This is a genomic window from Streptomyces sp. NPDC017943, assembly GCF_044328425.1.
In the GTDB taxonomy this organism is placed as follows: Bacteria; Actinomycetota; Actinomycetes; order Streptomycetales; family Streptomycetaceae; genus Streptomyces; species Streptomyces djakartensis_A.
In genome coordinates, this window is record NZ_JBIRHH010000002.1 from 342,624 (window position 1) to 399,677 (window position 57,054).

The following is a 57,054-nucleotide window of genomic DNA, read 5'->3' on the forward strand; positions in this document are numbered from 1 at the left end:
TCTGGCCGCGGGCGATGAGCGGGACCGCCATGTCGGTGTGGACCCCGGCCTGCGCGAGCAGGTCGGCCGCGGCGGCGTCGGCGGCGACCCGGCCGAGCTCGCCGCTGTCCAGGTGCTTGATCAGCAGCGGCTGGCGGGTGCGCAGGCAGTGGGCCGCCGGGTGGTCGGCGTGGTAGGTGGTGAGCTGGCCCGGCGCGATGATCGCCTCGGAGGCGTCGGTCGGGTAGGCGGTCTTCACGGCGAGGGCGCGGAACAGCGGCGGCTTCTCACCGACGTCCGGGCGGCCGGTCCGCAGCACCGAGTCCAGCACGTCCACCGCGATCATGTCGGCCAGGTCGGGCACGAGCACGTCCGCCAGTTCCTGCGCGGTGCGCTCCACCTCCAGGGTGGTACCGATGCGCGACGAGGCGTCGGCCATCATCCGCAGGCGCTGCCGGGCCCGCTCGGCCTCCCTGGCCGTCTCGTACCGGTCGGTCACGTCGATGACGACGTTGGCGATGCCCAGGACGTTGCCGCCGTTGTCCTGGAGGCGGTAGATCGACACGGCCCAGGCGTGGTCGTGGTCGGGGTCGGCCCGGGTGCGGCCCACCACCTGCCGGTCCACCACGGACCGGCCGGTCTCCAGCACGTCCAGCATCTGGTTCTCGGCGGCTTCGAAGGGCTCGCCGGGCAGGATCTCGCGGAAGCTGCGCCCGACGTGGCCCGCCTCGGAGACGCCGTGCATCGACGCCAGGGCCGGGTTGACGGCCAGGTACCGCAGCTCGGTGTCCAGGACGGACAGCCCGACCGGCGCCTGGGTGACCAGCAGGCTGGAGAGGGCCACCTTGCGCTCCACCTGCCGCAGCAGGGCCCGGTCGGTGGCCAGCCCCAGGGCGTAGTGGTCGCCGACGTTGTCCGTCAGCCGCATGTTCCGGAACTCCACCATGAGGCTGCTGCCGTCCTTGTGCCGGGCGGGAAAGGATCCCGCCCAGCCCCGGCCGGTCACCATCACCTCGGCGAACAGCCTGACGGCCGCCTCGCGGTGCTCGGGGCGCAGGAGCAGCTGGGCCGCGTACTGTCCGACCGCCTCCTCACGGGAGTAGCCGAACAGCTCCTCGGCCTGCGGGCTCCACATGTCGATCCGGCCGTCGGCCTCGGCGAGCACCGCGGCGACGCCCAGCAGGTCCAGCAGCCCGCTCGGGCCGGACGCGGCCCCGTCGGGATGCTCCGAAGGCTCCGCGTGCTGATCCCCTCGGCTCATCGCATTCGCCCCTTCCGCCTGTCGGCCTCGCCGCGTCCCGGTGGGCGGGCCCGCCGCTTCCCCGCTGTTCGGCGACCCGTTCACCTTGCGGCACACGGCTGAGGACGGCCAGAGGACGCGCCGGGGCGACGCCGCACGGCGATCGTTCCGGCGGCCCGGTCGCCCGGCCGTGGAACGACATGGTGCTCACCTCGCCGGATCGTCCTTCTTCTCCACCCTTCCACACACCGGCCGTCCGCGGCGGGCGGCGGCGTCGGGAGCGGGCACCGGGACCCGTGCCCCGCCCTCGGTCTCCTGAGGCCTCCTTTGTCGCATATGGTCGAGAGGTGACCGCTCTGGACGGCGAGCTCCCCGACGGCTCGTCCTTGGAGGAAACGCTCAGCGCCACGGTCCGGCGCACCGGCGCTTCCGCCGGAGGCGTGTACCTGCTGTCGCCCTCCGAACCGGTCCTGCGGCTGAGCCTGGTGTGCGGGGTCCCGGTGATGGCCGTGGCGCCCTGGTGGCGGGTGGCCCTGTCGGCCGCGGGGCCGTTGTCCGAAGCGGTACGGGACGACCGCCTGGTGTGGGTGGGACGGCAGGAGGACCTGGCCAGGCTGTACCCGAACGCCGCGGCGGGGCTGCCGTACCGGTTCGCCCTGGCCTTCGCCCCGCTCGACGGCGTCCGGCACTGGGGAGCCCTCGCCCTGGTCTGGTCCACGAGCCACCCGCCGTCCCTGACCCGCCGCGAGCGCGGGCACATCCTGTCCAGCGCGCAGCGCGTCACCCAGGCGCTGGAGGAGTCGCCCACTCCGTCGATCGTCCCCGACCAGCCCCGCGCGGTGCCGCTGCACCCGCCGGAGCCGGACAGGGCCCAGGCCGGTCTGGCGGCCGCCGACCTGGTGCAGCGGCTGCCCCTGGGCACCCTGGGCCTCGATCTCGAGGGGCGTATCACGTACGTCAACGATGCCGCCGCCCGCCTCCTCGGCCTGCGTCCCGAGCGCCTCCTGGGCACCCTGCCGTGGCAGGCCGTGCCCTGGCTCGACACCCCCGTGCACGAGGACAACTACCGCACGGCGGTCTTCAGCCGTGAGCCCGTCGCCTACACCGCCCTGCGCCCGCCCGACACCTGGCTCGACATCCAGCTGTACCCGAACAGCAGCGGCATCAGCGCACTGCTGCAACCGCACCGCGAGAACCGCCCCGTGGACAGCGCGCCGCCTCCCGTGGCGCGGGGGCCCGCACCGCCCGAGGGCGCCGGCACGGGCCGGGTGCACCAGCTGATCCATCTGGCGGCGGCCCTCAGCCAGACCGTCACCGTGGCCGACGTGATCCACGTCGTGGGCGACCAGATCGTGCCGGCCTTCAACGCGCAGAGCATGGTCGTCTCCGCGGCGGACGCCGGCCGGCTGAGGATCATCGGGCACCGGGGGTACGACCCCCGCACGATCGCCCGTCTCGACGGCCTGCCCCTGGACACCGACCTCACGCCCGCCGGCCACGTCCTGCAGAGCGGCGTCCCCGCCTTCTTCCCCGACCGCGGCGAGATGACCCGGGCCCATCCCCGGGCGACCGTGGTCAGCGGGAAGCAGGCCTGGGCCTTCCTGCCCCTGGTCGTCTCCGACCGCCGCGTCGGCTGCTGCGTGATGTCCTACGACCGGCCGCGGACGTTCAGCGCCGGGGAACGCGCCGTGCTGGTCTCCCTGGGCGGGCTGATCGCCCAGGCGATGGACCGGGCCCGCCTGTACGACGCCAAGCACGACCTCGCCCATGGGCTGCAGAAGACGCTGCTGCCGGTGACCCTGCCGCCCGTGCCGCAGCTCGGCGTGGCGGCCCGCTACCTCCCCGCCGCGCACGGCATGGACGTCGGCGGCGACTTCTACGACCTCATCCGTCTCGGCGACACGTCGGCGGCGGCCGTGATCGGTGACGTGCAGGGCCACAGCATCAACGCCGCCGCCCTGATGGGCCAGGTGCGCACCGCCGTGCACGCCACTGCCGGGGCGCGGCCCGACGAGGTCCTCATGCGCACGGACCGGGTTCTGCTCGACCTGGAGACCGACCTGTTCGTGTCCTGTCTGTATCTCCACGTCGACCTCGCCGAACGCCGGCTGCACCTGGCCAGCGCGGGGCATCCCCCGCCGCTGCTGCGGACGTCCGAGCCGGAGCCCCGCACCAGGGTGCTGGACGTGGAGCCCGGGCCGCTGCTGGGGATCGGCACGGGCGTCGAGGCCACCTACCCGGTCACGACGACGACCCTGCCGGCGGGCCCCTCTCTCCTGGCCCTGTACACCGACGGCCTGGTGGAGGCACCGGGCGCCGACATCACCGAGTCCATCGCGACGGTCGCCGAGTACCTCACCACGGCCGGCGAACGGCCCCTGGAGGAGCTGGCCGACGACCTGATCCGCCACGCCCTTCCGGCACACGCCCACCTGGACGACATCGCCCTGCTCCTGCTGCGCCTGCGGTGACCCGCGGGCCTCACGGGCCCGTCGTCAGCCCCCGACCGGGGACTCGGCGGTGCAACCCCCCGAGGTCACCAGGCCCTCGGCGCTCTGCTCCTCGATCACCTCACCCTTGTAGATGATCTTGCAGGTCACCTCGGCGCCCTCGGGGTCCAGGGCGACGGGCATCACGGCGGCGGGCATGATGCCGCGCAGGGTGACGGTCTTCTTCCAGGGCAGTTCCGGCTTCGACACCGACTCGATCTTCGGGTCCATGGCCTTGCCGCCGCCCCCGTGGAACTCGATCGAGTCGACGTTCTTGCCGGTCACCTCGTAGGTGACCTGGTACGTCTCGTTCACGGCCTTGTCGACTTGGTCGACCGCCTCGGAGCAGGCGGTCAGGCCGAGCGCGAGGCCGGCCACGGCGACGGAGCACACGGCGGCGCGGTAGGAGCGGTTCATGAGGATCCCCCCGGATCGTGGAACGGTGCTGCGCAGCCAATCGCAAAGGGAAAGTAAAGTCAAACGGGTTGAGGAGCTGCTACAGGTCGAACTCCACGTGCTCGACGTCCGTGAAGCGGACCTCCTCCAGTTGGCCCGCGCGGCGGCCGCTGTCCTGGAAGTAGACCTCCCTGAGGCCCTCGGCGGTGATCTCGCGCAGGCGCCGGTCGGGCGCGCCCTGCTCCTGGGCCTCGAAGAGCCGGGCCGCGTACTGCGGCGGCAGTGCCACGGTCAGGTGCCGCATCCGGTCCTCGTCGGTGGTGCCGATGGGCGCGGTGTAGCCGATCCGGGCCCGGGTGTCGACGACGATGCCGTCGGTCGTCGCCGCTCTGCGCCGCGCCCTGGCGCGGACCTGCGGCTGCCACCGCCTGTTCACCTCGCGCTCCAGCCGCGCCGCGAGGTCCGGCCGCGGCTTCTTGATCTGGTTCCTCACGTACCGCTCGACCGTGCGCTGGGAGACGCTCAGCAGCCGGGCCACCTGCCGGGTGCCCTTGAGCTGCCGGACGAGGTAACGCATCTGCGCGGGCGCGGTCTTGGGCGCCGGGCGGGTGAACGCCCGGCGCACCGCGGCGTCCAGCCCGTCCGCGAACGTGCTCATCGGCTGCTACTCCCCGCTGTCGGCGTCGGTGACCGTGCCGTCCTTGATGTACCGGGCGAGGTTGAGCTCCGGCGCGCCGAACCGTTCGCGAACCTCCTCGCCCCACAGCACGGTCTGGGTGCCCTCGTGCTTCACCAGCCCGGGATTCACGCCGAGCCTGAACCCCCCGGGCAGGGGCTTGCCGTCGCGGTAGGGCAGGAAGTCCAGCGGACCGGTCCCCTCGGCGGCGTACACGACGCAGTCGGACAGGACGGCCACCGGGTACTGCCCGGTGAACGCCGCGTGCTTCACGATCTTGCGGTGGAGGTTGATCCGCGTACGGGAGATGACGGCCGCGCGGATGTCCGGTCGCCAGGTGGGGCGGGACAGCGCGCGCCATGGTCTGCCGGGCCGCCAGCCCTCGCCCCGGGGCCGCTCGCGGAGTTTGCCGAGGCCGCCCTTGACCGTCGCCTTGACGGCGTCGGCGACGATCGCCGCCTGCGGGTCCCGGGCGCGGTGTCCGTCCATCGCCGCGAGGAAGGCGGCCGGCTCCATGTCGGTGTGCACCCCGAGGTCGGCCATGGTGGCCAGGTAGGCGTCCCGCAGCCGGTCGTACCAGGCGTCCAGGTAGCGGCCGTTGTCGAAGCGGACGTACGCCTCGAGCGGGCGCACCTCGTAGCCGAGTTCCACGGCGTAGGCGACGGTGGGTGTGGCGTACCAGGCCGGGCCCTCGGGGCGCTCGCCCTTCGGGGTGAACGGGCTGGGCAGCAGTGCGGCGTCGAGGTCGGCCCACCGGTCCTTGCCGATCCGCACCCGGGACAGGTCGACGTGCGACAGGTCGACCAGCCACGAGCCCGGCAGCTTCGCGTCGAACTGCGGTGCCTCCAGGTGTGTCGGCCCGCCGAGCCCCACGACGAGGCCGTTGGCCCCGGCGGCGAAGGCCATGTTCACGTCGATGCCGACCAGGTGCCGCAGCGAGCACTCGTCGTCGGTCATCGGCCGCGCCCAGTCGTACGCCTCCTCGAACAGCTTCTCGTGGGGCCCCCGGATGTGGAAGCGGGGCAGGTCGGCCAGGAGGGGGTGCCCGTCGGGGGCCTCGCACGGGGCGCAGTCGACCGGTTCCCTGCCCAGGCTGCCGGGGTTGTGCTCGGAGTGCCGCCTGCCGTCGGCGTCCGGCTCGGAGGCGCGGGTCGGCGGGTGCAGCGCGGTCATCAGCTCCAGCCCGGTGACGGCCGTGGAGCCGCGCGGTGTCATCACCCGGGACGCGTACAGGCCGAGGACGCGGGCCAGTTCGGCCGGCGGGAGCTGGGCGGCGTCCCCCCAGTGGCGCGGGTCGAGCGCCCGCCACGACGGGATGCAGAGCTGGACGCAGGCACGCTCCGCACCGGTGGCGGGGCGGTGGATCCGCGCCCACGGCCCGAACCCGCGCTTGGTCAGCTTCCAGTCGGCGCGCGTCAGTTGGCCGACGACCTTGTGGTCCTCCGGGAGCCGGCCGGTCCGCCGCTCCTCCTCGGTCAGGGCGACGGGCAGGCCGTAGCGCTCCAGCGCGGCCTCGGTCAGCACGAGCAGCGGGTCCCCGTCGTTGCCCGCGCCGACCAGCCTCGGCTGGCCCAGGCGCGCCTCTTCGAGCGTCCACGCGACCAGGGCGGGGACGCTCCTGGCGGGGACGTCGAGGATCTGGCCGCCGGGGCAGTACGCCACGGTCCGCCCGTCGGCGTCCACGTCGACCACGGCGAGGGGGCCGTTCTCGAAGCGGGGGTCGCCGGCGCGCGCGGCGGCGGTGTGGGCCGGCTTCCGCGGGGCCCGGACGGAGGGCGCAGGTGCCTTACCGGGCGCACGCCCCGCCTGCGCGGCCGCCCGGCCCGCGGCGGCGGGCTCGGCACCGGCAGCCGGGGCCGTGGGGGTGGGAGCCTGCACAGCCGGAGCAGCGGGGGTGGGAGCCTGCGGAGCCGGGGCGGGGGCCGCCGCCCCGGCAGGGGCGGGGGCCGCCATGGGTGGGGCAGCGGGCGGGGGCGCGGCCGGCGCGGCCGGGTACAGGTCGGCCAGCTGCTTCAGCAGGCGCGCGTACGCCTCGCGCTCCGGGCCGCGGGGCTCGGTCGGCTTCTTCACCGACTCCCAGGCGGAGACGGTCGCCCGGCGCACCTTGAGCGCGGCGGCCACCTGGTCCAGCGTCAGCCCGTGCGCCTGGCGCAGCCGCTTGCGCTCCTGCGCGGGCGGCAGCGGCGAGCGGGACGCGACCAGCGCGTCGACGGCGTCGAACAGCTCCGACATGCAGCACCTCCACCTGCGATGTTAGCCCCGTTTCCGTACCGACCGCGTACGCCCCGCGTACGGGCGCCGTACGAGTCGGGCGGGACGCCCGGACCATCGCAGCCGGACCACTCGTCGGCAGGACCGCCCCGGCGCCCATGTCTGGCGGGGCGGGTGCCGGGTAGTCGGTTGGGGCGACAAGCCCGTGTGGTCGGAAGAGAGGTGGTCGGGGCCGTGGCGGTGAAGGCGATGGGGTGGGCGCACTCGTTTCCCATGTCGGAGGGAGTGCGCGCCGGGCGGGAATGGACACGCGGGCGCCTCGCGGCCCTGCCCTGGGCGGACGAGGAGCCGGACACGGTGGACGCGGTGGTGCTGGCCGTGTCGGAGCTGATCACCAACGCGCACGTCCACGCGCACAGCGACGCGCACCTGGTGCTCACCTGGGACGGCGACTGCCTGCACGTGAGCGTCCACGACGAGGACCCGACGCTGCCGCGCCCGCGTGACGCCCAGCCGGGTGAGGTCTCCGGGCGCGGTGTGGCGATCGTGCAGACGCTCGCCGACGAGTGGGGCATGAGGTGTCAGCGGCACGGCAAGACGGTGATGGCGTGCTTCCGTCCCGCGGACCCGGAGGGCGGCGAGGGTGCTGCCCGGGGACACGGCGGCGGCAGCGTCTGACGTCCGCTCACCCGGTGGGCCCGCCCCAGGAGGAGAAATGTCGTGTACCTGGCACGAGGATCGAGTGACGACCCGTACGTCTGGCTCTGGGTCCTGGGCGCGCTCGCGCTCTACGCGGTGATCAGCTACGGGCTGGCGTACCGGGCCCGGGCCCGGCGCGGTTCCTCGCACCCGGCCAAGGACGCCGTGCACGACCTGAAGGACCGGGAGGATCCCCAGCCGCCCGAGTACCGTCTCGCCAGCCGCGCGATCATGTTCTGCGGTGCCGGGCTGACCGCTCTGGCCGCCTACCTGACCAGCGGCGCGCTGCGGGTGGTGACCGTCGGCCTCACCGCCCTGGTCGCGGTGACCGTGTGGGCGTGGTTCGACCACCGCACCCGGTCCCGGGCCGCCGTCCAGCGGGGCTGAGGACCGGACGCCGATCATGACGAGGCCGGGCCCCCTCCGCGGCGGAGGGGGCCCGGCCTCGTCATGGCGTGCGGGCGTGCGGACCTCAGGGCGTGGTCCGCGGATGGTTGCCCGGACCGTCCATGCCCGGGGACAGCGGGGTGGGTGACAGCTTCGTGTCCTCCTCCCCCGGCTCCAGCAGGGTGTCGGCTGCTCCGACGATGAGCGGATCGGGGGTGCCGACGGCATCCCGGTCCTTGTTGGCGTAGTCGACGCGCGAGAGCAGGCTGCGCATGGTCTCCAGCCGGGCGCGCCGCTTGTCGTTGCTCTTGACGACGGTCCAGGGGGCGTGGGCGGTGTCCGTGGCGCGGAACATGTCGACCTTGGCCTCGGTGTAGTCGTCCCACAGGTCCAGCGAGGCCAGGTCCGTGGGCGAGAGCTTCCACTGACGCACCGGATCGACCTGGCGGATCGCGAAGCGGGTGCGCTGCTCGGAGCGGGACACCGAGAACCAGAACTTCATCAGCAGGACGCCGTCCTCGACGAGCATCCGCTCGAAGGCCGGGCACTGGGCGAGGAAGAGTTCGTACTCGTCCTTGGAGCAGAAGCCCATCACCCGCTCGACGCCCGCCCGGTTGTACCAGGAACGGTCGAAGAAGACGATCTCGCCGGCCGTCGGCAACTGCGCGATGTAGCGCTGGAAGTACCACTGGCCCATCTCGCGTTCGGTGGGCTTGTCCAGGGCGACCACGCGGGCGCCGCGCGGGTTCAGCCGCTCGGTGAACCGCTGGATCGTGCCGCCCTTGCCCGCCGCGTCGCGTCCCTCGCACACCACCACCAGGCGGGCTCCGGTGTCCTTCACCCACCGCTGGAGCTTGAGGAGTTCGATCTGCAGGACGCGCTTGGTCCGCTCGTACTCCTTCCGGCCGATCTTGCGGTCGTAGGGGTAGTTCTCGCGCCACGTCCGGATGGGCCGTCCGTCGGAGTCCAGCACGATCGGCTGTTCCTGCCGGCTGTCGTCGACGGTCAGCCCTTCCAGCAACTTGTCAGCGTCTCGGGCGTGTTCGGCGTTCATCGTCCGGTTCCCCGTTCGGTCCGTTCCGTCATGCGGTCAGAACGGCATGCGGCCGCGGGAGCGGCGGCCCGCCGCACCGCTGCGGCTCACCGCTCGCGAGCTGGAGTGGAACGGCTTGCTGAACAGCCGGCCCAGCACGCCGGGCGCCTTGCCGCCGGCCCGGGCACCCGCGCCCAGCGTCCGTTGCGTGCCGCGCTCCGGGTGCCGGGACAGCCGGGGGACGAGAAAGGCCAGGACGGCCAGCACCACACACACGCCGATGACTGCGGCGATCACCATGATCGAGCTCCCTCCACTGGGTGACGCACACACGGGTGCCCCCGCCCGCCTCACCCATGTGGAGCAACCGGAAAGCGCCGCACGAGCCTCGCCGCACGAGCTTCGCGGAGGGCCGCGGCGGCACGGCCGCGGCCGGTGGCCGCCGTCGGATACGGCGGCCACCGCCGTCGGATGCGGCGGCCGCCGGCCACGGTCCTTCCGTCCGGGGTCAGGAGGTTCGGGAGGCGAGGTACTCCTTCACGCCCGGTGCGGTGTGCGCGTCCTCGACGTTCACCGCCGCCCCGACGGCCTTGGCGTCCGGCTTGTGGATGTAGGCCTCGGTGCTCGCGGGCCGCGCCTTGTCCGAGAAGTTCTGCGCGGTGCCCAGACCGACGTCGACGCTGGACTGCGAGCGGTGTGCCTCGACCACGGCCTCGCGGGTGAGGCTGCCGCCGTCGCAGGCCTTCTTCAGGTCGTTGCCCATCAGGCGGGCGGCGTTGTAGCCGGAGAGCACACCCGAGTCGAGGAGGGCGCCGGGGTACTTCTTCTTGTACGCCGCGACCATCTTGCGCACCCCGGGCAGCTCGGAGCTGACGGCCGGGGCGGCGCTCACCACGTTGAGCAGCGCGGCGAGGGCCGGAGCGGCCGGGGTCTTCATGAGCTGCGGGGCGTAGCCGGGCGCACTGGTGACGACCGGCACCTTCAGGCCGCGGGAGGCGGCCACTCCGACGAGGGAGGCCGTCTGGGCGGGGCCGGCGCTGATCAGGACGGCCTTCACCCCCTCCTTGCGCAGGGCGGACACCTGGGCGGACAGATCGGTGTCGGTCGCCTTGATCTTCTGACCGGCGACCTTCAGACCGGCCCTCTTCGCGGCCCACCGCGAGCCCTCCAGGGCGTTCGCGCCGTAGTCGCCCTCGAAGTAGACGTGGCCGATGGTGTCGCCCTTCGCCAGGCCCTTGCTGCGGGTGAGGAAGTCGACCGCCGCGATCATGTCGATGTCGTAGGTGGTGCCCAGGACCTGCACGGCGTCGCGGTCGAGCAGGGAGGCGGCCCAGGCCTGCGGGAAGGTCAGCACCTTGTCCCGTTCGACGTCGTCGAGCAGCGCCGCCATCACGGGCGACCCGATGACCTGCGGCAGCGCCACGACGTCCGAGGAGAGGTCGGCGTAGGCGGTGACCGCCTTCTGGACGTCGTAGCCGTGGTCCTTGACGACGATCTCGACGCGCCGGCCGCAGATGCCGCCGTCGGCGTTGACCTCGTCCGCCCACATCTGCTGGGCCTGGACGATGCTTTTGCCGAGGGTCGCGTACGGACCGGTGAGGTCGGTCAGGGCGCCGAGTCTGATGACCTTGTCGGTCACGCCCGGCCCGGCCTCGACGCCGTCGGCGCCGGCGCCCGGGTTCTTGGCGGAGTCGGCCTTGGAGCTGCATCCGGTGGCGGTGAGCAGCAGGACGGCCAGGGCGCCGGCCAGGAGCGCGGTCGGACGTGCGCGGTGCGTGTGGTGCGTGGACTTCACGGGGTGGGCTCCTTGGCTCGTGCGGACGACGCGGGTGAGGGTCGGGGCGTGGGGGCGGACGAGGGCGCCGGGGCGGCGCCCCGGCGGGGCAGGCGGGCGCGCAGGCGCCGGACCAGGCCGTGCAGGCCGTCGGGGGCGAAGAGCAGGATCAGGACGATCGCCGCTCCGTAGAGGTAGCGGGCGGCCTCGGTGGGGCCGACCGTGCCGTCGGTGCTGCCCGGGGCGGCCACCAGGGGCAGTTGGTCGGCGTAGCGGGTCATGAGCAGCGGCAGCGCGGTGACGAAGACGGCACCGGCGGTGGCGCCGGCGACCGACCCCAGCCCGCCGATGACGATCATGGCCAGGTAGTCGACCGACAGCACCAGTCCGAAGTAGTCGGGGACGACCCGGCGGAAGGCGAGGGCGAGCATCACCCCGGCCAGGCCCGCGTACATCGAGGAGACGACGAAGGCCGCCGAGCGGTAGCGGGAGACGTCCACGCCCATCACCGCGGCCGCCGTCTCGCTGTCCCGCAGGGCCACCAGGGCCCGTCCGGGGCGGCCGCGGAGCAGTCCTCGGGCGGTGAACCAGGTGAGGGCGAACAGGGCCAGACCGAGGTACCACAGCCGCTCCTCCGCCCCGAACGGCACGCCCAGCACCGTGAGTTCGGAGTCCGCGGAGAAGGAGAAGCCGCCCACTTCGAGCGGCGGCACCGAACGGCCGTTGAACCCGCCGGTGACCGAGTCCGCGGTGAGCAGGACGTGGTGGCCGAGGAAGACCAGGGCCAGGGTGGCGACGCCGAGGTAGACACCCCGCACCCGGCCGGCGACGGGGCTGAAGAGCCCGCCCGCCGTCCCGGCGAGCAGGACCGCGAGGACGGCCGCGAGGGCGGTCGGCAGCCCGGGGCCGGGTTCGCCGGCCAGCCACACGTAGCCGTAGGCGCCGACGGCGAGGAAGAAGGCGTGGCCGAGGGAGAGCTGGCCCGCCGTGCCGGACAGCAGGCCGAGGCCCACCGCGCCGACGGCGGCCGCCATGGAGAACAGCCCGATGCGCAGCCAGAACGCGTCGAGGTAGAAGGGCAGGGCGGACAGGACGACGACGACCGCGAGGGTCCGGCCGAGGCGTGCGCCGCGGTTCCCGGGGAGCCGATCAGACACGGACCGCCGCCTTTCCGCCGAACAGGCCGGTGGGCCGCACCAGCAGGACGAGGACCATCACGGCGTAGGGGGCGACGTCGCCGAAGCCCTCGCCCAGGACGTGCAGATCCGACTGGTAGCCGGCGACGAGCGCCTCGGTCATGCCGATCAGCAGGCTGCCCGCGAGGGCGCCGGGCGGCGAGGCCATTCCGCCGAGGATCGCCGCCGGGAACGCCTTGAGGGCGATCTGCCCGGTCGTGCGTTCCAGGCCGGGGGCCGGGAACGCGGCGAGGAAGACCGCCGCGAGGGCGGCCAGCGCCCCGGCCAGGCACCAGGCCAGCATGCGGATGCGCACCAGCCGAACGCCCATCAGGGCGGCCGCCTCCACGTCCTCCGCCGAGGCCCGCAGCGACAACCCCCAGGAGGTGAAGCGGAAGAGGGCGAAGACACCGGCGATGACGGCGGCCGAGACCACGATCGCGGCGATGCGGCTGTCGGCGACGGTCACCGGGCCCAGCCCGCTCACCGCGTCGCCCCAGGGGTCGCCGAGCGAGAGCAGGTCGCCCCCGATGCGCCGGGACAGGTCGGTGAGGATGAGGATGTCGACGCCGATGGTGACGATGGTCTGCACATGGGCGGCGTGCGGGTCGGCACCGCCGCCCGCCTGGAGCAGGAAGCGGTCCATGGCACCGGCGACGGCGGCCGTGACCAGGACGGACACGGCCAGTGCCCCGGCGAAGCCGAGGTCGTCGTGGAGCACGGCGGTGAGGTAGCCGCCGAGCAGGAGCAGAGAGCCGTGGGCGAAGTTCATGACGCCGGAGGCCTTGAAGATGATGACGAAGCCGAGGGCGACGAGGGCGTAGACGGAGCCCAGCGCGAGGCCGTTGAAGACGTTGTCCAGCAGGGTGGTCATGCGGCGTCCTCCTGTTCGGCGCCCGTGCCGAGGTAGGCGCGCAGCACCTCGGGGTCGCGGCGGACCTCGTCCGGGGTGCCGTGGGCGATGACGCGCCCGAAGTCGAGGACGGTGACCTCGTCGGCGAGCCGCATCACCAGCCCCATGTCGTGCTCCACCAGCAGGACGGACAGGCCGAGTTCGGCCCGTACGGCGTGCACGACCTCCACCGTGCGGGCGCGTTCGGCGGCGTTCATGCCGGCGACCGGCTCGTCCAGCAGCAGGACGCGGGGCTCCAGGCACAGCGCGCGGGCGAACTCCACGCGCTTGCGGTCGCCGTAGGAGAGGAGGGCGACAGGGCTGTGGAAGTGGGCGGCCAGACCGGTGAGTTCGGCGATCTCACGGGCCCGGTCGAGATGGGCGCGCTGCTCGCGCCGGGCGTACGGCAGGCGCAGGGCGCTGGCCGCGAATCCGGCCCGGGACAGGGCGTGGCGGCCGAGCATCAGGTTGTCGGCGACGGTGCCCTGGGTGGTGACGATGTTCTGGAAGGTGCGGGCGACTTCGAGGGCGGCGATGCGGTGCGGGGCGAGCCGGGTCAGGTCCGCGTCGCCCAGGCGCACGGTTCCGGACGCCGGGCGGCACAGACCCGACAGCACGTTGAAGCACGTGGACTTGCCGGCCCCGTTGGGTCCGATGAGGGCGTGGACGGTGCCGGGGGCGACGGTGAAGGACACCGAGTCCAGGGCGGTGAGCCCGGCGAACCGTACGGTCACGTCCGTGACGGCCAGTTCGGGCGGTGCGGTGGTGCGGACGGTCACGCGGCTCCCTGCCCCTCGGTGGTTCCGGCGGTCCGCGCGGTCCCGCCGTTCGCAGCGCCGTCGGCGCCGACGGTGGTGCCGGGGGTGCCGGGGGTCTCGCCGAGGTAGAGCCGACGCACCGCGTCCGTGCGGGCCAGTTCGTCCGCGAGCCCGGAGAGCCGGACCTCGCCCACCTCCAGGACGTGCGCGGTGTCGGCCAGGGACAGGGCCATGCCCGCGTTCTGCTCGACGAGCAGCACGGCGGTGCCCTGGGCGTTGATCTCGCGGATGACGTCGGCGATGCGGTGGACCATCTGCGGGGCGAGGCCCAGGGACGGTTCGTCGAGCAGCAGCAGGCGTGGCGCGGCCATGAGGGCGCGGCCGATGGCGAGCATCTGCTGCTCGCCGCCGGACAGCAGCCCGGCGGCCTGGCGGGTGCGTTCGGCCAGACGCGGGAAGAGCGTGAAGACCCGTTCCCGGGCCTCGGCGACCTGGTCCGGGCGGCGCCGGCCGAGGCCGAGACCGCCGCTGCGCAGGTTCTCGTCGACGGTGAGTCCGGCGAAGACGCGCCGCCCCTCGGGCACTTGGACGACCCCGGCACGCACGGCGGCGACCGGGTCGCGCCCGTCGAGTGCGGTGCTGCCGTAGCGGATGCGTCCGGCGGTGATCGCGCCGCGGTGCAGGCGCAGAGTGCCCGACACCGCCCGCAGGAGGGTCGTCTTGCCCGCGCCGTTGGCGCCGAGCAGGGTGACGACCGTGCCGTGCGGGACGGTCAGGGAGACGGAACGAAGGGCGGACACGGCACGGCCGTAGGTCACGTCGACGCCCTCGATGTGCAGGGCGGGTTCTTCGTCCGGTGGTGCTTCGGGCATCACGGCTCCTCGGGTCCGTGCCGTCGGGCACGGGTGCTTCGGGGGAAGGGCAGCCCACGACAGCACGGGCGCGGATGCGCGGTACAGGCGTCCGGGCCGTGATGCTGCGCGGTCCCAACCCGGCCGGACGGAGACTGTGCGGCTGCCCAGGGACCCAGGGGGTGCGCCGCCTGCCGCGCGCGGGAAGCGGCCCCGGTCAGCCGTGCCGCAGGCGGCGGGCGGTGAGGGCGAGGCCGATCTCCACCACGTCGTGCGGGCGGGCCAGGGAGCGGCCGATCAGTTGCTCGCAGCGGCGCAGCCGGTTCAGGACGGTGTTGCGGTGGCAGTAGAGGCGTTCACCGGCGCGCTGGGCCGAGCCCTCGCAGGCGAACCAGGCGACGAGGGTGTCCAGCAGGACGTCCCGGTCGGCCGGTTCCAGCCGCAGCAGCGGGCCGAGCACCTGTTCGGTGAGGGTGGCGCCGAGTTCGGGGCAGGAGCCGACCAGGGCCTCGGGGAGATGCTCGGCGAGGCGGACGGTGCCGCCCTCGGGCGGGCAGATGCTCAAGGCCAGATCGGCCGTGCGCCGGGCGTCTCCGACGGCGGCGAGCCCCGTCACGGCGTCGCCGATGCCGACCCGGCGCCCGGGTGCGCCCTCGGCGGGCAGGCCGAGTGCGGCCAGCGGGTCGAGCGGGTCCCGCGGGTCCTGGCCGGGGGCGCCTTCCCCGAGCAGGACGATGCCGTAGTCGGCCTCGACCCCCGTGTGCCAGTACGTGCCGTCACCGTGTGCGGGGGCCGCGGCCCGGACGCCGGTGAGGTCCTGCGGCCGGCCGCACGCGACGGCGACGACGAGGTAGCGGCCGTGCTCCGGCAGGCCCAGCCCCTCGGCCGTCTCCGGCAGGTCGGCGATCCGGCTGGTGCCCTCCAGCAGGGCCGCCGCCAGCAGGCGCGCCCGGTTCTCCCGCCGCCAGGCCAGCTGCCGTTCGGCCTGCCGGTAGGCGTCGGCGACGAGCGTGCAGTGCTCGTCGACGAAGTTCCACACGTCGGTGGCGACGTGGACCAGGAGCCGGATGTCCTCCGGTTCAGCCCGGGCGGTCTCCTCGACCAGTCGCTGCCACACCAGTGACCCGCCCAGCCGGAAGGCGTGCAGCAGCGCGTCCAGCGGCAGCCCCTGCTCGGCCCGGGCGACCCCGATCCGCCAGGTGCAGCGGTGGGCCGCCTCCCGGCTGCCGCGCGGGTCGAGCAGCGAGGTGACACTGTGCCGCAGCGAGCGGTAGGCCTCCTGCCAGGTGCCGGTGTGATCGTTCTCCAGGGCGGTCCGGTACGCCGGTTCCTGCTCGCGCAGGACCGCCAGCAGCCGGTCGGTCAGCTCCGGCAGATCGTCGAGCAGGACACGGGCCGCGCGGTGCAGGACGCGCAGCGCGTCGGCGTCGATCAGCGACCGGACCCTCCGGGTCCGCGGCTGCGGCACGGGCATAGGCCCGGTCCGCAACGTCGTGCGTGTGCGTGTGCGTGCGGCAGGATGCATCGCGGTCCTCCCCCAACTCCGGCCTCCGGCGACTCCGTACGCCACCGGTCCGACGACTCCGGCGGGCGCGTCGCCGGGACGGCCGTCGTCACCCAGTACTCCTGCTCCGAAGAATGGCATACCGTCCGGTCGGTCCCCAGGGTTGTGCGGCCATCTTCTGCGAGTGGAGGTGCGCGTTCCGGATGCCGGAGACGTGGGCCGGCTCCGCGGGGCGGGAGGTCGGGGGGCTGGGTCGCGGGGCGGGAGGCCAACGGGTCAGGGCCGCGGGGGCGGCGGGTCCGGGGCGCGGGGGCGGCGAGCCAGTCACGGAGGCGGCGGGCCTATCGCCGGGCGGCAGGCCGACCGCGGGGGCGGCGGGCCAGTCACACGGGCCGCAGGCCGACCACAGGGGCCGCAGGCCAGTCGCCGGGGCCGCAGGCCAGTCGCCGGGGCCGCAGGCCAGTCGCCGGGGCCGCAGGCCGACCACAGGGACCGCAGGCCGACCGCATCGACGGCAGACCAGTCGCCGGGGCGGCGGGCCAGCCGCAGCGGCCGTCGGCCGACCACGGGAACCGCAGGCCCGTCGCCGAGGCCGCAGGCCGGCCGCGGGGGTGGCAGGCCAACCGCCCGGGGCGGCGGGGTGGTTCGTGGTGGGGGTCAGCGGTCCTCCCGGCCGACCATGCGGGCGAGTTCCATGCGGGAGCGTACGCCGAGTGCGGCGAAGACGTTGCGCAGGTGGTAGTCGACCGTACGGGTGCTGACGGCCAGGCGCTGGGCCACCTCCCTGTTGGTGGCGCCCTCGGCGACGTGGCGGGCGATGCGCAGTTGCTGGGGTGTCAGCCGCGACAGCCCTCCGGCCGGCTCCTTCCCGGACGCGACCCCGTTGGCGCGCAGCTCACCGCGCGTCTGCTCCGCCCACGCGCCCGCCCCGCAGCGCTCGAAGCCGACCAGGGCGGCGCCCAGCCGGGCCCGGGCCTCCCGCAGACGGCGACGGCGCCGCAGCCACCGGCCGTACAGCAACTCCGTGCGGGCGCGTTCGAAGTCGCCGCCCGATTCGTCGTGCAGGGCCAGCGCCTCCAGGTAGAGCTGGTCGGCCGCCCCCTCCTCCGCGGCCAGCAGGGCGCGGCAGCGCGCGAGTTGGGCCGGCGCGTGCGGATCGGCGCCGAAGGCAGCCCACTGGGTGAGGTCGTCGATGACGCCGTGGGCGTCCTCCGGCTGACCGGCGAGCACGACGGCCTCGACGAAACAGGGCAGCGCCAGCATCCACACGGCGAAGTGCCCACGCCTGGGGCCCGGGCCGACGAGCGGACCGAGCCGATCGGCGGCCTCCAGGGGCCGCCCCCGGGCCAGGTCGGCCCGGGCCAGCGCCCACTCGGCCAGAGTCGCCGCCTGGGCCAGGCCGTGACGGCGGGCGACGCCGAGGGCGGCCGAGGCGTAGCCGGCGACCGCGGCCGTGTCCCCTTCGATCGAGGCGGCCAGGGCGAGCATCGCGTGGTGGCTGGCCGCGGTGTTGTGGTGCCCGGCTGCCCGGGCCGCCCGTACGCCCTCCTCGGCGTGGGCGCGGGCCTGGGCGTGCCGGCCGGCGCGGAGTTCGGCGTAGGCCAGGTACTCCAGCGCCCGCGCCTCGTGAGCGGTGCACTCCGTGCCGCGGGCGGCCGCGAGGGCGCGGGCCCCGGCGGCACGGGCCGCGTGGATGTCACCGAGCAGCAGGGCCGCGGCGGCGGCACGCAGCAGCCGGTCGGGCCGGTCGTCGCCGCGCGCCCGGTCCAGCACGCGCCGCAGCGGCGCCGCGCCGTCCTCCGGGTGCCGGGCCAGCAGAGCCCGCATGCCCTCGCGGTAGTCACGGAAGAAGGGGTCGGCCGTCGCCTCCGGACCGCTGCGTCCCGCACCGGTCCGATCCGGCGGGCCACCTGCCCGAGCGGCCCCGTCCTCGCCGGGCACGGCCGGGACGGCCCGGGCGGTGGACCACCCGTCGAGGGTCGCCAGGCAGATCTGCACGTCCCCGGTCGCCCAGGCCGCATCCGCCGCGCACAGGCGCGCGGCCTCGGCGCCGTCCGGGTCGACGGCCGCCAGCAGGGACGCGGCCAGCATCAGGGACTCGCGCGCGTCGCCCACCGGCCCGCCGGCCAACTGGCGCCTGCCGCGGGCGAACTCGGCGTGGCCGCGGTGCGCGGCGGCCGGCCGGGCGGCCCCTGGTCCGGTCCCCGTGCGGGAAGCCGGCCACACGCTGCTTCCTTCTCCGGTCATCCCATGGAGGTTACTTGCGCGTAAAGAGGACCGGAAGGCTCGCGTCCGTGCCGCCCGGCGCGGCGACCGACGTGCTCACCTGCGACTCGGCCGGGTGCGGTCACACCCCGGATTGTGCGGCTGCCCAACGGATCGCCCCCGCGGGCGTGCGCCGGCACGGCACCGGCGGCGGACGCCGCGGAGCGTCCGCCGCCGGTTGCTCCGCCGCCGCCGGCCGCACGGGCCGGAGGCGGCGAGGCGGTCAGGAGGTGTGCGGGCAGTTGCCCCGGTACTCCTCGATCGTCAGGCTCGGCCTCGGCAGCGGGCACAGGAACTGCTCGTAGCGGGTGTCGTTGTCGACGAACCGCTTCAGCCAGCTGATGCTGTACTTGGCGATCGTCGTGTCGTTGCTGTTCGGGGTGAAGTGGGTGGCTCCGTTCAGTTCGAGGTACGCCTTGTCCAGCGACGACGGCAGGTTCTGGTAGAACGGCTCGGCGTGGCTGGCGACCGGGGCGATCGTGTCGCCGTCGGCACCGAAGATCAGGGTGGGGGTGCGCACCTCGGGCCAGGTCTTGTCCAGGTTCCACGGAGTGAGCGGGATCGCGGCCTGGAGCGAGGGCCGGTCCTTGGCCGCTTCGAGGCTGCCGCCGCCGCCCATCGAGTGGCCCATCACGCCGAGCCGGGTGGCGTCGATCCGCCCGCGCACCGAGCTGCGCTGGGTGAGGTAGTCGAGCGCGGCGAGGAGTTGATCACCGCGCGAGTCCGGCTGGTCCACCGTGGTGTTGGTGTCGATGGTGAACACCACGAAGCCCTGCGAGGCCAGGCGCGGGCCGAGCCAGGCGATCGACGACTCGTAGGCGGTGAAGCCCGGCGAGATCGCCACGGCGCCGAAGGTGCCGTCCGCGGTGCTGGTCGGGTAGTAGATGGTGCCGCCGCCGAAGCCGGTCACGGCCAGCGAGGACACGGAGGTCTGCGAGACGGCGTACGGGCCGCGCAGGGCCTCGATGCTGGACTGGGTGGGCGCCGGACCCCGCTCGTAGGGGTTGTCGGCGGCGTGGGCCCCGGGGGCGGTCAGGGGGCCGATACCGATGACGGCGGCGAGCGCCGCGGCGGCGCCGGCCAGTCGCCCGGCGCGGCGTCCGAGGGTACCGCGGGCGCGGGTGGGTGAGTCGCTGTGGGGGTCGAGGTGCACGACGAGTCGTCCTCTCGGTCGTGGCGGACGGCCCACCGGGCGGGCATGCGGGACCTGGGGTGTCTTCCGCATGCCCGCGGTGGGCCACCGCCGTCGGGCTGGCCGTGCCACTGTCGGGGACCGGCCGCCCCGGCGGGACCGGCAATGTCACCGGTCTCGTGCACCGGGCGGGACGCCGCACCGCACGCGGAGGACCGTCCCGTAGGGCGCACGGGACGACGGGAACCGGACGGCATGGGCCGGGACGGCAGGAGCCAGGACCGCAAGGGCCGGGAACGGGCCGGAGCGGCAGGAGCGAGGACCGCAGCGCCGCACGGACCGCAGGAGCCAGGAGGCGGGAGGCGGGAGCCAGGACGGCGGGACCCTGGACGGCACGGGCCGGGACGGCAGAAGCCTGGCCCGCAGGAGCCAGGTCGGCGAAAGCGGGACCAAGTCGGGACCAGGCCGGGATCCGGTAGGGACCAGGTTGCGATCCGGTGAGGACCAGATCGGGAGCAGGTCGGGATCCAGTCAGGATCCGTTCAGCTCAGGCGCGGTCGGGCGCGGGATCCCCGGCGGTGATGACCAGGGCCGCCTGGTCGTCCTCCACAGTGCGGCCGCCCATGAACGTGCGGACATCCTCCGCGACCGTGGCGACGATGTCGTCCGCCGTCGGCCGGAGCGGGGCCGAACCGAGGGCCTCGACCAGCCGGGCCTCGCCGTACTGCTCGGCACCGGAGGCCCGGCACTCGGTGATGCCGTCGGTGTAGAGCATCAGGCTCTCCGCCGGGCGCAGGGTGAAGCGGCTCGCCGTGAGCGTCGGCGGGATGCCGATGCCGATGAGCCCGCCCGACGCCTCGACCGTCTCGACCCGGTGGTCGCCGTCGAGCACGAGCGGCAGGGTGTGACCGGCACGGACCAGGTGGACGCCGACCCCGTCGGGGGACGGGGTGAGGTGGCCGTAGACGAGGGTCACGAAGCCGTTGTTCTGGTGGGCGTGCCGGTCGTTGAGGGCCTTGTCGACGGCCTTGACGACGTCGACGGGATCGTCGAGCAGCGAGGTGACGGCGCGCGCGGTGTGGCGGACCAGGGCGGTGGTGGTCGCGGCGGTGGCTCCGCGTCCGCAGACGTCCCCGAGGATGAAGGCCCAGCTGCCGTCCTCCCGGGGGAAGACGTCGTAGAAGTCGCCGCCGATCTCCAGTCCCTCACCGGCCGGGTGGTAGAAGGCGGCGAGCCGCGCGCCGGGGATGTCGGGCAGGTCGGGCAGCAGCAGGCCGGTCTGCAGGTCGCGGGCGAGCGTAGCGCGCTGGGCGTACTGGCGTGCGTTGCGCGCGGCCGAGGCGGCGCGGCGGGCCAGTTCCTCGGCGAGGGCCACCCGGTGGCCGTCGAAGGAGTGCCCGTCGGTGGACAGCAGCGTCAGCGCGCCGAACGGCCGCCCGCGGTCCACCAGGGGAACGCAGACGTAGCCGGTGACGCCCAGTTCCCGCCAGGGGCCGCTGCCCGTCGGGCTGCGGCGGGCCACTTCGGTCAGGCCGGAGGCCAGGACCCGGGCGACGGCGTCGTCCTCGGCCTCGCGGGAGGGGGTGTGGGAGGCCAGGAGCGCGCGCTGCTCCTCGCCGGGCGCGGCCGCGGCCACCCGCTGGACGCGTCCGCCGTCCACGATGTCCACCGCGGCCAGCGGGGCGAGCGTGGGGCTGGACAGGGCGGCCAGGCGCTGGAGCGTCTGCCTCTCGTCCAGCCGTCCGGACAGGGCGCTGCTGGCGGTGAGCAGGAACGCCAGGTCCTCGCGGGCGGCCTTCTCCCGCGCGTCGGCGGCCTGGCGGGCCTGTTCGGCCTGGTGCCGCTCGACGGCGAGGGCCGCGGTGTCGGCGAACACCCGGGCCAGTGCAAGGTCGCTGTCCTGGGGGTGGCGGGGGGTGCGGTGGTACATGGCGAAGGTGCCGAGGACCCGGCCGTCGCGCGCCAGGATCGGCGTGGACCAGCAGGCGGCGAGCCCCGCCTGCCCGGCGAGGGCGCGGAAGTCGGCCCACAGGGGGTCGGTGGCGATGTCGGCGACGACGACGGTGCGGCGACGGTGGGCGGCGGTGCCGCAGGAGCCGACGCCCTCTCCGGTGACGATGCCGTCGATGGCCTGGTTGTAGAAGACGGGCAGGCTGGGCGCCGCGCCGTGGCGCAGGTGCCGGCCGTCCTCGTCGGCCAGCAGGACGGAGACGATCACCTCCGGCGACAGTTCCTCGATCGTCCGGCACATGCCTTCGAGCACCTCGGGCAGCGGGGCCTGGCGGGCGATCTGCTCCAGCAGCGCGCGCTGTTCGGCGGCCAGGCGCCGGGCCTGCTTGGCCTGCGTGGTCTCCACACCGATCATGCGGACGCCGATGACGTTGCCGCCGGAGTCCCGCCGGGCCTCGTAGGTGAAGTCGAAGTACGCCTCGCGGGTCTGCTCACCGGCGCCGAGCACGACCCGGGCGTCCCGGCCGATGTGCCGCTCCCCCGAGCGGTACACCTGGTCCAGGAGCTCGATGAACCCCTGGGGGACCAGCTCGGGCATGAGCTCGGCCAGCGGCAGCCCGGTGCGCTCCCGGCGGCCGCCGCCGATCGCCGCGAAGAAGGCCGGGTTGGCCGCCTCCAGGACGTGGGCGGGCCCCGCCATGGACGCGAACAGCGCGGTCGACGTCCCGAACAGTACGGAGAGGTCCTCGTCACGCACGGTCCCGGACATGCGGGTGCCGCTCATGGGTCTCCGTTCACGCTCGGCCGTCATCTCGTCCCCCCGGCCGGCCACCCGCCCCGGACACGAGGGGGAGCCGACGTCACGTTCGTCCGGCATGGGTCATGCCGCATCCATGGTCGTATGCACCGGAACGGCCCGGGCATGCCTGTCCGAAGAAGATCGGAAGGACCGGAAGGGCAGGTGACCGCCGGTAACACGCTGTGCGCCATCGGGGCGCTCAGTCCACGGTCAGGTGCAGCCGCACGACGAGGCCCGAGGCGGGCGTGCGGATCTCCACCAGGTCGCACAGCTGGTGCATCATCCAGACTCCGCGCCCGCCGGCCGGGGACAAGGGGTCGGGGCGGCGCCGGCCGACCAGCGGATCGGTGAGCCGGCCGCGGTCCTTCGTCTCGGCGATCAGGGTGTCGCCGGTCCGCCACAGCCGCAGGGTGCCGCGCCCGCCGCCGTGCCGCACGGAGTTGCCGGTGGCCTCGTTCACGGCGAGCAGCCAGTCCGTGCGGCGGCGCGCGGTCATGCCGGCGTTCTGCGCCCACTCGGCGGCGGCGTCGCGGACCTGACCGAGGTCCTGCTCCTCGAAGTGCAGGACGACCGGGTCCGCGGGCTCGGGCAGGGGTGCGTCGCAGTCCCGGTCCACCGCCAGCGGGTCCGTGTAGTGAGAGCTGGGGCGGCAGTCCTCGGCGGCCCCGAGGACGGGGTGCGTCCGGTGGGCCTCCGAGAGGATCCAGTCGGGCAGGCGGGTGTCGTAGGGACACAGGATCGTGGCCTGCCGGCCGGCGAAGGCCAGGTTGATCAGCGCCTCGTGACGGGTGGCCTCACGGGCCTCCTCCGGGGTGCGGCCGACCCAGATCGGCTCGCCCACGACGGAGGGGTGCCGCTCGGCGTGCCGGTCGGCGAACTCCTGGAGCATCGACAGGATGCGTCCCGGGTTGCGGCCGACCTGGCACATGTCGACCCAGGTGACGTCCAGGTCCCCCAGTGCGTCGCGCAGCAGGCCGAGCCGGGGGCCCGGCACGGCGACGAGCACGGGCCTGCCCAGGGCGGCTTCCCGGCGGACGAACTCGCCGACGCTCCTCAGGTACTCCTGGTCGGTGCCGTAGAAGACGGCGGGGTGGTGGAACGCCGAGTCCTGGCTGCGGACGGCCGACGGTCGCGAATACGTCGTCACGCCCCGACCTCCTCGAGACCGGCACCCAGCTCGGGGAAGAGTTCCAGCACGCGGTGGAAGGCGGGCGGGGCGTTCAGGATCCGCACCGGCGACGTCGCGGGCCGGCCGCGTGCGGCGCGGGCGATCTCGGCCACGGCGGCCACGTCCAGGTGGTCCAGGTCCGACAGGTCGAGCACGAGGTCGGTGGCCGGCGAGGCGGCGAGGGAAGCGGCGGCCGCGGCGGCGACACGACGGCTCTCGTACCCGCCGGCGCCGGAGAGGCGGAAGCCGGGCCTGTCCGCCAGCGGGGTCGCCGACAGGGCCGGTACGCCGACGCCCCCGGCCGCGCCGTCCGCGCAGTTCAGATGTGCAGCGGCCAGTGCCGCCAGCGCGTCGCCGGGGAAGAGGCGCCGGTCGTAGAAGCACCACGCGGTCAGGGGCAACCGCTCGAAGACCTCGTGGTGGATGCGCATCTCGTACTCGAGCAGGCGGTCGGCCCCGGGTATCCGCCGGGTCCCCCAGGACATCTCTCCGATGACGCGCAGGTTCCGGTAGCCCTCGGCGGCCGCGCCGTCCACCGCCTGCTGCCAGAGGCCGATCATGGATTCCGGGTCGAAGCCGGATCCGGCCAGGTACGTCTCGCCCGCGGTGGTCACCAGCAGCTGTCCGCGGCGCAGGGCCCCCGCGGCGTCGACACCGTGCTCGGTGAGGACGTGCGTCACGCGGTCGGGGTCCGTGGCGTCGGCGAAGTACTGCACCTGTTCGCCCCGGTCGAGCCCGGCCCGTACGAAGGTCACGAGGTGACCGGCCCACTCGTCGTCGCTGGAGTAGCTCACGGCGACGTGACGGGCGGCCGCGGTCTCACCACCGGAAGAGGTCGGGCGTGTGTCCCGCATGGGCTCACCGGCTCCTTCCAGACGTGGAGATACCGTGCTTCTCGGGCCGACAGCACACGGCAGCGTACCTCAGACGGGCCCCTGGACGAGAGGCCCCGGCCTCCGCGGGCGTCACTCCGGAAAACGGACGCATCGCAGGTCACGGTGTCAGCCGGGGGTGGCCGCGTCCCGAGGGGCGTCGGCCGCGACGTCGGTCACAGCCCCGGCGCCGGGGTCGGCGGCCACGGCGTCGTCCACCGTCGCGTGGACGGGCAGCAGCTGGGAGATGCCGGTCATCGTCACCATGCGCATCAGGCGGTCGGGGACGGCGGCGAGGTGGAGCGTGCCGTTCCGCCGCTGCGTCGCGTGCAGGAGCGTGATGAAGGTGCTCAGACCGGTCGAGTCGACGAAATCCACCCGGGCCAGGTCCAGCACCAGATGCCGCACCCCCTCGCCGACCAGCGTCAGGGCGTGGGCGCGCAGGGTGGGCGAGGTGTGCAGGTCCACGTCCCCGGCGACCGCGAGGACGGCGCTGCGGTCGCTGAGGTGCTGGACGGTCATGTCGAGCATGTCGGACACGTCTGTCATCACTCCTGGCCGGGGCTCTGGTGCTTCTGAGGGGCGTCGTGGCGGGGTGAGGCGGGGAGGGGCGGTGCCTGCTCCCCGGGGGCGGGCGGGGGCGGGCACGCCCGGGTCATGGCTGCGGCGGCCCGCCGTTCCGAGCGTGGACGGTGACCAGTTCCGCCAGGCCGGAGACCGTGAGGACGGGCGTCAGCAGCGGGGGGACGACGAGCTCCAGCCGGTCGGCGTGGGCGAAGAGCACGTTGAGCCCGGCGCTGTCCAGGTACTCCACCGCGGTCAGGTCCACCTCGACGGGTCCCGAGCCGGCGTCGAGGGCCTCGGCCAGGGTGACGGCGTTGCTCATGTCGATCTCGCCGCTGACCGTGAGCCGCGGGGTGCCGTCGGGGCGCCGGCCCGGGGTGAGGGTGAGCGGGGTGGTCATCAGGCGATCCTCATCTGCATGTCGACGGTGGTGCCGGACGGGCCGGGTGTGATGGTGACGCGCTGCATCATGGCCCGCATCAGGGCGACACCCCGCCCGCGGTGGGTGTTGAGCTCCGGCTGGGGCACCTTCCACCGGCCGCTGTCGGCGATCGTGAGCCGCAGGCTGTCCACCAGGGCCTCGGCACGCAGCCGCACGGCCTCCCCCGGCGCGTTGCGGTGCCCGTGCTCGATCGCGTTGGCGCAGGCCTCCCCCGCGGCGACGAGGACGTTCTGCACGGCGTGCGGGGGCAGGTCGCACTGGTCGAGCCAGCCGCGCAGCGCCTGGCGGACGGGGGCGAGCTGGGCGGACTCGGCCGGGAACGACAGGTCCAGCGGGCCCGGGTGACGGTAGAGCAGCAGCGCCACGTCGTCGTCGTAGCCGCCGGCCGGTGACAGCCGGGACATCAACGCGGTGGCGAGGTCGTCGACGGGCACCTCGCGGCCTTCCTGCACCGCCTCTCCGGCCGCTTCGATGCCGGCGTCGAGGGAACGGCGCCGGCGTTCGACCAGGCCGTCGGTGTAAAGAAGCAGCGTGGAGCGCGCGGGCAGGACGCAGTGCGCCTCCGGCCGCTCCCGGCCCGGGCGGACGCCCAGCGGCAGGGACCGTCCGTCGTCGAGAAGCCGCATCCCGCCGTCGGAGTGCGCGAGGATCCCCGGCGGGTGCCCGGCGCTGGAGTAGGTCAGCTCCCCGGTGGCGGGGCTGAGGACACCGCAGAACAGCGTCGTGCACTGCGCGCCCGGGACGCTCGCGGCGAACTGGTCGAGCGCCATCAGCGTGCTGGCGGGGCCGGACTCGCGCAGCAGCAGGGCGCGGCAGGCGCTGCGCAGCTGTCCCATGACGCTGGCCGCCTGCAGGCCGCGGCCCACGCAGTCCCCGACGACGATGCCGATCCGGCCGTCGGGCAGGGTGATGGTGTCGTACCAGTCGCCGCCCACCTCCAGCGGGCGGGTGGCGGGTTCGTAGCGCACGGCGAATCCGTCGGGGAGCCGCGCGGGGCCCAGGATGGCGCGCTGGAGGGCGATGGCGGTCTCGCGCTGCTGGTCGATCTGGTGCGCCCGGACCAGGCCCTGGGCGAGGTGTCCGGCGAGCAGGGACAGCAGCAGCTGGTCCTCGCCGGTGAAGGGCCGGTGTTCGCCGAGGTCGATCCACAGGGCCAGGGGGCCGAGGGGGTGCTCCAGCAGGACGACGGCGCCGCTGTCCTCCGGGACCGGGGTGAGCGGTGACAGGTGCCGCAGGCCGGTGAGCAGGTCCTGGCGCTCGGCGGGCAGGTCGTCCCAGCCGAGGTCGGGGTCGGTGGTGGTCAGGGTCGGCACGTCGCCGTGCTCGAACACGGCGGCCACGACGCTCCGGGCCCGCCAGAGGGTCCTGAGCTCCGCGAGGGCGCCGGACAGTGCTTCGGGCAGGCTGGTGGCCTGCGACAGGGCCGTGCTCAGTGCGGCGAGTGCGGTCTGGCGCTGGACGGCGTAGTGCTCGGCGGTGACGTCGCGGAAGGTGCCGACCGTGACCTGCCGTCCGGTGTCGGGGTCCTGCGCCTTGTTCCAGGTGACCGCTATCCACAGGCGGTGGCCGTCGCGGTGGGCGACCGGAACGGTCGAGGAACCCTGCTCCCCCTTCAGCAGGCCGGCGAAGGCGGCACCGACCCGGCGGTGCGCCTCGGGGTCGGTGCCCGGGTCGGGCCACCACGGGTGGAGGGGCGCGTACGGGAGGTCCTCGGCGCCGAAGCCGAGGATGTCGGTGAAGGCGGAGTTGATCTCCACGACCGCGCCGGACTCGTCGCAGACGAAGAACGCCTCCTGCAGCGAGTCGATGACGGCCGTCCGCCACCGCAGGTGGTGGCCGCGCAGCCGCGCCAGTTCGACGTTGGCGCGCACCCGGGCGAGGAGTTCGGCGGCGGCGAAGGGCTTGACGAGGTAGTCGTCCGCACCGGCGTGCAGGCCCTCGATGGACGCCTCCTGCCCGGCCCGCGCCGACAGCAGCAGGACGGGCACCGCGGCCGTGCGGGCCTCCGCGCGCAGCCGGGCCACCAGACCCAGGCCGTCCAGCCGGGGCATCATCACGTCGCTGACGACGAGGTCGGGGAGGTCGCGGCGGACGGCGTGGAGGGCCTCGATCCCGTCGGTGACGGTGATGACCTCGTACCCGGCTCCGGCGAGGATGCGGGAGAGGTACTCGCGCATGTCGGCGTTGTCGTCGGCGACCAGCACCCGGGCGCTGCCGGCCGGGCCGGGCCCCCGCGTCTCGGCCGTGTTCGCGGCGGTCGGCACGCCGATGCCCTCGGCGGTGCCGCCGGCCGGCAGCCAGCGCAGTGCCTCCTGCACGAAGGGGTCGGCGGTCGCGGCGGCCGCGGTGCTGCTCGCCTCGGACACCACGGAGTCCGGGGGCAGATGGGCGGTGCCGAAGGGCAGCCGGATGGTGAACGTGGTGCCTTCGCCCTCGCTGCTCCGTGCGGTGATGGAACCGCCGTGCAGGCCCACCAGCTCCCGCACCAGGGCGAGTCCGATGCCGCTGCCCTCGTTGGAGCGGGAGCGGGCGTTCTCGATGCGGTGGAAGCGCTCGAACAGCCGGGGCATCTCGGTGGCGGGCACGCCGATGCCGGTGTCGGACACGCTCACCACGGCTTCGGCGCCCGACCGGTGCACCCGGACGCCCACCGAACCCTCGAAGGTGAACTTCAGGGCGTTGCTCAGCAGGTTGAGCACCACCTTCTCCCACATGCTGCGGTCGATGTAGACCGGCTCGTCGAGGGGAGGGCAGTCCACGTCGAAGGTCAGCCCGGCCTTGTCCATCGCGGAGCGGAAGACGCTGGCCAGCTCCGCCGTCACGGCGGCGAGGTCGACGGGTTCGTGGCGGGCCTGCATCCGGCCGGCCTCGATGCGGGAGAAGTCCAGGAGCGTGTTGACGAGCTTGCCGAGCCGCAGTCCGTTGCGGTGGATGACGTCCAGTTCGCGGCGGACGGGCTCGTCGGCGTCGGCGAGCCGGGTGCGCAGTTCCTCGGTCGGTCCCATGATCAGGGTCAGCGGGGTGCGGAGCTCGTGGCTGATGTTGGAGAAGAAGGTGGTCTTGGCGCGGTCCAGCTCGGCGAGTTCCTCGGCCCGCCGCTGCTGGGCCTGGTAGCCGCGGGCGCTGCCGATGCCGGAGGCGATGTGCCCCGCCGTCAGCTCGACGAAGCCCCGGTAGCCGTCGTCGAGCTCGCGGTAGCGGTTGAGCGCGGCGACGCAGAAGCCGTAGGGGGTGCTGCCCTGCTGGAGCAGCGGGACGACCAGCGCCTGCTCGGGCGGCTCGGGCCAGTCGCCGGCGGGCAGGTCGGCGAAGCGGTCACCGGTCAGCGGCACCAGGACCGTCTCGCCCCGGGCCAGTGCGCCCGCGGGCCACACCCCGTCGGGGTCGCCGGCGCGCAGGAGTGCCGGCGCCGCCGGGTGCCCCGGGCCGATGCCGGTCGAACCGCTCAGCCGGGCGTCGTCGCCGTCGAAGAGGTAGGTCAGCGTGAAGGGCAGGTCCCGGCGGTTGCGGGACAGCTGACGGTCGGCGAAGGCCAGCACCTCCCGCTCGGTGCGGATCACGCTCGGGTCGGACCCCAGGTCCCGCAGGGTGGCCATGCGCCGTTCGCCGATCACCCGCTCGGTGTCCTCGCTGACCACGCAGAGCATGCCGACGACGTCGCCGGCGTCGTCGCGCAGGGGGCTGTAGGAGAAGGTGTGGTACGTCTCCTCGCTGTAGCCGGAGCGCTCCAGGAACAGCAGCAGCCCTTCGTCCCAGGTGGCCTCGCCGGTGCGCAGCACGGTCTCGATGCGGGGACCGATGTCGCCCCAGATCTCCGCCCACACCTCGTTGGCGGGCCGGCCGAGGGCCCAGGGGTACTTGCGGCCGAGGGTGTCGCGCCGGTAGGCCGCGTTGCAGAAGAAGGTCAGCTGCTCGCCCCACGCCATCCACATGGGGAAGCGGGAGGACAGCAGGATGCTGACGGCGGTCTGAAGGCTCTGCGGCCACTGCTGCGGCGGGCCGAGGGGCGTGTTGGCCCAGTCCACCCGGGCGAGGTCGCCGCCCACCTCGCGGTCGGCGGCGAACACGTCACCCGTACCCGTCACCGGCGCCGGTCCGTGGCCGGCCCCGTCGGAGCGCTCCACACGACACCCCCCTCCATGCCCGCCCGCTTCCGGAACCACTTCCACGCCCATTCCATGCCGAACACTGCGGACGCCCCTGGTCCGCGCACATATGCCTCTGTCTGCCCCGAAACCGCCGCCTGACGCCGACGCATGCCACGTCGGCCTGCGTGCGGTGACGGCGTCCCCTCCGCCCCGGCCGGCCCCTCCCCCAGGGCGGTCACGGACGCGGTCGCGGTGCGGACGTGACGTAGGTGTCGAGCAGTCGCCGATCAGCCTACTGCCGACGGGCGGGTACTTCATGCGGACTGCCCGGGCACGGGTGCGCCCGGGCGGCCGCACCCACGCCGTCCGGCCGCCGGTGACATCGCGCGGCGGTCCTCCTCATGAAGGGGGCGGTCCCCCTCATGAATGCGGCCACAGTGGGTAAGCGGAAATCGTCCGACAGAAACGATCAGTGATCGCAGGCAGCCTCACCGCACAGGAACCCCCCATGGTCATCCCGCTGAGGAATCACGTCACGGATGCTCGCACCCCGGTGACACCCCCGCGCTTCGGCGCCGTCTGGGGCTCCGAGGGAACATCCATAGCCGACGCACGCAACGCGGTACGCGGTCTGCTGGCACGGGCCGGTCACCACCGCGACCCCCGGATCAGCCAGGACGCCGAGATCGTCGTCAGCGAGCTCGTCACCAACGCCCTGCGCCACGCGCCGGGACCCGGCGGTCTCCTCCTCGAGGTGCTCTCGCCCGGCCGGCTGCGGATCACCGTCCGCGACAGCTCGCCCGAGGCGCCCACACCGCGCCTCCCCGACCCCAGGCGCGTGGGCGGTCACGGACTCCACCTCATCACACGCCTGTGCGAGCAGTTCCGCACCATCACCGTCGAGGGCGGCAAACAGGTGATGGCCGAGCTGGGCCTTCCCCCGGCGCCGGGGGGCCACGGGCCGCAGCCGGCGTTCTGACCGGAGTTTCTCGCATAGTCTCGACCGACGTACGACCGACGTACGACCGACACGGGCGACCCTGGGCCGGGGAGCCATGGACCGAGCACGAGGAGGAGGGACGATCGTGCTGACGCTGATCAGCCGCGAGGAGGATCTGGCCGTCGCGGCGCTGCCCGAGGACGTCGACTTCTTCACCAGTGCCGATGTCCGCGCCGCGGGCGAGGAACTGCTCGACGGTGGCTGCCGCTACCTGGTCCTGGACACCACGCCCGTGGACTACATCGACTCCACCGGCATCACCGTCCTGCTGACGTTCTGGCAGAGGCTGGAGGCGGCCGGGGGCGCGCTGCTCGTGGCCGTGCCCGACGAGCACCTGCGGTGGCGACTTCGGACGCTCGGGCTGACCGGTGTCATGCCGGTCGTGCCGACCCTTCCGGAAGCCGTCTCCCGCGCCCGCCGCTTCCGGAGCATGACCCGCCGCCCCCGTCGGGAGGCAGCGGCGGACCTCGGCATCGAGACGGCCTGAACCGGCCGGCCGCCACGGGGAAGCCGCGCGTCACGGACGCGGCTCCACGGTGACGTGCGGCGACAGCGCGCGCAGGAAGTCCGGCGCGTCGAACGCCTGGCCGGCGGAGACCACGCCGACGGCGCGGGCCCGTCCGGTGAGCACCCTCTCGAGCGCTTCCACCACCAGCGGAGCGGTGACGGCGTAGATGTCCCGTCCGCGGGCCACGGCCCGCCGCTCGGCGCCGCCCGAGCGCACGACGACGTCGACGACGAACGTCTGGTCGGACCGGCCGCTCCCGTCGACGGCCGCCGGTGCCGGGGTGTCCGGGGCCGCGATGTCCCGGGCCGCCTCCACCGTCATGTACGTGCACACGTCCGGGACCGCCAGGTGACTGGGGATCGTGACGACGTCGGCCATGGTGAACTCCCCGATCACCGGGCGGCGGCCCAAGGGGCCCGGGAAGTCCCACTCCAGGGTCGGCGGGGTGTCCTCGCGGTACTCCAGGCGTCCCTGCGCGAAGCGGACCCGCCGTCCGTCCCGCCGCTCCCGCGAGACCGCGCCCGAGGTGCGCGTCCCTGCGGTGGGGTGCCAGCTGCTGAGTCCGTACGCGATGTGCGCCTCGTCGGCCGCGGTCCAGTCCCCCATGGCCGCGGTGGTCAGCAGGTCGCCGAGTCCGCCGAAGAAGGCCATCGCCGGGACGACCACCGCCCCGGTCTGCCGCGCACGCCCGGCGAACCGGGTGAAGGTGTCGGCGTTGGCCTCGATCTCGGCGGCGACGTCCAGGTACGGGATGCCGGCGCGCAGTGCCGCCTCGACCACGGGGCCGGCGGTCGCGGCGAACGGGCCCGCGCAGTTGATCACCGCCGCCGTGCCGGCCAGGGCCCGGTCGAGCGACGCCCGGTCCGTCACCGACGCCGGGCGGGCCTCCCCTCCCGTCTCCCGCGCCATCGCCGCGAGCTTGTCCGCGTCCCGGCCGGACAGGACGGGGACGAACCCGCGCCGCGCCAGCTCCGCGACCACGAACCGTCCGGTGTGCCCGTAGGCCCCGAACACCGCTGCCGTCCGACCCACTGCCATGGTTCCCCCTGCGTTTTCCGTGCTCCGCGGTGATCCGTCCCGGACATCCTGGCGGCGGCCGGCGCTCGCCACGACTGTCCGGAACGCCACTCCCCCTATACTTTCGGACATGACCACCGTCGCGCTGGCCGTCACCGACGGCATGCTGCACTTCGAGCTGGCGCTGGCCTGCGAGGTCTTCGGCGGGGCCGGTACCGGCGCCGACGCCTCGTGGTACCGGCTGCGGATCTGCGGTCCGCAGGCTGTGCGGGCGGGTCGCTTCCGCCTGGAGCCCGACGACGGGTTCGACCGGCTGGCGCGCGCCGACACGGTGATCGTTCCGGGCTGGGCGGACATCGACCGGGAGCCGCCGGCCGATCTGGTCGACGCGGTGCGCGCGGCCCACGAAGCGGGGGCGCGGATCGCCTCGCTGTGCACGGGTGCCTTCGTCCTGGCCGCGGCGGGGCTGCTGGACGGCCGGCGTGCGACCACGCACTGGGCGCACACGCGGGAACTCGCCGCGCGGCACCCGCTGGTGAAGGTGGACCCGGACGTGCTGTACGTGGACGAGGGCAGGGTGCTGACCTCCGCGGGCAAGGCCGCCGCGATGGACCTGTGCCTGCACCTGGTGCGGCTGGACCACGGTGCGGCGGTGGCCAACACGCTCGCCCGCCGTCTGGTCGTCCCGCCGCACCGCGACGGCGGACAGGCGCAGTTCGTGACCACTCCGGTGCCCGAGCCGGGCAGCCACCCGCTGTCCGAGGTCCTTCCCTGGGCGCTCCAGCGGCTGGACCGGCCGATCACGGTGGAGGACATGGCCCGCCGGGCCGGCATGAGCGCGCGCAACCTGGGCCGCCACTTCCGGTCGGTGACGGGCACCACCCCGCTGCGCTGGCTGCTCACCCAGCGCATCCGCCGTGCGCAGGAGTTGCTGGAGACCACGGACCGCACCGTCGACGCGGTGGCTACGGCCACCGGCATGGGTACGGCCACGACCCTGCGCCGGCACTTCCACCGCACGGTGGGGGTACCGCCCGACGCCTACCGCCGCACGTTCCGGGCCCGCGCCGGCTCGGTCGGCGAGACCGTCGGAGCCGGCGGTTCGGGCGGATCCGGCCCTTCCCGCTGACCCGACCGGGGCGGTCACCGGCGCCGCGCGAACGGGTCGCGCGGCGCCGGTGGCGCCGGGGAGGGAGGTGGGTGCCGTACGGGGTGCGGCGGGAGTGGGGCGCACGCCGCACCCGCGGGTCAGCTGAAGGGGTCGAGGGTGAGGTAGGCCTGGCGCGGACTGCCGTCGTGGACCAGGGACTCGTGGTGTCCCACGTCGTCGAAGGCGAACGCGTACGCCTTGCCGTCGGCCGTCTGGGCGTGGATCTTGCGGGCGTAGTGGTTGGTGACGCCGTCCTTGTAGAAGTTCGCGGCGTCGGCGTCGGGCTGGTTGGGGTTGACCAGCAGGGTGGAGCGGTTGAAGCCGGCGCAGAGGGTGCGGGAGATCGGTCCGCGGACCTGGTCGTTGGGGGCGTCGAGTCGCCTGTGGCAGCCGAAGACGGAGGAGGCGTCGGGCTTCTGGAAGCTGGTGACCACCGTTCCCGCGCCGTTGGTGAAGTTCATGACGCCGCCGGAGACCCGGCCGTAGTACTTGGTGCCCGGCTGGTCGGCGAAGGGGGTGACCGTGAGGGTCGAGGTGGAGTACTTCTGCCAGACGCGGTTGATGTAGTCGTCCATGACGGAGGCGGGCAGCGCGCCGGTCTCCAGGCCGTACAGCGGGGAGAGGGCGCGCAGGACGGTGCCGTCGGAGCGGGTCTGGATCAGGTTGGCCCAGCCTCCGGGCTGGCCTCGCAGGGCGTTGAAGAAACCGGTGTAGCCACCGGGCTTGAGCCGGCCCGTGGTGGCGGTGCTGCCGTCGGCCCGCTGCACGCCCACCGCGTACGGCGCCGAGAACATGTCGACCTGGGTGCTGTTGATCCACAGGCCGGCGTCGTTGAGCGTGTACTCCGACCAGTTGAACAGGATGTTGCGGTTGGGGTCGGTCGGGTTCTGGACGGCGGGCTGGACGAGTCCGCCGGTGGTGAGCTTGAAGACGAGCTTCTGGCCGTAGGAGAAGTAGACACGGCCGGAGAACTTCGGCATGCGGATCGTCGTCGACTGGCCTGCCGCGGGGCCGGGGATCGAGGCGTCGGGGGCGGGGGTCGGGGGGTTCCCGCCCGCGGGCCAGGGGTGGAAGGTGCCGTTCGCGTCGGCCCAGCCCTGCCGGCCGGTCGACAGTTCGGTGCCCAGGTTGTAGAGGTACACCTGGTCACCGCGGGCCGAGTTGTTGGTGATCTTCAGGGGGATGGTGGCCGGGACGGCCGCATGGGCGGGGGTGCTCGCACCGGTCGCGAGCACCGAGCCGGCGAGCACCGTGCTGAGCGTCAGCGCGAGGGCGGCTGCCCGTCGTCGGAGTGTCCATGGCATGCTCTGCCTCCGTTCGGCGGATGGCTGATCCGGGAGGGTTGAGAGCGCTCTCAAAGCCGAGGGTCGCGCCTTGGTACGTACCTGTCAATCACTTGGACGCGGTGATTCCACCGATGCCGTGTCAGCGGGAACCCAGGTGACGCTCCGCATCTGCGCCGGCGCGTCGGTCGCGGGGCCGGACCGCCGGGCGGACGCAGGACAGGACGACCACGAAGGGCCAGACCGACTGCAGGGTGGTGACGGCGCGTTCGGCCACCCCCATGGCGCCCTGGAGGTGGAGCTCGAGCAGGAACCAGCCCGCCCCCAGCGCCATCACCACCGTCGCACCGAGGGACGGGACCGGTCGCAGGGCCCAGGGGGCGCCCCGGCCGGAGCGGGCGGCCAGGATGGGCCACGCGGCCAGGAAGACGAACCCGGCCACGGCCACCGAACCGTGGCGCAGGGACCCCCCGCTGCTCGGCGCCGGGAAGAGGGCCACCGCGAGGGCCGCGACACCACCGCCCGCGAGGGCGATCCGCCCGGCGGCGGCAGCGGGCCGCAGCCCCCACGCGGTGAGCAGGTGGCAGACGCCCAGCGCGACGAACGCCGCCGTCATGACCCAGGAGCCCGCTGTCCCGGGCGCCGCCAGGACGCTGATGGTCTGGGCGACCGGGTCGTACGTGGAGCCCTGGAGGGACGCCGTCACCAGCCAGCCCAGGATCAGGACGACGGGCGCGCACGCCGAGGAGAGCAGGGCCCACAGAGGAACGGATCGCACCAGGCCACCGTAGGGCGGCCGACGCGGGACGCCGGGTTCCCGCTGCGCGGGCCGCCCCGCCTGGCGTAGTCGCGGCCCGCTCCCCCGCGCGGACGCGTCGGCACCGCCTGGCTTCCCACGTCCCCGGCCCGGGGTCCCGGCCGCGGTGCTCCGCCTGATCCTGCACGCCCCCACGGGCCCGTGAAGCGGCTGCAACCGGCGGGCGCCGAGGACCGTCCTACTGGGCACCATGATCCCCGCAAGCACCACCGGCCTGCCGGCCGCACCGGTCCGCCAGTTGCTCGACTTCGCCTGGACGCAGACGCGTGCCTGCGCGTTCGCCATCGCCCTGCTGTCGGGCGTGGCGGCGTCCACGCTGCTGCCCGACCTGCCCGTGGCCCGCTACGACCTGCTCGTGGTCTACGGGGTGCTGCTCACGCTGGTGTTCTGGGCGCGCGGGTGGGAGTCCGGCCGGGACATCGCCGTCATCGCGGCCTGCCACGCCATCGGGCTGGCCTTCGAACTGGTGAAGGTGTCCCTCGGGTCCTGGAGCTATCCCGAGCCGGCGGTGCTGAAGTTCGCCGGGGTGCCGCTGTACGGCGGGTTCCTGTACGCGGCCGTCGGCAGCTACCTGTGCCGGGCCTGGCACCTGTTCGACCTGGAGCTGGTGCGCTACCGCCCGCGGGCGACGGCCGTCGTGGCGCTGGGCATCTACGTGAACTTCTTCAGCCACCACTGGCTGCCGGACGTGCGCTGGGCCCTGGCCGCGCTGCTGCTCGCCGTCACCCTGGGCACCTCGGTGCGCTTCACGGTCCGGGGCGTGCGGTGGCGGATGCCGCTCGCACTGTCGTTCGTGCTGATCGGCTTCTTCCTGTGGGTGGCGGAGAACCTCGCCACCCTGGTGGGTGCCTGGCGCTACCCCTACCAGCAGCACGGCTGGGAGCCGGTGGGCGTGGAGAAGTTCGGCGCCTGGGCGCTGCTGATCAGCGTGACGTTCGTGCTGGCGGCGGTGGGGCGGCGGGCCGGGCAGGGCGACGGGGACCCGGGCCGGCGTCCGGCGCAGGCGTGGAGTCGTCCGGCCACCCCGGACTGAGTATCATCCTATGGACGCCAATAGGATGATTCGACCCCCGGGCCGTCCCCGACGGTGGCCCTCTTTGCCGGAGTGATCCATGTTCCGCACCGGCACGGCCGACGACGGCGACGAGCTGCTGGTCCGGCTCGGCGCCCTGACGGCCCAGGCCCGCGCCCAGGCCGAGGTGCAGCGGTCGCAGGTGGAGCTGGCGATCGCGCTGCAACGCGGCATGCTCCCCCGGGACCTGCCCAGCGTCCGGCGGCTGCGTCTGGCGGTGCGCTACACACCCGCCTGCCACGGACTGAACGTGGGCGGCGACTGGTACGACGCGTTCACCCTCGCCGACGGCCGCATCGGCCTGACCATCGGGGACGTGCAGGGCCACAACATCGAGGCGGCCGCGTTCATGGGCCAGGTGCGGGCGGGGTTGCGGGCCCTGGCCTCGGTCACCGGTGAGCCGGGGGAACTGCTCGCCCGGACCAACGACCTGCTCCTGTCGCTGGGCTCGGACCTCTTCGCGACCTGCACGTTCATGCGTCTCGACCCGGGCGCCGGCGTCGTGGAGAGCGCTCGCGCGGGGCACCTGCCGTGCGTCTGGGCGAGGGCCGGCGGCGCGTGCGGTGTCGCCGAGGACGCGGGCGGGCCTCCCCTCGGCGTGCAGCCGGGTGTGCCGTACCCGGTGACCCGGTACGAGCTGACGACCGGCGGGGTGTTCGTGCTGCTGACGGACGGGGTGGTGGAAGGCCCCTCGATGCCCCTGGAGGAGGGGCTCGACCGGGTGGCCCGGCTCGCCGGCGACGCGGCCGCGACGGGCAGGGACGTGGACGCCCTCGCCGCGGCGGTGATCAAGGGCGCCGAGCGCGTGGGGCACGACGACGACGCCGCCGTCCTGGTGGTGGGCCTCGACGGGCCGGACGCTCAGCCATAGGGCCGCAGGACACCCGCTCCCGTCTCGCCCCGGCGGCGGCCCCGGTGTCTCATGGTCGCTGTGGTGGTCGGTGGCCAGGACCTGCGCAAGCCCGCCCGCGTCGTTCTGGAGACGCTGGCCGTCGCCGCCTGCTACTACGCGTCGGGCCGGCTGGGCCTGCTGCGGGAACTGGTCGTCGAGGGCGCGGTGGTCACCCCGATCTGGCCTCCCACCGGCGTGGCGGTCGCCTGCCTGCTGCTGCTCGGGCTGCGCTGCTGGCCGGGGATCGCCCTGGGGGCCTTCTTCGTCATCCTGTCCCTCACCTCCCTGACGCCGTCGGTGCTCGGCATCCTGGCGGGCAACACGGCCGCACCGGTCGTGGGGTACCTGCTGCTGCGCCGGGCCGGTTTCCGCACCGACCTCGCACGGCTGCGGGACGGGCTCGCCCTGGTGTTCCTGGGCGCGTTCACCGCCATGCTGATCAGTTCGACCACCGGCGCGGGCGTCCTGGTCGCCACGGGGCAGCTCGAGTGGGCGGGCTTCTGGCCGGTGTGGCTGGCCTGGTGGGTCGGGGACGCGATGGGCGTCCTGCTCGTCACGCCGGTCCTGCTCCTGCTGGCCCGGGTGCGGCGGCCGCTGCCCCTGTCGCGCTGGAAGGAGGCCCTGGGCCTGGCGGTCGTCGCCTGCTGCCTGCTGCCCGTGGCCGCGCGCAGCTCGGTCAGCCTGCTGTACCTCGTCTACCCCCTGCTGATCTGGACGGCGCTGCGCTTCCAGCTGGCGGGCAGCATGCTGTGCGCGCTGTTCGCCTCGGTCATGGCCACCGTGGCGGCGACCGACCACGTCGGGCCCTTCGAACGACTGAACCGGGTGGAGGTGATGCTCAAGCTCCAGACCTTCAACGGCGCGATGGCGCTCACGGCGCTGATCCTCTCCGCGGTGATCACCGAGCAGATCCACACCCGCCGCTCGGTGGAGCGCGCCTGCCAGGAGCTGGTGGAGGTGCTCGGCCATCTCACCGCGGGCGATGCGGCGGACGGCCGCGGCCGGTCGGAGGAGGCCGCTTCGGGGCGGCAGCAGGAGGACTGACCTGCGGCCGGGCCGGTCCGCGCCGGTAGGCGGGACGTACGCTGGGCCGCATGAGCCGGGTCGAGGTGGTGCAGCTGCTGGTGTCGCCCGCGCACCGGCTGGCGGGGCGGCCGTCGGACGGCCCCTCCCCCGGCCCCGCCGACGAACGCGTCACCGGCGTCGCGGTGCGCCGCGGACTGGGACTGGTGGGCGACCGCTACTACGCCCGGCCCGCCCACCGCGACGCGGCGGTGACCCTCATGGCCGCCGAGCACCTCCCGGAGGGCGCCGACCTCCGGCACACACGGCGCAACGTCCTGCTGCGGGGCGTGGACATCGACGCGTACGTCGGCGCGACGATCTCCCTCGACTGCGGCGCGGGGCCGGTGCTGTTCGCGGTGCGGCGGCCCGCACGGCCCTGCGCGTGGATGGACGTGACCATCGGCCCCGGGGCGCAGCGGGCCCTGCGCGGCCGGGGCGGTGTGCGGTGCACCCCGCTGAGCGACGGGACGCTCGCGGTCGGCCCGGCCGCGTTCCGCGTCGTGACCGGGGGCGACGAGCCCGGCTGACGCCCGCGGAGCCGCCGGGACCGGCCCCGCTCCCGGCTCCCGCCTCAGCCGGCGGTCGGCGTCGTACGGATGGCCGCGATGTCGAACTGAAGGCGCACCTTCTCGCTCACCATCGCGCCGCCCTCGGCGAGCCTGCTGTTGTACGTCAGGCCCCAGTCGGTCCGGTTGATGGTCGTGGTGCCGTCGAAGCCCGCCCGGTCGTAGCCGAACGGGTCGGTGACCTTGCCGATGTAGGTCATGTCGAGCACGACCGGCCGGGAAATGCCGCGGATGGTGAGTTCTCCCGCCATGTGGAAGAGATCGGCACCGGCCTGTTCCACCGACGTGCTGGTGAAGCGCATCCGCGGATACGTCGCGGCGTCGAGAAAGTCCCGGCCCACCAGGTGGGCGTCGCGCTGCTCGACCCCCGTGTCCACACTGGCGGTGAACAGCGTGACGTCGGCACGTGAGCGGGTGGGGTCGTCCGCGTCGAAGTGGAGCCGACTTTCGTACTCCAGGAAACAGCCGCGCACGGTCGTCACCATGGCGTGCCGGACCGAGAAGCCGATCCTGCTGTGGGCGGGGTCGACGACCCACTCACCGGTGAGATCCGCCAGGTGAGGATTCGGATGCACGCCGGTGGGGGACGCCGCGCCGCCGGGGCGCTGTGGGGGGACGGCCGGCGCCTGACGGCGGGCCGGCACGACGCGGTTGAACAAATTCATGATTCATCTAGGTACTTGAGTTTGGTTATGACCGCAAGTCCCCTTCCCATTCAGGGGCGTTGCGCACGCGCCCGCACCTGCATTTCGCCGAGGCTTTTACACACAACCCACACATCACCGTTGCCGCGCGGGAACGAAAAACCCATGGAAAACGCCAGGGAATTTTATTTCGGGCATGTCATGATTCCCGCGACACCGAGATCGAGAAGTCGTTGTCGACCGTGTAGTACGGGCGCAGGGTGGAGCCCTCGGAGCGGATCTCCGGGTAGACGTGCACGTGCTTGCGGTCGGCGATGTCGTCGAGCAGCCGGGCGACCCTGACCGCGGCGGCGCCGGCCGTGGGCCGTACGAAGGCGTCCCAGACCTGGTCCGCTCCCTCGCTCGCGCCGGCCGTCGCGTCCCGGCCGGCGGTGAACGACAAGTCCTTGCCGTCCTCGTCGACCCGGGGGCGGAGGGTGTGCACCGTGCCGGTGCCGCGCAGGCGCAGTTCCACGAGGGCGTCCTCGGCGAGCCGCGCGCCGTGCAGCCGGACCGCGACCGTGATGTCCCGGTCGGTGACGTCCACCGTCCCGGCCTCCGCGTGGACGGTGCGCAGCCACGTCCTGAGGGCCAGGAAGCCGTCCTTGGTCGCGTAGGGGATGCGGACGGCGACGGGCGAGGTGCGGTCGCGGAGGTGGCCGTCCACCAGGGCGCGCAGATCGCGCAGGCCGGGGCGCAGCCGCACCGGTTCGGTGTCGGGCCCGGGGACCAGGTAGGTGTCCCAGCGCCCCTCGGCGAGGGCCGGGTGGGGCGGGAGCACCGCGCTCAAGGGGCCGTCGGGCCGCTCGGCCTCCAGGTCGAGGAGGCGGCTGTCGGTCCCGGGCCGCCCCTTCTTGGGGCGCGGCCGGAGCAGGAGCCGGGGGTGGGGGGCCGGGACCGGCGGGAGACGGAAGGTGATCCTTCCGTCCGGGTCCACGGTGCAGTCGGCCCGCGTCTCGTACTCCTGCTGCCCGCTCTCCCCCGCCGTCGCGACCGCCTCGTCCACTGCCCCGGTCCTGCCCGCCATGCCCGCCATGCCCGCCCCGCTCGTCGTCCCTGCCGTGTCCGCCGCGTCCGCCCCGTCGACGGCGCCGCTCGCGCCTGCCAGGGGCGTCCTGCCCGCCTCGCCCTTCGCTTCCGCAGAGCGGGTCGCGCCCGCCGGGGCTGTCGCCCCCGCCGCACGTGTGCGCGCTCCCCGTCCGGTACGTCCTCCGGGTGCCGTCGTGCTCATCGGCGGCCCTTCCGGAGCGCGCGCAGGACGCCCGACGCGGCGGTGCGGGCCGCGTCGCGGGCCGCGTGCGCCCGTCCGGTCAGGGCGCTGCCCACCGGTCGGCGCGGCCGTGCGGACCGCCCCTCCGCCCGTCTCGCCGCGGCGGCGTTCTCCAGCAGGCGCTCGGCCTGGGCGACAACGGGGCCGGGCGCGAAGCGGCGGGAGTTCTCCAGTGCGGTGCGGCTCATGCGGCGGCGCCGCTCGTCGTCGCCGACGAGCTCCAGCAGCGCGGCGGCCAGGGCGTCGCGGTCGCCGACCGGGACCAGGCGGCCGTCGGCGCCGTCCGCGATGATCTCGCCGGGCCCGTACGGGCAGTCGGTGCTGACGACGGGCAGTCCGCAGCGCATGGCCTCGACGATGGTCATGCCGAACGGCTCGAAGTTCGAGGCGGCGGCCCCGATGGACGCCTTGGCCCACTCCGCCTCCATGGGCGTGGCGGCCCCCATCAGGAACACGTTGTTCCACAGCCCGAGCCGCTCGATGAGCGCGCGCAGCCGGGGCTGCTCCGCGCCCTTGCCGTAGATGCGCAGCTGCCAGTCCGGGTGCACCGCCGCCACCTGGGCGAATGCCTCGATGAGCAGGTCGTAGCGCTTGACCGGGACCAGCCGGCCGGCGGCGACCACGATGCGGGCCGTGCCGTCGGCCGGCGGCAGGACGGGGTCGGGGACGCTGTTCGGCAGTGCCTCCACGTGGACGCCGGGCAGCCACATCTTGCGCCGGTAGGCGGCGGCGTCCGCCTCCGTGACGGTGGTGATCACGTCGAGCCCGCGATAGGCGCGCCGCAGGGCGGTGCGCAGCCGCGGTGAGTGGTTGTCCAGGGTGAGGTGCTCCTGGCCGACGCGCAGGACGTGCCGCGGTGCCTGCCGGGCGATGTGCACGTTGAGCCCCGGGCGGGTGCCGATGACGACGTCGGCGTCGAGCGTCCGGAGGTGCTCGCCGATGCGCTGGTCGGTGAGTTCGCTGTACTGGCCGTGGCGGTACTCGGCGGCCGGGTACACCCGTGCCGGCTTGCGGTGCTGCGGATGATCCGCCTCGGTGCGCAGGTCGACCAGGGCCCGCAGCCGGACGGCCGGGTGGGGGGTCAGCAGGGGGCGTTCCCGGTGGCGCAGCGCGGAGACCACCTCCACCTCGTGCCGCTCGGCCAGCGCCGCGGCCAGGTTGAACGTGGTGGTGATCGTCCCTCCGATCCCATAGGCGTTGTGGATCAGGAATGAGATCTTCATGCCGAGCTAGACGGCAGCAACTACCGGACAGTTGTTTGCCGTTACCAGTCTGTGGCCGGACGGCCCGCCTCCCGGCCAGGGTCCGTTTCGGAATGATCTCGGACATAAGTGGTCTACGCCATACCGTTGCACCGGAGGTGTGTGGGTAGGTTTGACTCGTTTGCCCGCAGCAGCGTCGCGTCACCGGGTGCGCCCTCGTACCGATCGTCTGGAGACCCATGCGCCCTCGAATAGCCTCCGTCCCGTCCGTCGCCCTGGCCGGGGGCACGCTGGCCCTGGGCATCGGCGGTCTGTATCTGGCCGGGCTGGCGGTCACGGGCGGGGAGATCGACTCGGGCACGACGGTGCGCGGTGTGGAGATCGGCGGTCTGAGCCGCGCGGAGGCCGTGCGCAAGCTCGAACGGGACCTGGGCGCGCCCGCTGCCCGGGACCTGCCCGTGAAGGTCGGCGAGCGGACGGGAACGGTCGATCCGGAGCGCGCGGGACTCTCCTGGGACATCCAGGGGACCGTCGACCGGGCCTCCCGCAGCGGCACCGATCCGGTCAGCGTCCTCCGGGGGCTCTTCCGCTCGGGCGGCACCGTCGAACCGGTGGTGCGCGTGGACGAGGGCAAGGCCCGGGCCGCGCTCGACGGGATCGCGAAGCGCCTGGACCAGAAGGTCCGCGACGGGGCCGTCGGGTTCGACGGCGGCCGGGTCGAGCAGACCATGCCACGCACCGGGTACGCCCTCGACGTCGACGCGGCGGTCGATGCCCTGCGCGCGGCCTTCGTGCGGCAGGACCTCCGCTCCCCCACTGCCCTGCCCGTCCGGGAGACCCGGCCCGCGGTCACGGCCGGCGAGGTGCGCCGGGCGGTACGCGCCTTCGCGGAGCCCGCCGTGTCGGCGCCCGTCACGCTCACCGCGGCCGGCGAGCGCTTCACGGTGCCCCGGGAGGTCCTGGGCGCACACCTGACCATGCGGCCGGACGACAGGGGCCGGCTGCACCCCCGGCTCGACGAGAAGGGCCTGCGGGAGGATCCCGCCGTGGACCGGCCGCTGGACCGGATCACCACGACCGCCGCCGACGCCGAGCTGCGCGCCGACGGCGACAAGGCCGTGATCGCCAAGGACGCCACGCTCGGTCACGAGGTCACCGGCGAGGCCCTGGGCAAGGCGGTGCTGCCGCTGCTCACCGCGAAGGGCGACGGCCGCGCGGGCACCGTGGAGGTCCGCACGACCCGGCCCGAGGTGACCCGCGAGAACGCCGCGCAACTGGGACTGACGCAGACGATGTCCTCCTTCACCGTCGACTTCGAACCGGCCGAGTACCGCACCAGGAACATCGGCCGGGCCGTGGAACTGATCAACGGCTCGCTCGTCAGGCCCGGCGAGACCTGGAGCTTCAACCGGACGGTCGGGGAACGCACCGAGGCCAACGGATTCGTCGACGGGATCATCATCCTGAACGACAAGTACACCAAGGCGTCCGGCGGCGGCGTGTCGTCCGTGGCGACGACGCTCTACAACGCGCTGTTCTTCGCCGGGGTCAAGCCGGTGGAGCACGGCGCGCACTCGTTCTACATCGAGCGCTACCCGGAGGGCCGCGAGGCGACCGTCGCCTGGGGCAGCCTGGACCTGCGGTTCACCAACGACTCCGGCAAGGCCCTCTACATCCAGGCCGAGTCGACGGACACGTCCGTGACCGTCAATTTCCTCGGCACCCGCAAGTACGACGAGATCACGTCGGTCACGGGCCCGCGCACCGCGGTGAAGAAGCCCGGCAAGCACGTCAGCCACGACAAGGAGTGCGTGCCGCAGACCCCGCTCGAGGGGTTCGACGTCACGGTGGAGCGCGTCTTCCACGACGGCGGCCGGGAAGTGCGCCGGGAGCCGTACCGCACCCACTACACACCACGCGACGAGATCGTGTGCGAGTGACCCGCTCGGCCCGCCCGGGGGCCACCACCCGCCGGTGAACCGGCCCTTCGGCCCCGGGCGTTGACCCGTCTCCCTGCCGCCAGCACAATGGCGGCCACTGTCTGAGAGCGCTCTCAAAGGGAGATCCATGACTGGCAGACCAGGCCCGGCCCTCGGCCGGCGTTCGCTCATCGGGGCCGGACTCGGCATCGGCGCCGCGGCCCTCACCGCCGCCGGCTCGGGGCAGGCCGTGGCGGCCGGTCCGGCCGGCCGGCACCACGCCTCGGCCCCGGCCCGGGGGCATGCCTTCCTCGCCGCCGCCATGGACGCCCACCCCGGCAACGGCACCGTCCGCCTCACCCAGAGCTACACCGACCAGGCCGGCCTGTTCAGCACCGCGTTCACCTACGACAACGCCCTGGCGATCCTGGCCCACCTCGCCACCCGCACCCGGGACGGCCTGGCCCGCGCCCGCACCCTGGGCGACGCCCTGCTGTACGCCCAGCTCCACGACCCGGCGTACGACGACGGCCGGCTGCGGCAGGCGTACAACACCGGGCCGTACACCTTCTACGACGGGACGCCCCAGCCCGACGGGTTCGTCCGGGCCGACGGAACGGCCAACGTCGGCACGCAGTTCGGCTTCACCGGCACAGCGGTGGGGGACATGGCCTGGGCGGGCATCGCCCTGAGCGCCCTGGCCCGGCGTACCGGGGCGCGCCGCTACCTCACGGGCGCCGTGCGCATCGGTGAGTGGATCGAGCGCAACGGCCGCACCGGCGAGCCGCTGGGCGGCTACAAGTTCGGGGTGGACGGGGCGAACCAGAAGCTGCCCTTCACCTCCACCGAGCACAACACCGACCTGGTCTGCCTGTTCGGCCGGCTCGCCCGGCTCACCGGCGACCGGGTGTGGCGGGAGCGCCGCGGCCGTGCCGAGGCGTTCGTCCTGCGGATGTGGGAGCCGTCCGGGGGTTTCTTCTACACGGGCACGAACGACGGGGAGACGGTGAACCGGTCCCCGGTCCCGGAGGACACCCAGACCTGGACCCACCTGGCGCTGGGCTCCTCCCGCCACTCCCGCTCCCTGGACTGGGCGGCGGCTGAGCTGGCCGTCTCGGACCACTCCGGGCGCACCAACAGCACGGTGCCCGCAGGGCAGTCGTACGAGGGCGTCACCTTCAGTTCGGCGAGCCTGCTGGCGAACGAGGACGCGCCGATCGCGTCCGGGCAGCCCAGACCCGACCGCAACGGCGTGTGGTTCGAGGGGACCGCCCACCTGGCCCTCGCCCTGCGCGACCGCGGGGCACGCGGCGACGAGACCCGCGCCCGGCGGCTGATCGCCTCGACCGAGAAGGCCCAGGACCTGCTGGGCGGCGGCCAGACCGTAGGCGGCAGGGCGTTGCCCGAGCGGTGCGGGGTGGTGTCTGCGAGCAGTCCGCTCGACACCGGGTTCGGCTTCGGCTACTACCCGTACCGGCACACGGGCGCGACCGCCTGGTACCTGATGGCGGCCACGCGATACAACCCACTCCGGGCCGGGATCTGACGCTCCGTCGGACCGAGGGGCGGGGACGCGGAACGCCCCGGGCCGTGCGGCCCGGGGCGTTCCGTCAGGCGGGTGGGGTCAGACCAGGTCGAACCGGTCCAGGTTCATGACCTTGACCCAGGCCGCGACGAAGTCCTCGACGAACTTCTCCTTGGCGTCGTCGCTCGCGTAGACCTCGGCGAGCGCGCGCAGTTCGGAGTTGGAGCCGAAGACCAGGTCGGCGCGGGAGCCGGCCCACTTGACCTCGCCCGTGGCGGCGTCGCGTCCCTCGAACGTGGTCTGGTCCTCGCTCGTGGCCTTCCAGGTGATGCCCAGGTCCAGCAGGTTGACGAAGAAGTCGTTCGTCAGCGAGCCGGGCGTCCTGGTAAGGGCACCGAGCTGGGACTGCTGGTAGTTGGCGCCCAGCACGCGCAGACCGCCGACCAGCACGGTCATCTCGGGCGCGCTCAACGTGAGCAGGTTGGCGCGGTCCAGCAGCAGGTACTCGGCCGGCAGGCGGTTGCCCTTGCCGAGGTAGTTGCGGAACCCGTCGGCGGTCGGCTCCAGCGCCTCGAACGACTCGGCGTCGGTGTGCTCCTCGGTCGCGTCCACACGGCCCGCGGCGAAGGGCACCTCCACCTGGTAACCGGCTTCCTTGGCGGCCTTCTCTACGGCGGCGGAGCCACCGAGGACGATCAGGTCGGCCAGGGAGACCTTCTTCGCGCCGGAGTTGAACTCCTGCTGGATGCCCTCGAGGACCCGCAGGACCTGGGCCAGCTCGTCCGGCTCGTTGACCTCCCAGCCGCGCTGCGGCTCCAGGCGGATGCGGGCGCCGTTGGCGCCGCCGCGCTTGTCGCTGCCGCGGAAGGTCGACGCCGAGGCCCAGGCGGTGGACACCAGCTGCGCGACGGACAGACCCGACTCCAGCAGCTTGGTCTTGAGGACGGCGATGTCCTCGGCGTCGATGGCCTCGCCCTCGGCCTCGGGCAGCGGGTCCTGCCACAGCAGCGTCTCCTGCGGCACCTCCGGGCCGAGGTAGAGGGACTTGGGGCCCATGTCGCGGTGGGTCAGCTTGAACCAGGCGCGGGCAAAGGCGTCCGCGAACTCCTGCGGGTTCTCGTGGAACCGGCGCGAGATGGGCTCGTAGATCGGGTCGAAGCGCAGCGCGAGGTCGGTGGTGAGCATCTTCGGGCGGTGCTTCTTCGCCGGGTCGTGCGCGTCCGGCACGATCTCCGGCGCGTCCTTGGCGACCCACTGGTGGGCGCCGGCCGGGCTCTGCTCCAGCTCGTACTCGAACTCGAAGAGGTTCTTGAAGAACCCGTCGCTCCACCGGGTCGGCGTGCTGGTCCAGGTGACCTCGAGGCCGGAGGTGATGGCGTCGCCGCCCTTGCCCGTGCCGTAGGTGCTGCGCCAGCCCAGGCCCTGCTCCTCCATGGAGGCGGCCTCGGGGTCGGCACCGACGTGGTCGGCGGGGCCGGCTCCGTGGGTCTTGCCGAAGGTGTGGCCGCCGGCGATCAGGGCGACGGTCTCCTCGTCGTTCATCGCCATGCGGCGGAACGTCTCACGGATGTCGCGGGCCGCGGCGAGCGGGTCCGGGTTGCCGTTCGGGCCCTCGGGGTTGACGTAGATGAGGCCCATCTGGACCGCGCCGAGCGGGTTCTCCAGATCGCGCTCGCCCGAGTAGCGCTTGTCGTCGAGCCAGGTCGTCTCGGGGCCCCAGTAGACGTCCTCCTCCGGCTCCCAGACGTCCTCGCGGCCGCCGGCGAAGCCGAAGGTCTCGAAGCCCATCTGCTCCAGGGCGACGTTGCCGGTGAGGATCATGAGGTCGGCCCAGGAGATGCTCTGCCCGTACTTCTTCTTGACGGGCCACAGCAGACGGCGGGCCTTGTCGAGGTTGCCGTTGTCCGGCCAGCTGTTGAGCGGGGCGAAGCGCTGCTGTCCGGCGCCGGCGCCGCCGCGGCCGTCGCTGATGCGGTAGGTGCCGGCGCTGTGCCAGGCCATGCGGACCATCAGCGGGCCGTAGTCGCCGAAGTCGGCCGGCCACCAGTCCTGCGAGGTCGTGAGCACCTCGGCGATGTCGCGCTTGACGGCCGCGAGGTCGAGCGCCTGGAAGGCCTCGGCGTAGTCGAAGTCCCCACCGAGCGGGTTGGCCACCTCGGGGTTCTTGGCGAGGATCTTCAGGTTGAGCCGCTCGGGCCACCACTGGCGGTTGCCGCCGCCCTGGGTCGGGTGCAGGGCGCGGTCGTGCGCCACGGGGCAACCGCCCCCCGCCTCCGCCGACTTCGGGTCGGTGACGATCGCGTCGTGGTTCTCGGTCATGGAAATCCTTCCGGACGGGGTGGATCGCGGTGCTCGGGGTGGATCACGGTGTTCGGTGGATCACGTGCTCAGGAACTGCGAGCGGTGGAGCAGGCGGGGCACAGGCCCCAGTAGATGACCTCGGCCTCGTCGACGGCGAAGCCCCGGTCGTCGGACGCGGTCAGGCAGGGGGCGTGGCCGACCGCGCAGTCGACGTCGGCCACGGCTCCGCACGACCGGCACACGAGGTGGTGGTGGTTGTCGCCGACCCGCCCCTCGTAGAGGGCCGGGCTGTTGGGCGGATCCAGACGGCGCACGAGCCCGGCCGCGGTGAGGGCGTGGAGTCCCTCGTAGACGGCCTGGACCGAGATGTGGCCGACGCGGCCGCGCACCTCGGTGGCGATGGCTTCGGCGCCGAGGTGGTCGCCCTCCCGCACGGCCTCGAGCAGCGCGACACGGGCGGCCGTCACCCGCAGGCCGGCGCCACGCAGCTCCTCGGCGGTGGTCGGGGTCCCGGATGCGGTCATGCGGCACAACCTAGCCACACAAACACGAACGACTCAAGGAAACGAACGGTTCAATTTTGATGGCGGGCGGGTGGGGCGGTGCGGGGACTGGGCCGCCGCGACATGTGAGCCGAGTCACAGCGGCATGATCCCGCCCGAGGTCCGCGCGGGACGCGCGCAGCGCCGCCGGCGTCCCGGTGGTTCACGCGTCCGGCGAGGTCAGGCGCTCCAGCCGGGCCGCCGCCGTCGCCGCCCTGCGGTCGGCTTCACGGAGGCGGCGACCGGCCGTGCGGGCCTGCTCGCGGGCCGTCCGCTCGGCGAAGCGCGCCTGCTGGTGCTCGTTCCTGGCGCGCTCCAGTTCCTCGGTGAGCTCACCGACGCGGCGCTGGAGCCGGTCCAGCCGCTCCTCCGCCTCCTGGGCGGCCCGGTCGGCGGCGTCGGCCTCCTCCCGCAGCACGCGCCGTTCCCGCTCGGCGGCCTCGGCGGCCTCCCGGGCCTGCGCCAGCTGCCGCCGCTGCCGCTCCGCGGCCTTCCCGTCCGGGCGGGAGGGCGCGGGTGCGGGCGCGGGGCGGGCCGGCGGGCGCTGCGGCCGGGCGCCCTCGGCGGCCGCCGGGAAGCCGACCGAGGCGCTCAGCGGCTTGTCCAGGCGTCCGGCGGCCCACGTCCGGGCGGCCTCCGGATCGGCCAGGACGGCGTGCAGGGTGTTCTCGACCTCGCGCAGCACGCTCTCGCCGACGGGGTGCCCGGCCTCCCGGGCGAGCTGCCTGGCCTGGGCGGACAGGGCGCGCACCAGGGCATGCTGCCTGCGGCTCAGCTCGCGCAGCTGCTCGCCGTCCAGGTCCTGGTGGGCGCGGCGCAGGCCCTCGCCGAGCCTGAGCAGGGGTTCGACCTCGCCGGGATTGCTGCGGACCAGGAGGTTGCTGACCCAGGCGGCGAGGCTGGGCTTGCGCAGGGCGCCGATCCGCCGGGCGAGATCCCGGTCGCCGGAGGTGCGCGCGGAGGCCACGGCGGAGGCGCGGGCGGCGACGAAGTCCTCCGGGCGGCGGGCGTACAGCTCCTCGGCCACGGTGTCGAAGTCCATGCGCGTCTCCTTCGCGTGCAGGCCCGGGTCCGATGGTCTCAGGACGGGTCGCCGGGGGCTCGCGGAACCTTCCGGAGGGGGCCCGGCCCGCTCCCGGGGGCACCCCCTGCGTGATCGCAGGATCGACGGTTTAACATATGAGCGCCGCCTAGCTCGAAAGATGGACTCGTGACTGTCAACGACGACTCGTTCACCAACTGGAAGAACCGCGAGGAGATCGCGGAGTCGATGATCCCGATCATCGGGAAGCTGCACCGGGAGCGGGACGTGACGGTCCTGCTGCACAGCCGCTCCCTGGTGAACAAGTCGGTGGTCAGCATCCTCAAGACCCACCGGTTCGCCCGGCAGATCGCGGGCGCGGAGCTCTCGGTCACCGAGACGCTGCCCTTCCTGAAGGCCCTCGCCGAGCTCGACCTCGGGCCGTCCCAGATCGACATCGGCATGCTCGCCGCGACCTACCGCGAGGACGACCGCGGACTGTCGGTCGCCGAGTTCACCGCCGAGGCCGTCGCCGGGGCCACGGGCGACAACAAGATCGAGCGCCGCGAGGGACGCGACGTCGTCCTCTACGGGTTCGGCCGCATCGGCCGGCTCGTGGCCCGGCTGCTCATCGAGAAGGCCGGCTCCGGCAACGGCCTGCGCCTGCGCGCCATCGTGGTGCGCGGCGGCGGGGAGCAGGACATCGTCAAGCGCGCCTCGCTGCTGCGCCGCGACTCCATCCACGGCCAGTTCCAGGGCACGATCACCGTCGACGAGGCGACCAGCACCATCGTCGCCAACGGCAACGCCATCAAGGTGATCTACGCCAACGACCCCTCCGAGGTCGACTACACGGCGTACGGCATCAAGAACGCCATCCTGATCGACAACACCGGCAAGTGGCGCGACCGCGCGGGCCTGTCGCAGCACCTGCGCCCGGGGATCGACAAGGTGGTGCTGACCGCGCCCGGCAAGGGCGACGTCCCGAACATCGTCCACGGCGTCAACCACGACACCATCAAGCCGGACGAGCAGATCCTGTCGTGCGCCTCCTGCACCACGAACGCCATCGTGCCGCCGCTGAAGGCGATGGACGACGAGTTCGGCGTCACGCGCGGCCACGTGGAGACCGTCCACTCGTTCACCAACGACCAGAACCTGCTGGACAATTACCACAAGGCCGACCGGCGGGGCCGCTCCGCGCCGCTGAACATGGTCATCACCGAGACCGGCGCCGCCTCCGCCGTCGCCAAGGCGCTGCCCGACCTCAAGGCGCCGATCACCGGCAGCTCGATCCGGGTCCCGGTCCCGGACGTCTCCATCGCGATCCTCAGTCTGCGGCTCGGCCGGGAGACCACCCGCGAGGAGGTCCTCGACCACCTGCGCGACGTCTCGCTGACCTCGCCGCTCAAGCGCCAGATCGACTTCACCACGGCCCCCGACGCGGTCTCCAGCGACTTCATCGGCTCGCGCCACGCCTCGATCGTCGACGCCGGCGCCACCAAGGTCGACGGGGACAACGCGATCCTCTACCTGTGGTACGACAACGAGTTCGGCTACTCGTGCCAGGTCATCCGGGTCGTGCAGCACGTCTCCGGCGTGGAGTACCCGACCTACCCGGCTCCGGCGGCCTGACGGTCGTCGTCCGGATCAGGCCCCGCACACGACCGGGTGCCGTGCCCCCGAGAGGGGCACGGCACCCGGTCGTGCGAACTCAGTGCTTGAAGACGTTCAGTGCTTGAAGACGTCCTTCGTCTTCTCCTTGGCCTGCCGCGCGTCGCCCTTGGACTGCTCGGCACGGCCCTCGGCCGTCAGCCGCTCGTTGCCCACCGCGCGGCCGACCGTCTCCTTGGCCTTGCCCTTGGCCTGCTCGGTCTTCGCCTTGGCCTTCTGCTCTTCAGCCACGGTTCGTTCACTCCAAGTCGTGTCCGACAGCGGGGTCGGTAGTACGGGTGACCGCGAACGGGCAGCTCAAACGTGCCGCCCTTCGGGGGACGCCGTCGGGGTGCGTCAGTGGCAGCACCCGTCGGCGGCTCCCGCCGGCTCCTGACGGCAGAAGCAGGACGCCCGGATCGGCACGTCGGCCAGCGCCGTCGCCAACGTGAGCTGAGAGGCCACCAGGGCCGCCTCACCGGTCTTCCCGGTACGCAGCAGGCACTCGTGGAAACCGTGCAACGCCCAGACGTTGCCCGGGTGTTGCAGGGGGCGCGGCAGGGTGTCGTCCAGGCCCAGATCGGCGCGGTAGACGGCCTCGGCCTCCTCCACCCGCCCCTGTTCCAGCAGCAGCGCCCCGTAGGCGTGGCGGGTGGGCTGCATCCAGCCCCACGGCTCGTCGTAGGGCAGGTTGTCGTCCAGTGCGATGGAGCGTTCGAGGGCGGCGAAGGCGGAGTCGTGGTCGCCCCTGCGGTACTCCAGCTCCCCGTCCAGCATCGCGGAGGCGATCGCGAGGATGTCGTGGCAGGTGTTGTTGAACAGCATGCGGGTCTCGGGCACCCGGCCCACCGCCGCCCGGAACAGCTCCCGTTCCGCCTCGGCGCGGTCCACCTCCCCGGTGGCGGACAGGGCGACGCCGCGCGCGTAGTGACGCATGGCGGTGGTGACCGCGTAGAGCTCCGGGTCGGTGGGGGCCGGCAGGTCCAGGATCTCCTTCCAGCGGCCGAAGCGGATCAGCACGTGCACGCGCATGGCCAGGAAGCCCTCCAGCCAGTCGGCCATGGGCGGGCTCTGCACGCGCAGCAGCTCCTCCGGTACGGCGGCCTCCAGCTCGGCGGCCGAGTCGAGGGCCACACGGGACTGGCCGAGGAACATGGCCCCGTAGATCCGGAAGTGGTGGTTGTGCACCCGGTAGAGGGTGTAGAAGTTCATCGCCCCGGCGCGCCGCCGGTACTTCTCGTCAGCGGCGATCGCGTCGCTGTTCGCGGCGACGACCCGGCGGTAGTCGCCGCACAGGACGTCGAGGTGCGAGGGCATGTGCCGCAGGTGGCCGGCGTCGGGCACGAGGTCGCGCAGCCGGTCGGCGACGGTGAGGGCCTGCTCCGGCGTCGGGGACATCTCCATCAGGTGGATGTACAGGTGCAGGATCCCGGGGTGCACGGCGCCGGCGTCGGTGGCGAGGGCGGCGTCCAGCACCGCCTTGGCCTCCGTGGTCCGGGCGCCCTCGGCCGGGCGGCCGGTGGTGATGTCCCACAGTTGCCAGGGGGTGAGGTTCATCAGGGCGTCCGCGTGGAGGGTGGCGATGTCGGGGTCGCCGGGCGCCATCCGGTACACCTCGCGCATGGCGTTCGCGTAGGGCTCGTTCCACACCGAGCAGTCCGCTGCGGCCTCCGCCTGCGGGTAGCGGGCACGCAGCGCCTCGATGAGGGCCCGTTCGACCGGGGTGGCGCGGGCCGCCGCCTCGTGGGCCCGTTCCACGGCCGCGTGCGTGCGGTCCACGGTGCGCACGAGTTCGTCGCCGTCGAAGGCTTCCCAGGGCTTGTTGTAGTTGGGGCCGAGCGCGTAGGCGATGCCCCAGTACGCCATGGCGCACCCGGGATCGGCCTCGGCCGCCTTCTCGAAGCAGGCGACGGCCTCCTCGTGGTGGAAGCCGTACGTCCAGAGCAGGCCGCGGTCGAACCAGAGCTGGGCCTCGGGGGACGTGGTGGTGACGGGACGGCTGTGGGTACCGAGGTCGTAGTAGTCACCCATGGTCATCTCCTGGGCCGGCGGCCGGGCCGTGGGAGCGGCGGTGATCACACACCCGCGGCTCCCGGTCGATCCTCGCCTCTCCAGGTTAGCCGCCCGGGTACCGGCAGGCCGCGGTGTCGCACGGACCGGGGTCGCTCCGGCCCGCGCGGCGCGGTCGCGAGCGTGGTGGGGGTGCGGGTCAGCTGCTCGTGAGGATCTGCGGGGCCTGGATCTTGATCATGGTGTTGGTCCAGCGGATCTGCCGGAGCGTCTGCGGGTGGCAGTCGCTCGTCAGGGCCAGGAGCCGCTCGTCACGGGTGGCCTGTGCCGCCTGGGCGAGCATCTCCCAGTGCAGGGAGTTCCGGGTGGCCGCCAGGTGCAGGTCGCGCAGGTCGTGCAGGAGGAGCAGGCCGGTGTCGGTGCGCCGGCCCAGGGCCTCGGAGGCCTTCTCCCGGAGGACGGCGAGCGTCCCGGGCGAGGGCGTGGCGCGCGGACCGGGCAAATCGAGGCCGTGGTCGCGGCCGGCCTCGGCGAGGCGGCGGGTGTGCTCGTGCGACCAGCGGGCGATGTCGAGGGCGACGTGGTGGAACTCGTGGTCGCCGCGGTGGCGGGCGGCCGCGGTCAGCAGATCCTGCTCCAGGTCGCGTTCGCCGTCGTGCAGGAGGCGCAGGGTGGTGCCGATGCCGCTCATGAACCGCTCCCCGGCGTCGTCCCGCGGGTGCCGGGCGTCGCGGGTGCCGGGTCCGTACCCGGCCCGCGGCGGGCGACGAGGGTGACGCGCGCGGCGCCGGTCTTGAACAGGGGCTGCTTGGAGACCGGGTCCCAGTCGGTGACGGTGGTCTCGTTGGCGGCGCGGCCGGGGCCGCCGTCGGGCGGCCGGTGGCCCTCCGGGGTGTCCCAGTAACCGTAGTGGAAGGGCAGGAACACCATGCCGTCGCGGAGGGCGGTGGTGCGCAACCGGGCCCGTACGGCGCCGCGCGGGGTGGTGACCTGCACCAGGTCGCCGTCGGCGAGCCCCTGGGTGGAGGCCTCCGCGGGTGAGATCTCCGCCCAGACGTCCGGTGCGGCGGCGTTCAGCTCGGGGGCGCGGGCGGTCTTGGTCCGGGTGTGGAAGTGGTAGACCGTCCGGCCGGTGATGAGTTGCAGGGGGTAGTCGGCCGACGTGTCCTCGTGCGGTGGCAGGTACTCCGCCGCCTTGAGCACCGCCTTGCCGTCCGGGTTGAGGGCACGGTACTCCTCCGCCTCCACGGCCGCCCCGGTCACCAGGTCCCTGCCGTAGCTCTCGCACACGTCGGGCCGGGCATGGTCGAAGCCGTCGGTGTAGAGGCGGGCGGTGCCCTCGGGCGCCTCGTCGGTGCAGGGCCACTGGATGCCGCTGCCGCCGCGCAGCCGGTCGTAGCTCAGGCCGGTGTAGTCGCAGGGGCGTCCGGCGCTGCATCGCTGCCAGGCAGCGAAGGCGGACTCCGGGTCGTGCCAGTGGATCAAAGGTCCGCCGTCCTTGTCGCGGAAATCCATGCGGGCGGCGAAGTCCAGCAGGATGTCCAGGTCGGGGCGGGCCTCGCCGGGTGGTTCGACGGCCTTGTCGGACAGGTGCACGGTGCGGTCGGCGTTGGTGAAGGTGCCGGTCTTCTCGCCCCAGCCGGCCGCGGGCAGGACCACGTCGGCGAGCTGCGCGGTCTCGGTGAGGAACATGTCCTGCGCCACCACGAACAGGCGTTCCTGGGCGAGGATCGAGCGGATGCGCGACAGCTCGGGCAGGGACACGGCCGGGTTGGTGCCGCTGATCCACAGCATGCGGATCGAGCCCTGCTCGGCGTACCGGAAGATCTGCATGGCGTGGGTGGGGGGACCGTAGTGCGGGATGGTCTGCGGGGTCACGTTCCACACCTCGGCCAGTTCCGCGACGTGCGCGTCGTTCTGCCAGTTGCGGAAGCCCGGCAGGTCGCCGTCGGCCCCGCACTCGCGGGTGTTCTCCGCGCTGGGCTGCCCGTTCATCTGCAGCAGCCCGCAGCCGGGCCGTCCCAGCATGCCGCGCAGGAGATGCAGGTTGTTGACCTGGACGGCGGCGGCGGTGGCCTGGTGGGACTGGTAGACGCCCTGGAGGACGGTGGACAGCAGCCGCTCGGCGGTGCCGAGGATCTCCGCGGCCCGCTCGATCTGCGCGGCCGGCACGTCGCAGACGCCCGCCGCCCACGTGGGTGTGCATTGGTGGACCATGGCGGCCAGCTCGTCGAAGCCGACGGTGTGCGCCTCCAGGTAGTCCCGGTCGATCCGGTCCGTGCGGATGATCTCGTGCAGCAGCGCGTCGAGGAGTGCGACGTTGGTGCCGGCGCGGGGGGCCAGGTGGACGTCGGCGCGCCGGGCGACGGGGGTGTGGCGCGGGTCGACGCACACCAGCCGCGGCGGGTCGCCGCCCTCCAGGCGGTCCAGGAGCCGCATCCACAGCACCGTCTGGGTCTCGGCCATGTTGTGCCCGAACAGGGCGACGGTGTCGGCGTGGTCGATGTCCTCGTAGCTGCCGGGCTGCCCGTCGCAGCCGAACGTCTCCTTGAGGGCCTCCGCGGCCGTCGCCGTGCACAGGCGGGTGTTCCCGTCGAGGTGGTTGGTGCCCAGGCCCGCCCGGGCGAGGACCGCGAGGGTGTAGTACTCCTCCAGGAACAGCTGCCCGCTGGTGTAGAAGCCGATCGAGCCGGGTCCCTTGTCGTCCAGCAGCTGCCGGGTGTGTCCGGTGACCCGGTTCATGGCGGTGTCCCAGTCGCACTCCACCAGCCGGCCGTCCTCGCGGATCAGGGGCCGGGTGAGCCGGTCCGGGGAGGCGTTGGCCTGCCAGCCGTAGAGGTCCTTGGGGCCCAGGCGTCCGCGGTTCACCCGGTCGACGGCCCGTCCCCGCACCCCCACCATGCGCCCGTCGCGCACCGCGATGTCCATGGCGTCACCGTTGGAGTGCAGCACGGAGGCGGTCTGCACCCAGCGCTGGACGTCCTGCTCGGCGACGCCGTCGCGCAGGTGCATGTCGACGCGTGCCGGCCAGGGGGCGCCGGCGCCGTAGGGGGTGCGCGCACCCCAGGGGTCCGCGATGCGATCGACCGGGCGGTCCACGATCCCACCTTCCGCTGAGGAACACTGCCGACGACGGGTACCCGCCGGAGCACAGGCAACACAGAGTACGCGAAGTGTGACAAATCAGACGAACGGCCATGCCCGTCCTCATCATCTCGTCGTTCGATCGTGGGAGCTTCGCCGACGGGCTGGCACGCCTCAACTCCCCCTCCATAGGATGTACTTCCTGTCCAGCCAGTCCGTTGGCACGGCACCCTGCAGGGGGAAAGACGATGCATTCCGAGAAGCAGCTGTCCACCGAGATCGACGCGAACGTGCCGACGGCAGCACGCATGTACGACTACTACCTGGGCGGCAAGGACAACTACGCGGCCGACCGCACCGCCTGCGAAGAGCTCGACAAGGTCGTGCCCAGCACCCGCCGCCTCGCGCTGAACAACCGCCGCTTCCTCCAGCGGGTCGTCAAGACCCTCTCCGAGGAGTACGGCATCCGGCAGTACCTGGACCACGGATCCGGCCTGCCGACCCAGGAGAACGTGCACCAGGTCGCCCAGCGCATCGACCCCACCACTCATGTGGTCTACGTCGACAACGACCCGATGGTGCTGGTGCACGGCCGGGCCCTGCTGGAGCAGGACGAGCGCACGACCGTGATCCACGCGGACCTGCGCGAGACCGACCAGATCTTCGGCCACGCCGACACCAAGCGGCTGATCGACTTCGACGAGCCGGTGTGCGTGCTGTTCAACTCGGTCTTCCACTGCATCCCGGACAGCGACACCGACGGCCCGCTGGCGGTCGCCCGCCGCGTGCGGGAGCGCCTCGCGCCGGGCAGCTTCATGGTGATGTGCCAGCTGGTCAGCGAGGATGCCGAGGTCCGGAAGTTCGTCACGGACTTCATGGACCAGGCCACCCACGGCAACTGGGGCCGGGTGCGCGAACCGAAGGACGTCGAGGCCTACTTCGAGGGCCTGGAGATCCTGGAGCCGGGCCTGGTGGAGGTGTCGAACTGGCGCCCCGACAGCGAGGTGGCGCCCCGTCAGCTCACCCACGAGTGGATCGAGTTCGGCGGAGTGGGCCGTCTGCCCCTGGAGGGCTGAACCGGCCGCGCCGGCTCTCCCGGCGAACCGCCCCTCGGCGGGGACCACGCGGTC

At 73.5% G+C, this 57,054-nt stretch carries 47 protein-coding genes (1 of these 47 cut by a window edge); 14 read left to right on the plus strand and 33 right to left on the minus strand.

Annotated features, from left to right (window positions below; genetic code table 11):
• On the minus strand, positions 1-1,240 hold the 5' portion of the coding sequence (locus ACH4C6_RS06390; RefSeq protein ID WP_398107364.1) for a SpoIIE family protein phosphatase. Its footprint begins 854 nt before the window's first position; only the first 1,240 of its 2,094 coding nucleotides appear in the window; the start codon lies at positions 1,238-1,240; its stop codon lies off the left edge, out of view.
• 326 nt (positions 1,241-1,566) lie between these two features.
• Between ACH4C6_RS06390 and ACH4C6_RS06395 the strand changes: the two genes are divergently transcribed.
• A complete protein-coding gene (locus ACH4C6_RS06395; RefSeq protein WP_398107365.1) occupies positions 1,567-3,690 on the plus strand; it encodes a SpoIIE family protein phosphatase in 2,124 nt (707 codons plus the stop codon).
• Between the two features lie 24 nt (positions 3,691-3,714).
• On the opposite strand, the gene ACH4C6_RS06400 is transcribed toward ACH4C6_RS06395, so the two are convergent.
• The 3 genes from ACH4C6_RS06400 to tap all read right to left on the minus strand — a co-directional run bounded on the left by ACH4C6_RS06400 (position 3,715) and on the right by tap (position 7,012).
• Positions 3,715-4,125 carry an MmpS family transport accessory protein gene (locus ACH4C6_RS06400; RefSeq protein WP_398107366.1) on the minus strand — a complete coding sequence of 137 codons (411 nt, stop codon included), beginning with the start codon at positions 4,123-4,125 and terminating at the stop codon, positions 3,715-3,717.
• A gap of 79 nt (positions 4,126-4,204) precedes the next feature.
• Positions 4,205-4,762 carry a telomere-protecting terminal protein Tpg gene (tpg, locus tag ACH4C6_RS06405; RefSeq protein ID WP_398107367.1) on the minus strand — a complete coding sequence of 186 codons (558 nt, stop codon included), beginning with the start codon at positions 4,760-4,762 and terminating at the stop codon, positions 4,205-4,207.
• 6 nt (positions 4,763-4,768) lie between these two features.
• Positions 4,769-7,012 carry a telomere-associated protein Tap gene (gene tap / locus ACH4C6_RS06410; RefSeq protein WP_398107368.1) on the minus strand — a complete coding sequence of 748 codons (2,244 nt, stop codon included), beginning with the start codon at positions 7,010-7,012 and terminating at the stop codon, positions 4,769-4,771.
• 213 nt (positions 7,013-7,225) lie between these two features.
• Here tap and ACH4C6_RS06415 point away from each other — a divergent pair, with 213 nt between their 5' ends.
• A complete protein-coding gene (locus ACH4C6_RS06415) occupies positions 7,226-7,669 on the plus strand; it encodes an ATP-binding protein (protein ID WP_398107369.1) in 444 nt (147 codons plus the stop codon).
• 42 nt (positions 7,670-7,711) lie between these two features.
• The gene (locus tag ACH4C6_RS06420) at positions 7,712-8,077 is read left to right on the plus strand and encodes a hypothetical protein (RefSeq protein WP_398107370.1); all 366 of its coding nucleotides are present in this window, start codon (positions 7,712-7,714) and stop codon (positions 8,075-8,077) included.
• An 85-nt stretch (positions 8,078-8,162) separates the two neighbouring features.
• Here ACH4C6_RS06420 and ppk2 read toward each other — a convergent pair whose 3' ends face one another.
• From ppk2 to ACH4C6_RS06500, 16 genes are all read right to left on the minus strand, one after another.
• Positions 8,163-9,131, minus strand: coding sequence for a polyphosphate kinase 2 (gene ppk2 / locus ACH4C6_RS06425; RefSeq protein WP_398107371.1), 969 nt, complete (start codon positions 9,129-9,131; stop codon positions 8,163-8,165).
• A gap of 36 nt (positions 9,132-9,167) precedes the next feature.
• The gene (locus tag ACH4C6_RS06430; protein ID WP_398107372.1) at positions 9,168-9,410 is read right to left on the minus strand and encodes a DUF6411 family protein; all 243 of its coding nucleotides are present in this window, start codon (positions 9,408-9,410) and stop codon (positions 9,168-9,170) included.
• 208 nt (positions 9,411-9,618) lie between these two features.
• Complete coding sequence (locus ACH4C6_RS06435; protein ID WP_398107373.1) at positions 9,619-10,905, minus strand: ABC transporter substrate-binding protein; 1,287 nt, start codon at positions 10,903-10,905, stop codon at positions 9,619-9,621.
• Positions 10,902-12,041, minus strand: a complete 1,140-nt coding sequence (locus ACH4C6_RS06440) for a branched-chain amino acid ABC transporter permease (RefSeq protein WP_398107374.1) — start codon at positions 12,039-12,041, stop codon at positions 10,902-10,904. Before ACH4C6_RS06440 ends, ACH4C6_RS06435 begins: the two co-directional genes overlap by 4 nt.
• A complete protein-coding gene (locus ACH4C6_RS06445) occupies positions 12,034-12,933 on the minus strand; it encodes a branched-chain amino acid ABC transporter permease (RefSeq protein ID WP_398107375.1) in 900 nt (299 codons plus the stop codon). The genes ACH4C6_RS06440 and ACH4C6_RS06445 overlap by 8 nt, the downstream gene beginning before the upstream one ends.
• Positions 12,930-13,730: an ABC transporter ATP-binding protein gene (locus ACH4C6_RS06450; RefSeq protein ID WP_398107376.1), complete on the minus strand. Its 801-nt coding sequence runs from the start codon at positions 13,728-13,730 to the stop codon at positions 12,930-12,932. Before ACH4C6_RS06450 ends, ACH4C6_RS06445 begins: the two co-directional genes overlap by 4 nt.
• Positions 13,727-14,581 carry an ABC transporter ATP-binding protein gene (locus ACH4C6_RS06455; protein ID WP_398107377.1) on the minus strand — a complete coding sequence of 285 codons (855 nt, stop codon included), beginning with the start codon at positions 14,579-14,581 and terminating at the stop codon, positions 13,727-13,729. The genes ACH4C6_RS06450 and ACH4C6_RS06455 overlap by 4 nt, the downstream gene beginning before the upstream one ends.
• Positions 14,582-14,777: 196 nt before the next feature.
• Complete coding sequence (locus tag ACH4C6_RS06460; RefSeq protein WP_398107378.1) at positions 14,778-16,085, minus strand: PucR family transcriptional regulator; 1,308 nt, start codon at positions 16,083-16,085, stop codon at positions 14,778-14,780.
• Positions 16,086-16,721: 636 nt separating this feature from the next.
• Entirely contained in the window at positions 16,722-18,311 is a 1,590-nt protein-coding gene (locus ACH4C6_RS06465; protein ID WP_398107379.1) for a LuxR C-terminal-related transcriptional regulator, read from the minus strand.
• A gap of 241 nt (positions 18,312-18,552) precedes the next feature.
• Positions 18,553-19,482 carry an alpha/beta hydrolase gene (locus ACH4C6_RS06470; RefSeq protein WP_398107380.1) on the minus strand — a complete coding sequence of 310 codons (930 nt, stop codon included), beginning with the start codon at positions 19,480-19,482 and terminating at the stop codon, positions 18,553-18,555.
• 526 nt (positions 19,483-20,008) lie between these two features.
• Positions 20,009-22,195, minus strand: a complete 2,187-nt coding sequence (locus tag ACH4C6_RS06475) for a SpoIIE family protein phosphatase (RefSeq protein ID WP_398107381.1) — start codon at positions 22,193-22,195, stop codon at positions 20,009-20,011.
• Positions 22,196-22,409: 214 nt separating this feature from the next.
• Complete coding sequence (locus tag ACH4C6_RS06480) at positions 22,410-23,357, minus strand: anti-sigma factor RsbA family regulatory protein (protein ID WP_398107382.1); 948 nt, start codon at positions 23,355-23,357, stop codon at positions 22,410-22,412.
• Entirely contained in the window at positions 23,354-24,232 is an 879-nt protein-coding gene (locus tag ACH4C6_RS06485; protein WP_398107383.1) for an MEDS domain-containing protein, read from the minus strand. Before ACH4C6_RS06485 ends, ACH4C6_RS06480 begins: the two co-directional genes overlap by 4 nt.
• A 147-nt stretch (positions 24,233-24,379) precedes the next feature.
• A complete protein-coding gene (locus ACH4C6_RS06490; protein WP_398107384.1) occupies positions 24,380-24,799 on the minus strand; it encodes an STAS domain-containing protein in 420 nt (139 codons plus the stop codon).
• A 106-nt stretch (positions 24,800-24,905) separates the two neighbouring features.
• Positions 24,906-25,214, minus strand: coding sequence for an STAS domain-containing protein (locus tag ACH4C6_RS06495; protein ID WP_398107385.1), 309 nt, complete (start codon positions 25,212-25,214; stop codon positions 24,906-24,908).
• Positions 25,214-29,380 (minus strand): SpoIIE family protein phosphatase, encoded by a 4,167-nt coding sequence (locus ACH4C6_RS06500; protein ID WP_398107386.1) that lies wholly within the window; start codon positions 29,378-29,380, stop codon positions 25,214-25,216. The genes ACH4C6_RS06495 and ACH4C6_RS06500 overlap by 1 nt, the downstream gene beginning before the upstream one ends.
• 472 nt (positions 29,381-29,852) lie before the next feature.
• Between ACH4C6_RS06500 and ACH4C6_RS06505 the strand changes: the two genes are divergently transcribed.
• Together ACH4C6_RS06505 and ACH4C6_RS06510 are read left to right on the plus strand one after the other, a co-directional pair.
• Positions 29,853-30,323: an ATP-binding protein gene (locus ACH4C6_RS06505; protein ID WP_398107387.1), complete on the plus strand. Its 471-nt coding sequence runs from the start codon at positions 29,853-29,855 to the stop codon at positions 30,321-30,323.
• Positions 30,324-30,429: 106 nt separating this feature from the next.
• Positions 30,430-30,831, plus strand: a complete 402-nt coding sequence (locus ACH4C6_RS06510) for an STAS domain-containing protein (protein ID WP_398107388.1) — start codon at positions 30,430-30,432, stop codon at positions 30,829-30,831.
• Positions 30,832-30,861: 30 nt separating this feature from the next.
• Here the strand turns inward: ACH4C6_RS06510 and ACH4C6_RS06515 are convergent, their stop codons facing one another.
• A complete protein-coding gene (locus ACH4C6_RS06515; protein ID WP_398107389.1) occupies positions 30,862-31,890 on the minus strand; it encodes a saccharopine dehydrogenase family protein in 1,029 nt (342 codons plus the stop codon).
• A gap of 109 nt (positions 31,891-31,999) precedes the next feature.
• Here ACH4C6_RS06515 and ACH4C6_RS06520 point away from each other — a divergent pair, with 109 nt between their 5' ends.
• Complete coding sequence (locus tag ACH4C6_RS06520; RefSeq protein WP_398107390.1) at positions 32,000-32,998, plus strand: helix-turn-helix domain-containing protein; 999 nt, start codon at positions 32,000-32,002, stop codon at positions 32,996-32,998.
• 119 nt (positions 32,999-33,117) lie between these two features.
• Here ACH4C6_RS06520 and ACH4C6_RS06525 read toward each other — a convergent pair whose 3' ends face one another.
• Positions 33,118-34,323: a glycoside hydrolase family 64 protein gene (locus ACH4C6_RS06525; RefSeq protein ID WP_398107391.1), complete on the minus strand. Its 1,206-nt coding sequence runs from the start codon at positions 34,321-34,323 to the stop codon at positions 33,118-33,120.
• Positions 34,324-34,444: 121 nt separating this feature from the next.
• A complete protein-coding gene (locus ACH4C6_RS06530) occupies positions 34,445-35,080 on the minus strand; it encodes a DUF998 domain-containing protein (RefSeq protein ID WP_398107392.1) in 636 nt (211 codons plus the stop codon).
• A 229-nt stretch (positions 35,081-35,309) separates the two neighbouring features.
• Between ACH4C6_RS06530 and ACH4C6_RS06535 the strand changes: the two genes are divergently transcribed.
• The 4 genes from ACH4C6_RS06535 (at position 35,310) to ACH4C6_RS06550 (ending at position 38,675) form a co-directional block, all read left to right on the plus strand.
• Positions 35,310-36,152: a DUF817 domain-containing protein gene (locus ACH4C6_RS06535; protein WP_398107393.1), complete on the plus strand. Its 843-nt coding sequence runs from the start codon at positions 35,310-35,312 to the stop codon at positions 36,150-36,152.
• A 79-nt stretch (positions 36,153-36,231) separates the two neighbouring features.
• Entirely contained in the window at positions 36,232-37,062 is an 831-nt protein-coding gene (locus ACH4C6_RS06540; protein ID WP_398107394.1) for a PP2C family protein-serine/threonine phosphatase, read from the plus strand.
• Positions 37,063-37,113: 51 nt separating this feature from the next.
• Positions 37,114-38,127, plus strand: a complete 1,014-nt coding sequence (locus tag ACH4C6_RS06545) for an MASE1 domain-containing protein (protein WP_398107395.1) — start codon at positions 37,114-37,116, stop codon at positions 38,125-38,127.
• A 50-nt stretch (positions 38,128-38,177) separates the two neighbouring features.
• Complete coding sequence (locus tag ACH4C6_RS06550) at positions 38,178-38,675, plus strand: molybdenum cofactor biosysynthesis protein (RefSeq protein ID WP_398107396.1); 498 nt, start codon at positions 38,178-38,180, stop codon at positions 38,673-38,675.
• Positions 38,676-38,719: 44 nt separating this feature from the next.
• Here ACH4C6_RS06550 and ACH4C6_RS06555 read toward each other — a convergent pair whose 3' ends face one another.
• From ACH4C6_RS06555 to ACH4C6_RS06565, 3 genes are all read right to left on the minus strand, one after another.
• The gene (locus ACH4C6_RS06555) at positions 38,720-39,379 is read right to left on the minus strand and encodes a YceI family protein (RefSeq protein WP_398107397.1); all 660 of its coding nucleotides are present in this window, start codon (positions 39,377-39,379) and stop codon (positions 38,720-38,722) included.
• Between the two features lie 178 nt (positions 39,380-39,557).
• Entirely contained in the window at positions 39,558-40,628 is a 1,071-nt protein-coding gene (locus ACH4C6_RS06560; protein WP_398107398.1) for a transferase, read from the minus strand.
• Positions 40,625-41,890, minus strand: a complete 1,266-nt coding sequence (locus ACH4C6_RS06565; protein WP_398107399.1) for a glycosyltransferase family 4 protein — start codon at positions 41,888-41,890, stop codon at positions 40,625-40,627. The genes ACH4C6_RS06560 and ACH4C6_RS06565 overlap by 4 nt, the downstream gene beginning before the upstream one ends.
• Positions 41,891-42,108: 218 nt before the next feature.
• On the opposite strand from ACH4C6_RS06565, the gene ACH4C6_RS06570 reads away from it, so the two are divergent.
• Both ACH4C6_RS06570 and ACH4C6_RS06575 read left to right on the plus strand, forming a co-directional pair.
• Complete coding sequence (locus ACH4C6_RS06570; protein ID WP_398107400.1) at positions 42,109-43,809, plus strand: VanW family protein; 1,701 nt, start codon at positions 42,109-42,111, stop codon at positions 43,807-43,809.
• A gap of 127 nt (positions 43,810-43,936) precedes the next feature.
• Positions 43,937-45,334: a Tat pathway signal sequence domain protein gene (locus tag ACH4C6_RS06575; protein WP_398107401.1), complete on the plus strand. Its 1,398-nt coding sequence runs from the start codon at positions 43,937-43,939 to the stop codon at positions 45,332-45,334.
• Between the two features lie 78 nt (positions 45,335-45,412).
• On the opposite strand, the gene katG is transcribed toward ACH4C6_RS06575, so the two are convergent.
• From katG to ACH4C6_RS06590, 3 genes are all read right to left on the minus strand, one after another.
• Complete coding sequence (gene katG, locus ACH4C6_RS06580) at positions 45,413-47,632, minus strand: catalase/peroxidase HPI (protein ID WP_398107402.1); 2,220 nt, start codon at positions 47,630-47,632, stop codon at positions 45,413-45,415.
• 68 nt (positions 47,633-47,700) lie between these two features.
• A complete protein-coding gene (locus tag ACH4C6_RS06585) occupies positions 47,701-48,138 on the minus strand; it encodes a Fur family transcriptional regulator (RefSeq protein WP_369192931.1) in 438 nt (145 codons plus the stop codon).
• 181 nt (positions 48,139-48,319) lie between these two features.
• Positions 48,320-49,198, minus strand: coding sequence for a hypothetical protein (locus ACH4C6_RS06590; RefSeq protein WP_398107403.1), 879 nt, complete (start codon positions 49,196-49,198; stop codon positions 48,320-48,322).
• Between the two features lie 168 nt (positions 49,199-49,366).
• Between ACH4C6_RS06590 and ACH4C6_RS06595 the strand changes: the two genes are divergently transcribed.
• Complete coding sequence (locus ACH4C6_RS06595; protein WP_398107404.1) at positions 49,367-50,812, plus strand: glyceraldehyde-3-phosphate dehydrogenase; 1,446 nt, start codon at positions 49,367-49,369, stop codon at positions 50,810-50,812.
• A 96-nt stretch (positions 50,813-50,908) separates the two neighbouring features.
• Here ACH4C6_RS06595 and ACH4C6_RS06600 read toward each other — a convergent pair whose 3' ends face one another.
• The 4 genes from ACH4C6_RS06600 to ACH4C6_RS06615 form a co-directional block, all read right to left on the minus strand.
• Complete coding sequence (locus ACH4C6_RS06600; RefSeq protein ID WP_369192928.1) at positions 50,909-51,082, minus strand: CsbD family protein; 174 nt, start codon at positions 51,080-51,082, stop codon at positions 50,909-50,911.
• 105 nt (positions 51,083-51,187) lie between these two features.
• A complete protein-coding gene (locus ACH4C6_RS06605; protein WP_398107405.1) occupies positions 51,188-52,861 on the minus strand; it encodes a hypothetical protein in 1,674 nt (557 codons plus the stop codon).
• A gap of 178 nt (positions 52,862-53,039) precedes the next feature.
• Entirely contained in the window at positions 53,040-53,531 is a 492-nt protein-coding gene (locus ACH4C6_RS06610; RefSeq protein ID WP_398107406.1) for a hypothetical protein, read from the minus strand.
• A complete protein-coding gene (locus tag ACH4C6_RS06615; RefSeq protein WP_398107407.1) occupies positions 53,528-55,939 on the minus strand; it encodes a molybdopterin oxidoreductase family protein in 2,412 nt (803 codons plus the stop codon). The genes ACH4C6_RS06610 and ACH4C6_RS06615 overlap by 4 nt, the downstream gene beginning before the upstream one ends.
• 233 nt (positions 55,940-56,172) lie before the next feature.
• On the opposite strand from ACH4C6_RS06615, the gene ACH4C6_RS06620 reads away from it, so the two are divergent.
• Positions 56,173-57,000, plus strand: coding sequence for an SAM-dependent methyltransferase (locus ACH4C6_RS06620; protein WP_398107408.1), 828 nt, complete (start codon positions 56,173-56,175; stop codon positions 56,998-57,000).
• Positions 57,001-57,054 lie beyond the last annotated feature (54 nt).

Bases quoted from the DNA above. Each gene is read 5' to 3' on its own strand.
- ACH4C6_RS06400 (WP_398107366.1), bottom strand. From the start codon at position 4,125: ATGAACCGCTCCTACCGCGCCGCCGTGTGCTCCGTCGCCGTGGCCGGC.
- tpg (WP_398107367.1), bottom strand. From the start codon at position 4,762: ATGAGCACGTTCGCGGACGGGCTGGACGCCGCGGTGCGCCGGGCGTTC.
- tap (WP_398107368.1), bottom strand. From the start codon at position 7,012: ATGTCGGAGCTGTTCGACGCCGTCGACGCGCTGGTCGCGTCCCGCTCG.
- ppk2 (WP_398107371.1), bottom strand. From the start codon at position 9,131: ATGAACGCCGAACACGCCCGAGACGCTGACAAGTTGCTGGAAGGGCTG.
- ACH4C6_RS06430 (WP_398107372.1), bottom strand. From the start codon at position 9,410: ATGGTGATCGCCGCAGTCATCGGCGTGTGTGTGGTGCTGGCCGTCCTG.
- ACH4C6_RS06445 (WP_398107375.1), bottom strand. From the start codon at position 12,933: ATGACCACCCTGCTGGACAACGTCTTCAACGGCCTCGCGCTGGGCTCC.
- ACH4C6_RS06455 (WP_398107377.1), bottom strand. From the start codon at position 14,581: ATGCCCGAAGCACCACCGGACGAAGAACCCGCCCTGCACATCGAGGGC.
- ACH4C6_RS06460 (WP_398107378.1), bottom strand. From the start codon at position 16,085: ATGCATCCTGCCGCACGCACACGCACACGCACGACGTTGCGGACCGGG.
- ACH4C6_RS06465 (WP_398107379.1), bottom strand. From the start codon at position 18,311: ATGACCGGAGAAGGAAGCAGCGTGTGGCCGGCTTCCCGCACGGGGACC.
- ACH4C6_RS06475 (WP_398107381.1), bottom strand. From the start codon at position 22,195: ATGAGCGGCACCCGCATGTCCGGGACCGTGCGTGACGAGGACCTCTCC.
- ACH4C6_RS06485 (WP_398107383.1), bottom strand. From the start codon at position 24,232: ATGCGGGACACACGCCCGACCTCTTCCGGTGGTGAGACCGCGGCCGCC.
- ACH4C6_RS06490 (WP_398107384.1), bottom strand. From the start codon at position 24,799: ATGACAGACGTGTCCGACATGCTCGACATGACCGTCCAGCACCTCAGC.
- ACH4C6_RS06495 (WP_398107385.1), bottom strand. From the start codon at position 25,214: ATGACCACCCCGCTCACCCTCACCCCGGGCCGGCGCCCCGACGGCACC.
- ACH4C6_RS06505 (WP_398107387.1), top strand. From the start codon at position 29,853: ATGGTCATCCCGCTGAGGAATCACGTCACGGATGCTCGCACCCCGGTG.
- ACH4C6_RS06515 (WP_398107389.1), bottom strand. From the start codon at position 31,890: ATGGCAGTGGGTCGGACGGCAGCGGTGTTCGGGGCCTACGGGCACACC.
- ACH4C6_RS06520 (WP_398107390.1), top strand. From the start codon at position 32,000: ATGACCACCGTCGCGCTGGCCGTCACCGACGGCATGCTGCACTTCGAG.
- ACH4C6_RS06525 (WP_398107391.1), bottom strand. From the start codon at position 34,323: ATGCCATGGACACTCCGACGACGGGCAGCCGCCCTCGCGCTGACGCTC.
- ACH4C6_RS06535 (WP_398107393.1), top strand. From the start codon at position 35,310: ATGATCCCCGCAAGCACCACCGGCCTGCCGGCCGCACCGGTCCGCCAG.
- ACH4C6_RS06540 (WP_398107394.1), top strand. From the start codon at position 36,232: ATGTTCCGCACCGGCACGGCCGACGACGGCGACGAGCTGCTGGTCCGG.
- ACH4C6_RS06545 (WP_398107395.1), top strand. From the start codon at position 37,114: ATGGTCGCTGTGGTGGTCGGTGGCCAGGACCTGCGCAAGCCCGCCCGC.
- ACH4C6_RS06550 (WP_398107396.1), top strand. From the start codon at position 38,178: ATGAGCCGGGTCGAGGTGGTGCAGCTGCTGGTGTCGCCCGCGCACCGG.
- ACH4C6_RS06555 (WP_398107397.1), bottom strand. From the start codon at position 39,379: ATGAATTTGTTCAACCGCGTCGTGCCGGCCCGCCGTCAGGCGCCGGCC.
- ACH4C6_RS06560 (WP_398107398.1), bottom strand. From the start codon at position 40,628: ATGAGCACGACGGCACCCGGAGGACGTACCGGACGGGGAGCGCGCACA.
- ACH4C6_RS06565 (WP_398107399.1), bottom strand. From the start codon at position 41,890: ATGAAGATCTCATTCCTGATCCACAACGCCTATGGGATCGGAGGGACG.
- ACH4C6_RS06570 (WP_398107400.1), top strand. From the start codon at position 42,109: ATGCGCCCTCGAATAGCCTCCGTCCCGTCCGTCGCCCTGGCCGGGGGC.
- ACH4C6_RS06575 (WP_398107401.1), top strand. From the start codon at position 43,937: ATGACTGGCAGACCAGGCCCGGCCCTCGGCCGGCGTTCGCTCATCGGG.
- katG (WP_398107402.1), bottom strand. From the start codon at position 47,632: ATGACCGAGAACCACGACGCGATCGTCACCGACCCGAAGTCGGCGGAG.
- ACH4C6_RS06585 (WP_369192931.1), bottom strand. From the start codon at position 48,138: ATGACCGCATCCGGGACCCCGACCACCGCCGAGGAGCTGCGTGGCGCC.
- ACH4C6_RS06590 (WP_398107403.1), bottom strand. From the start codon at position 49,198: ATGGACTTCGACACCGTGGCCGAGGAGCTGTACGCCCGCCGCCCGGAG.
- ACH4C6_RS06605 (WP_398107405.1), bottom strand. From the start codon at position 52,861: ATGGGTGACTACTACGACCTCGGTACCCACAGCCGTCCCGTCACCACC.
- ACH4C6_RS06610 (WP_398107406.1), bottom strand. From the start codon at position 53,531: ATGAGCGGCATCGGCACCACCCTGCGCCTCCTGCACGACGGCGAACGC.
- ACH4C6_RS06620 (WP_398107408.1), top strand. From the start codon at position 56,173: ATGCATTCCGAGAAGCAGCTGTCCACCGAGATCGACGCGAACGTGCCG.